The organism is Ignavibacteria bacterium, from assembly GCA_016873845.1.
Lineage (GTDB): Bacteria > Bacteroidota > Ignavibacteria > Ch128b > Ch128b > JAHJVF01.
Genome location: VGVX01000004.1, coordinates 1 through 57,671, shown reverse-complemented (window position 1 = coordinate 57,671; position 57,671 = coordinate 1). Strand labels below are relative to the sequence as shown.

General features: G+C 36.0%; 53 protein-coding genes. 39 read left to right on the top strand and 14 right to left on the bottom strand.

What is annotated here, in order from left to right; translation table 11 throughout:
* Window positions 1–283: 283 nt before the first annotated feature.
* The 4 genes from gcvP to FJ213_02165 are packed head-to-tail and all read left to right on the top strand — an operon-like array spanning window position 284 to window position 5,663.
* Window positions 284–3,187 (top strand): aminomethyl-transferring glycine dehydrogenase, encoded by a 2,904-nt coding sequence (gcvP, locus tag FJ213_02180; protein MBM4174967.1) that lies wholly within the window; start codon window positions 284–286, stop codon window positions 3,185–3,187.
* A gap of 5 nt (window positions 3,188–3,192) precedes the next feature.
* Window positions 3,193–3,585: a CoA-binding protein gene (locus FJ213_02175; GenBank protein ID MBM4174966.1), complete on the top strand. Its 393-nt coding sequence runs from the start codon at window positions 3,193–3,195 to the stop codon at window positions 3,583–3,585.
* Between the two features lie 18 nt (window positions 3,586–3,603).
* Window positions 3,604–4,938 carry a hypothetical protein gene (locus FJ213_02170; protein ID MBM4174965.1) on the top strand — a complete coding sequence of 445 codons (1,335 nt, stop codon included), beginning with the start codon at window positions 3,604–3,606 and terminating at the stop codon, window positions 4,936–4,938.
* Window positions 4,938–5,663 carry a 16S rRNA (uracil(1498)-N(3))-methyltransferase gene (locus FJ213_02165; GenBank protein ID MBM4174964.1) on the top strand — a complete coding sequence of 242 codons (726 nt, stop codon included), beginning with the start codon at window positions 4,938–4,940 and terminating at the stop codon, window positions 5,661–5,663. The genes FJ213_02170 and FJ213_02165 overlap by 1 nt, the downstream gene beginning before the upstream one ends.
* Here FJ213_02165 and FJ213_02160 read toward each other — a convergent pair.
* The 11 genes from FJ213_02160 to FJ213_02110 all read right to left on the bottom strand — a co-directional run bounded on the left by FJ213_02160 (window position 5,647) and on the right by FJ213_02110 (window position 16,540).
* The gene (locus FJ213_02160) at window positions 5,647–6,447 is read right to left on the bottom strand and encodes a purine-nucleoside phosphorylase (protein ID MBM4174963.1); all 801 of its coding nucleotides are present in this window, start codon (window positions 6,445–6,447) and stop codon (window positions 5,647–5,649) included. The two genes, FJ213_02165 and FJ213_02160, sit on opposite strands and share 17 nt — an antisense overlap.
* Window positions 6,447–7,799 carry a NupC/NupG family nucleoside CNT transporter gene (locus FJ213_02155; GenBank protein MBM4174962.1) on the bottom strand — a complete coding sequence of 451 codons (1,353 nt, stop codon included), beginning with the start codon at window positions 7,797–7,799 and terminating at the stop codon, window positions 6,447–6,449. Before FJ213_02155 ends, FJ213_02160 begins: the two co-directional genes overlap by 1 nt.
* Before the next feature lie 3 nt (window positions 7,800–7,802).
* Window positions 7,803–8,378 (bottom strand): thymidine kinase, encoded by a 576-nt coding sequence (locus FJ213_02150; GenBank protein MBM4174961.1) that lies wholly within the window; start codon window positions 8,376–8,378, stop codon window positions 7,803–7,805.
* A 1-nt stretch (window position 8,379) separates the two neighbouring features.
* Entirely contained in the window at window positions 8,380–8,787 is a 408-nt protein-coding gene (locus FJ213_02145; protein MBM4174960.1) for a cytidine deaminase, read from the bottom strand.
* 77 nt (window positions 8,788–8,864) lie between these two features.
* Complete coding sequence (locus tag FJ213_02140; protein MBM4174959.1) at window positions 8,865–9,692, bottom strand: class I SAM-dependent methyltransferase; 828 nt, start codon at window positions 9,690–9,692, stop codon at window positions 8,865–8,867.
* Window positions 9,686–10,783 carry a glycosyltransferase gene (locus FJ213_02135; GenBank protein MBM4174958.1) on the bottom strand — a complete coding sequence of 366 codons (1,098 nt, stop codon included), beginning with the start codon at window positions 10,781–10,783 and terminating at the stop codon, window positions 9,686–9,688. The genes FJ213_02140 and FJ213_02135 overlap by 7 nt, the downstream gene beginning before the upstream one ends.
* Before the next feature lie 22 nt (window positions 10,784–10,805).
* Window positions 10,806–12,419 (bottom strand): hypothetical protein, encoded by a 1,614-nt coding sequence (locus FJ213_02130; protein ID MBM4174957.1) that lies wholly within the window; start codon window positions 12,417–12,419, stop codon window positions 10,806–10,808.
* Complete coding sequence (locus FJ213_02125; GenBank protein MBM4174956.1) at window positions 12,409–14,406, bottom strand: ATP-dependent helicase; 1,998 nt, start codon at window positions 14,404–14,406, stop codon at window positions 12,409–12,411. Before FJ213_02125 ends, FJ213_02130 begins: the two co-directional genes overlap by 11 nt.
* Window positions 14,400–14,963, bottom strand: a complete 564-nt coding sequence (locus FJ213_02120) for a hypothetical protein (protein MBM4174955.1) — start codon at window positions 14,961–14,963, stop codon at window positions 14,400–14,402. Before FJ213_02120 ends, FJ213_02125 begins: the two co-directional genes overlap by 7 nt.
* A complete protein-coding gene (locus tag FJ213_02115; GenBank protein ID MBM4174954.1) occupies window positions 14,964–15,950 on the bottom strand; it encodes a UPF0365 family protein in 987 nt (328 codons plus the stop codon). It lies immediately after the preceding gene.
* A gap of 80 nt (window positions 15,951–16,030) precedes the next feature.
* Window positions 16,031–16,540 carry an Appr-1-p processing protein gene (locus FJ213_02110; GenBank protein ID MBM4174953.1) on the bottom strand — a complete coding sequence of 170 codons (510 nt, stop codon included), beginning with the start codon at window positions 16,538–16,540 and terminating at the stop codon, window positions 16,031–16,033.
* A gap of 147 nt (window positions 16,541–16,687) precedes the next feature.
* On the opposite strand from FJ213_02110, the gene FJ213_02105 reads away from it, so the two are divergent.
* The 21 genes from FJ213_02105 (at window position 16,688) to FJ213_02005 (ending at window position 40,822) form a co-directional block, all read left to right on the top strand.
* Window positions 16,688–19,183, top strand: a complete 2,496-nt coding sequence (locus FJ213_02105) for an ATP-dependent Clp protease ATP-binding subunit (GenBank protein MBM4174952.1) — start codon at window positions 16,688–16,690, stop codon at window positions 19,181–19,183.
* 164 nt (window positions 19,184–19,347) lie between these two features.
* Window positions 19,348–23,256 carry a T9SS type A sorting domain-containing protein gene (locus FJ213_02100; protein MBM4174951.1) on the top strand — a complete coding sequence of 1,303 codons (3,909 nt, stop codon included), beginning with the start codon at window positions 19,348–19,350 and terminating at the stop codon, window positions 23,254–23,256.
* A gap of 127 nt (window positions 23,257–23,383) precedes the next feature.
* Entirely contained in the window at window positions 23,384–23,626 is a 243-nt protein-coding gene (locus tag FJ213_02095) for a hypothetical protein (protein MBM4174950.1), read from the top strand.
* A gap of 55 nt (window positions 23,627–23,681) precedes the next feature.
* Entirely contained in the window at window positions 23,682–23,987 is a 306-nt protein-coding gene (locus FJ213_02090; protein ID MBM4174949.1) for a DUF433 domain-containing protein, read from the top strand.
* Entirely contained in the window at window positions 23,988–24,347 is a 360-nt protein-coding gene (locus tag FJ213_02085; protein ID MBM4174948.1) for a hypothetical protein, read from the top strand.
* A gap of 171 nt (window positions 24,348–24,518) precedes the next feature.
* Window positions 24,519–27,119, top strand: coding sequence for a cellulase (locus FJ213_02080; protein ID MBM4174947.1), 2,601 nt, complete (start codon window positions 24,519–24,521; stop codon window positions 27,117–27,119).
* Between the two features lie 389 nt (window positions 27,120–27,508).
* Window positions 27,509–29,677: a PAS domain S-box protein gene (locus FJ213_02075; protein MBM4174946.1), complete on the top strand. Its 2,169-nt coding sequence runs from the start codon at window positions 27,509–27,511 to the stop codon at window positions 29,675–29,677.
* A gap of 203 nt (window positions 29,678–29,880) precedes the next feature.
* Window positions 29,881–31,089, top strand: coding sequence for a PAS domain S-box protein (locus FJ213_02070; GenBank protein ID MBM4174945.1), 1,209 nt, complete (start codon window positions 29,881–29,883; stop codon window positions 31,087–31,089).
* 4 nt (window positions 31,090–31,093) lie between these two features.
* Window positions 31,094–31,480: a response regulator gene (locus tag FJ213_02065; GenBank protein ID MBM4174944.1), complete on the top strand. Its 387-nt coding sequence runs from the start codon at window positions 31,094–31,096 to the stop codon at window positions 31,478–31,480.
* A gap of 95 nt (window positions 31,481–31,575) precedes the next feature.
* On the top strand, window positions 31,576–32,259 hold the full coding sequence (locus tag FJ213_02060) for an HAD family hydrolase (GenBank protein ID MBM4174943.1): 684 nt from the start codon (window positions 31,576–31,578) through the stop codon (window positions 32,257–32,259).
* 286 nt (window positions 32,260–32,545) lie between these two features.
* Window positions 32,546–32,827: a 4a-hydroxytetrahydrobiopterin dehydratase gene (locus tag FJ213_02055; protein MBM4174942.1), complete on the top strand. Its 282-nt coding sequence runs from the start codon at window positions 32,546–32,548 to the stop codon at window positions 32,825–32,827.
* Window positions 32,827–33,402 (top strand): orotate phosphoribosyltransferase, encoded by a 576-nt coding sequence (locus FJ213_02050; GenBank protein MBM4174941.1) that lies wholly within the window; start codon window positions 32,827–32,829, stop codon window positions 33,400–33,402. Before FJ213_02055 ends, FJ213_02050 begins: the two co-directional genes overlap by 1 nt.
* A 2-nt stretch (window positions 33,403–33,404) precedes the next feature.
* Window positions 33,405–34,529, top strand: coding sequence for a mechanosensitive ion channel (locus FJ213_02045; GenBank protein MBM4174940.1), 1,125 nt, complete (start codon window positions 33,405–33,407; stop codon window positions 34,527–34,529).
* Window positions 34,526–34,996, top strand: coding sequence for a hypothetical protein (locus FJ213_02040; GenBank protein ID MBM4174939.1), 471 nt, complete (start codon window positions 34,526–34,528; stop codon window positions 34,994–34,996). Before FJ213_02045 ends, FJ213_02040 begins: the two co-directional genes overlap by 4 nt.
* 9 nt (window positions 34,997–35,005) lie before the next feature.
* Window positions 35,006–36,289: a peptidase M64 gene (locus FJ213_02035; GenBank protein MBM4174938.1), complete on the top strand. Its 1,284-nt coding sequence runs from the start codon at window positions 35,006–35,008 to the stop codon at window positions 36,287–36,289.
* 187 nt (window positions 36,290–36,476) lie between these two features.
* A complete protein-coding gene (locus FJ213_02030; protein ID MBM4174937.1) occupies window positions 36,477–36,791 on the top strand; it encodes a DUF4258 domain-containing protein in 315 nt (104 codons plus the stop codon).
* A 35-nt stretch (window positions 36,792–36,826) separates the two neighbouring features.
* Complete coding sequence (locus FJ213_02025) at window positions 36,827–37,036, top strand: type II toxin-antitoxin system MqsA family antitoxin (protein MBM4174936.1); 210 nt, start codon at window positions 36,827–36,829, stop codon at window positions 37,034–37,036.
* A gap of 195 nt (window positions 37,037–37,231) precedes the next feature.
* Window positions 37,232–38,464 (top strand): PP2C family protein-serine/threonine phosphatase, encoded by a 1,233-nt coding sequence (locus tag FJ213_02020; protein ID MBM4174935.1) that lies wholly within the window; start codon window positions 37,232–37,234, stop codon window positions 38,462–38,464.
* A gap of 2 nt (window positions 38,465–38,466) precedes the next feature.
* Window positions 38,467–39,780: an NADH dehydrogenase subunit gene (locus FJ213_02015; GenBank protein ID MBM4174934.1), complete on the top strand. Its 1,314-nt coding sequence runs from the start codon at window positions 38,467–38,469 to the stop codon at window positions 39,778–39,780.
* Between the two features lie 43 nt (window positions 39,781–39,823).
* On the top strand, window positions 39,824–40,180 hold the full coding sequence (locus tag FJ213_02010; GenBank protein ID MBM4174933.1) for a four helix bundle protein: 357 nt from the start codon (window positions 39,824–39,826) through the stop codon (window positions 40,178–40,180).
* A 90-nt stretch (window positions 40,181–40,270) separates the two neighbouring features.
* The gene (locus FJ213_02005; GenBank protein ID MBM4174932.1) at window positions 40,271–40,822 is read left to right on the top strand and encodes a BMC domain-containing protein; all 552 of its coding nucleotides are present in this window, start codon (window positions 40,271–40,273) and stop codon (window positions 40,820–40,822) included.
* Window positions 40,823–40,913: 91 nt separating this feature from the next.
* Here FJ213_02005 and FJ213_02000 read toward each other — a convergent pair whose 3' ends face one another.
* Together FJ213_02000 and FJ213_01995 are read right to left on the bottom strand one after the other, a co-directional pair.
* The gene (locus FJ213_02000) at window positions 40,914–42,443 is read right to left on the bottom strand and encodes an aldehyde dehydrogenase family protein (GenBank protein MBM4174931.1); all 1,530 of its coding nucleotides are present in this window, start codon (window positions 42,441–42,443) and stop codon (window positions 40,914–40,916) included.
* A 1-nt stretch (window position 42,444) separates the two neighbouring features.
* A complete protein-coding gene (locus tag FJ213_01995; protein MBM4174930.1) occupies window positions 42,445–44,094 on the bottom strand; it encodes a hypothetical protein in 1,650 nt (549 codons plus the stop codon).
* A 218-nt stretch (window positions 44,095–44,312) separates the two neighbouring features.
* Between FJ213_01995 and FJ213_01990 the strand changes: the two genes are divergently transcribed.
* Genes FJ213_01990 through ugpC form a run of 6 tightly spaced genes read left to right on the top strand, consistent with a single transcriptional unit; the run spans window position 44,313 to window position 48,817 of the window.
* On the top strand, window positions 44,313–45,137 hold the full coding sequence (locus FJ213_01990; protein ID MBM4174929.1) for a TIGR00282 family metallophosphoesterase: 825 nt from the start codon (window positions 44,313–44,315) through the stop codon (window positions 45,135–45,137).
* A complete protein-coding gene (gene folD / locus FJ213_01985) occupies window positions 45,118–46,017 on the top strand; it encodes a bifunctional methylenetetrahydrofolate dehydrogenase/methenyltetrahydrofolate cyclohydrolase FolD (protein MBM4174928.1) in 900 nt (299 codons plus the stop codon). Before FJ213_01990 ends, folD begins: the two co-directional genes overlap by 20 nt.
* Complete coding sequence (gene deoC / locus FJ213_01980) at window positions 46,010–46,879, top strand: deoxyribose-phosphate aldolase (GenBank protein ID MBM4174927.1); 870 nt, start codon at window positions 46,010–46,012, stop codon at window positions 46,877–46,879. Before folD ends, deoC begins: the two co-directional genes overlap by 8 nt.
* The gene (locus FJ213_01975) at window positions 46,879–47,106 is read left to right on the top strand and encodes a hypothetical protein (protein MBM4174926.1); all 228 of its coding nucleotides are present in this window, start codon (window positions 46,879–46,881) and stop codon (window positions 47,104–47,106) included. The genes deoC and FJ213_01975 overlap by 1 nt, the downstream gene beginning before the upstream one ends.
* The gene (locus FJ213_01970; GenBank protein ID MBM4174925.1) at window positions 47,096–47,698 is read left to right on the top strand and encodes an RNA methyltransferase; all 603 of its coding nucleotides are present in this window, start codon (window positions 47,096–47,098) and stop codon (window positions 47,696–47,698) included. The genes FJ213_01975 and FJ213_01970 overlap by 11 nt, the downstream gene beginning before the upstream one ends.
* A gap of 15 nt (window positions 47,699–47,713) precedes the next feature.
* Window positions 47,714–48,817, top strand: coding sequence for a sn-glycerol-3-phosphate ABC transporter ATP-binding protein UgpC (gene ugpC / locus FJ213_01965; protein MBM4174924.1), 1,104 nt, complete (start codon window positions 47,714–47,716; stop codon window positions 48,815–48,817).
* Window positions 48,818–48,973: 156 nt separating this feature from the next.
* On the opposite strand, the gene bshC is transcribed toward ugpC, so the two are convergent.
* Entirely contained in the window at window positions 48,974–50,596 is a 1,623-nt protein-coding gene (gene bshC, locus FJ213_01960) for a bacillithiol biosynthesis cysteine-adding enzyme BshC (protein MBM4174923.1), read from the bottom strand.
* A 151-nt stretch (window positions 50,597–50,747) separates the two neighbouring features.
* Between bshC and FJ213_01955 the strand changes: the two genes are divergently transcribed.
* The 8 genes from FJ213_01955 to FJ213_01920 all read left to right on the top strand — a co-directional run.
* Window positions 50,748–51,731, top strand: a complete 984-nt coding sequence (locus tag FJ213_01955; protein ID MBM4174922.1) for a flippase-like domain-containing protein — start codon at window positions 50,748–50,750, stop codon at window positions 51,729–51,731.
* 4 nt (window positions 51,732–51,735) lie between these two features.
* Window positions 51,736–52,857 (top strand): glycosyltransferase, encoded by a 1,122-nt coding sequence (locus FJ213_01950; protein MBM4174921.1) that lies wholly within the window; start codon window positions 51,736–51,738, stop codon window positions 52,855–52,857.
* Complete coding sequence (locus FJ213_01945) at window positions 52,858–53,487, top strand: polysaccharide deacetylase family protein (GenBank protein MBM4174920.1); 630 nt, start codon at window positions 52,858–52,860, stop codon at window positions 53,485–53,487.
* On the top strand, window positions 53,465–54,568 hold the full coding sequence (locus tag FJ213_01940) for a glycosyltransferase (protein MBM4174919.1): 1,104 nt from the start codon (window positions 53,465–53,467) through the stop codon (window positions 54,566–54,568). Before FJ213_01945 ends, FJ213_01940 begins: the two co-directional genes overlap by 23 nt.
* Window positions 54,568–55,557 carry a radical SAM protein gene (locus FJ213_01935; protein ID MBM4174918.1) on the top strand — a complete coding sequence of 330 codons (990 nt, stop codon included), beginning with the start codon at window positions 54,568–54,570 and terminating at the stop codon, window positions 55,555–55,557. The genes FJ213_01940 and FJ213_01935 overlap by 1 nt, the downstream gene beginning before the upstream one ends.
* Window positions 55,558–55,584: 27 nt before the next feature.
* Window positions 55,585–56,475 carry a DUF1207 domain-containing protein gene (locus tag FJ213_01930; GenBank protein MBM4174917.1) on the top strand — a complete coding sequence of 297 codons (891 nt, stop codon included), beginning with the start codon at window positions 55,585–55,587 and terminating at the stop codon, window positions 56,473–56,475.
* 157 nt (window positions 56,476–56,632) lie between these two features.
* Window positions 56,633–57,484: a site-2 protease family protein gene (locus FJ213_01925; GenBank protein MBM4174916.1), complete on the top strand. Its 852-nt coding sequence runs from the start codon at window positions 56,633–56,635 to the stop codon at window positions 57,482–57,484.
* A gap of 4 nt (window positions 57,485–57,488) precedes the next feature.
* Window positions 57,489–57,671, top strand: a 183-nt coding sequence (locus tag FJ213_01920; GenBank protein ID MBM4174915.1) for a hypothetical protein, incomplete at its 3' end; no start/stop codon positions are given.

Below are 57,671 nucleotides of genomic sequence, written 5' to 3'. Positions count from 1 at the left end.
GCGATTTTAATTAAATTCATTTGTATTGTCAAGTTGGTGGGGCAGAGGCAAAAGCTGAGATTGAGGTCAAGACTGAGGCAAAGGCTAAGGTTGAGGCTGAATGGACTATCTGTCGTCACCGACCGGTCGGTGACGACATCAATTCTTCTCTTAGCCTTAGTCTCAGTCTTAGTCTTTCTTCAATTCTAAAAGCCACAATCCATCAGCTAAACGACATTTTTCTTATATTTGTAACTACAAATTGCTTATTTCTAATTACATTGATCGCGAAAGGTACTGCTAAATGAATTCCTTTAACCATCCCGATAGATTTGTAAATCGTCACATCGGATTGAATGAAAATGATATAAAAGAAATGCTTTATGAAGTCGGTGCTGAATCGATTGACACCCTGATAGAGGAAACTATTCCCCCTCAAATTAGACTTAAAGAAGAAATTTCACTCGACCAGTCACTTAGTGAGTTTGAATATTTGAATAAGCTGAGGCAAACTGCTCAAAAAAATAAAGTCTTTAAATCTTATATTGGGATGGGTTATTACAATACGATCCTGCCAGCAGCAATTCAGCGAAACGTTCTCGAAAATCCCGGATGGTACACGCAATACACACCATATCAAGCAGAAATTTCTCAAGGACGTCTCGAAGCTTTGATAAATTATCAAACAATGGTAATGGAATTGACATCAATGCCGATAGCGAACGCTTCTTTGCTTGATGAAGCAACTGCTGCCGCTGAAGCGATGAATGTTTCATTCGCGTATTCAAGAAGTTCAAAAAAGAATACTAATAAATTTTTTGTCGATGAAGATGTCTTCCCCCAAACTTTAGCCGTCTTACAAACCCGTGCAGTTCCACAAGGAATTGAGATTGTTGTTGGGAAATACGATGAGCTAAAACTGACAGATGATTTTTTTGGATTATTGGTTCAATATCCATCTGGAAAAGGTTCGGTTAATGATTATTCAGATTTCTTTTCTAAAGCAGATGCAATTAAGATAAATAAAATCGTTGCTGCGGATATTTTAAGTTTAGCTTTGCTTAAACCCCCCGGTGAATTTGGAGCGGATATTGTTGTTGGTTCAACCCAACGCTTCGGAGTGCCAATGGGTTTTGGTGGTCCGCACGCAGCATATTTCGCATGTAAGGAAGAATTCAAGAGGATCATTCCAGGAAGAATTATTGGTGCATCAATAGATGTTCACGGCAGGCCCGCACTTAGAATGGCGCTGCAAACTCGTGAGCAGCATATCAAACGTGAGAAAGCAACGAGCAACATCTGTACGGCTCAAGTGCTTCTTGCCATTATGGCGGGGATGTATGCTGTTTATCACGGACCCGAGGGGATCCAAAAAATTGCTGAACGAGTACACAAGCTTACTAATCTTCTCAACTCTGGCTTAAAACAATTGAATATTAGACAATTGAACGCTCAATTTTTTGATACTCTTATAATTGATCTAGAAAATCAAACCGATAAAATAGAACGGATAAAAAAAACTGCCGCTGAGAAGAAAATAAATTTCAGGTATTTTGAAAATAGACTGATCGGGATTTCTCTTGATGAAACTACTTCAGTAGCAGATGTAAAAGAAATTTTAGAAGTAATGGCCAAAGGGATCGATACGAGCACTTCCCTTAGTTTTGAGAAGTTGGATCTGGAAGTTGAAAGTAGTGTCAAAACCAATCTCAGGCGAAAAAGCAATTTTTTAACGCAGAAAGTTTTCAAATCAAATCTTTCAGAAACAGAACTGCTAAGATATATTAAATCGCTTGAGAATCGAGATTTGTCACTAACGACGTCCATGATCCCGCTTGGCTCATGCACTATGAAATTAAATGCAGCCTCAGAGATGCTGGGCGTAACTTTTCCCGAATTCACAAATATTCATCCATTCGTTCCGCTGGATCAGACTGAGGGTTATCAACAAATTATAAAAGAGTTAGAATATGATCTCGCCGCGATTACAGGTTTTGCTGCTGTTTCGTTGCAGCCAAATTCGGGAGCACAAGGCGAATTTGCTGGATTAATGGTAATTCGTGCATTTCATCACAGCAAGGGTGAATCAAAACGGAACGTTGTTTTAATCCCTTCATCTGCTCATGGAACTAATCCTGCCAGTGCAGTCATGGCAGGAATGAAAGTGGTTGTAGTGAAATGCGATGAAAAGGGAAATATTGATGTAAATGACTTGATAGTTAAAGCAGAGCAGAACAAAGAAAACCTTTCTTCATTAATGGTTACATATCCATCAACACACGGAGTATTTGAAGAAAACATAATTGATATTTGCAAAATCGTTCATAAGAACGGCGGGCAAGTTTATATGGATGGTGCAAATTTAAATGCTCAGCTAGGATTTACTACTCCAAAATTAATGGGTGCGGATGTTTGTCATTTGAATCTTCATAAGACTTTTGCGATTCCTCATGGCGGCGGTGGTCCAGGCGTTGGACCAATTGCAGTTGCTGAACATTTGAAACAATTTCTCCCTTCACATCCGATAATTTCGGTAGGCGGCGAAAAGGGAATATCATCTATCTCGGCGGCACCTTGGGGAAGCGCCAATGTTCTGATCATCTCTCACGCTTATATCAAAATGATGGGAAGTAAGGGACTCAAAAAAGCAACTGAGACAGCAATCCTTAATGCGAATTACATCAAAGCTAAACTTGAAAAACATTTCAGAGTTCTTTATACAGGAAGCAAAGGTAGAGTTGCACACGAGCTGATCTTCGATATGCGTGAATTTAAATCAACGGCAAATATCGAAGTTGAAGATATTGCAAAGAGACTAATGGACTATGGATTTCATGCACCAACAGTTTCATTTCCCGTTCCAGGTACATTAATGGTTGAACCGACAGAGAGTGAAAGCAAATATGAACTCGACCGTTTCTGCAATGCAATGATAATGATTCGTCAGGAAATCAAAGAAATTGAACGTGGGAATTCTGATAAAGTTGATAATGTTTTAAAAAATGCGCCGCATACCTCGCTGGATGTAGTCTCGGACACTTGGAATCATAAATATTCAAGAGAAAAGGCTGCCTTTCCAGCTGAATGGACAAAACGAAATAAATTTTGGCCCTATGTCGGACGCATTAACAGCGCCCACGGAGATAGAAATCTCGTTTGCAGCTGTGAACCAATAAGTTCATATGAAATAGATCAAAAATTGGATTAATAACTATGGATTACTGTGAAATATTAAAACATGCAAAAAATATTGCGGTTGTCGGAATATCGAGCAAGCTAGGAAGGGATTCCGGATTAATTGCGAATTTTTTAAGAGATAAAGGATATAATGTTGTTGGTGTAAATCCTATTGAGAAGGATTTTAATGGTTTCAAAGTTTATAAATCATTAAAGGAAGTACCTTTTAAGGTGGACATTGTTGATATTTTTCGCCGCTCGGAATTTGTTGATGAAATTGTTGATGAAGCAATCGAAGTTGGAGCAAAAGTGATCTGGATGCAGCTTGGTGTCGAAAATGAGCACGCGCGCAGTAAAGCTATCGCTGCAGGAATGCAGGTTGTGATGAATCACTGTATTGCCGTTGAATACAGGAATTGTAATTTTTAGTCAAAAATAATTGATTAAGTGAGGGTAATAATAAAATACATATTTTTTATAATCATTATTTCAACGAAAATTTTCAGTCAAGATGTTGATACACTGAGAGACACAAACGCTGAGAGCATCTCACGATTGTATTACATTGCTGATATCAAAATCATTGGAAATAAACTTACCAATGAAAAAGTCATTCTCCGTGAAATGCAGATTAAAACCGGTTCAATAGCTTCTGATGATCTCATAAGATACGATGAAAGTAGAATCCTAAGTCTTGGATTATTTTCTCAAGTAAATTTACTTTTAGTGCCGGTGGATACAGGTTTTCAATTAGTTGTGCTGGTGGAGGAAGCATGGTACATTTGGCCAGTTCCAATTTTTGAAATTAGAGAACGCGACTGGAAAAAACTTTCGTATGGACTCGGCTTAACTGTAAGAAATCTTACCGGAATGAACGAAACTCTGTTTCTTGGCGGAGTACTTGGTTACGATCCTTGGGTAAGTATGGATTACACTCATCCATGGATACATGAAGAGTTGCATTTAACCATGCAGGGGAAAACATCCTTCATTAAAAGGAAAAATAAGAGTCGAAGATCGATTACTAATTCTCAAAATTATACTGAAGATGTCTTTTTCTCTGAAATTAATTTTGGTAAAAAATTTGGGATATTTCATGAAGTGAATTTAACCGCGGGCTTTCAATATATAAAAGTTCCGGAATATCAACCTGGCAGGACAGTCTCAACAGCAGGTATCGATAGGAATATATATACAGCAATAAAGTATAGATTTGACACTAGGGATTTTAATGTATATCCAAACAGTGGAAGCTTTCTTGGAATAGCATATCAAAAGCAAGGTATGGGTGAATCGGAAGTAAATTATCATGTTGCAGCTTTAGATTTTAGGAAATACATACAATTATCTAAATTTATTTTTGGCATGAGAAATGCGATACGGACAGTCATTGGTTCCGTAATTCCAAATTATGCTAACAGTTTCATCGGTTTTGACGAGAGAATTCGTGGACTCTATTACGATTATTTTGAGGGACACACATCTCTTGTGTCGAGTTTTGAATTTCGCTTTCCATTTATCAGGAATGAGATTGTTGCATTTGATTTTCCTCTCATTCCAAAAGAATTGTTGACTTATAACATACTGCTTGATTTTCATCTTTTCTTTGATGCTGGATTAATTTGGTTCAACAGCCAGGATTGGAAACAGCAGAAAATGATTAAAGGATTTGGTGCGGGTTTTTCAATAGTGATTCTTCCATACAAATCACTTAAAATTGATCTTGGTTTAGATGAAAAACTTTCACCTCAATTTATTTTAGACATAAGCAGTGCATTTTGATGGATAGATTTTATTTTCCAAATCTTGAAATTACCCAAGACAAGTTCTTCATTGAGGGCGAGGAAGCACATCACATCACGGGAGTTATGAGAAAAAATATCGGTGATAGAGTTGAAATAACTAATGGCGAAGGTCTGACCTGCGAGTGCGAATTAATTGCAATTAAAAAATTTAGTGTAGAATGCTCGACTATTAGCCGTACAATAGTCAAGAAGAAGAAACCACAGTTCTATTTTCTAATACCAGTAATAAAAAATCCAAGTAGATTTGAATTCATGCTCGAGAAACTTACTGAGCTTGGAGTTAACCAAATCATTCCATTTATTTCTGAAAAATCGTTGAAAGTCTCAGACAAACATGAAAGGTGGACGAAGGTTTTAATTTCGGCAATGAAACAATCACACGAACCGTTTCTCCCTGTTCTGCATTCTATGATAAATTTTGATGAAGGAATAGATAATTTAAAAAGAGGTAATTCAGTTATTTTTCACGGTGATTTCGAGGGAGAGACTTTAGAACACTTAATTTCAGTTAAGAATATTTTCTCTGCAGATTCTGTTTATCTAATTGTTGGTCCTGAAGGAGATTTCTCTGAGAGAGAAAAAGAGACTTTGTCACGTTTAGATTCTATTCCGGTGAAACTTTCTGATAATCGACTAAGAAGTGAAACAGCCGCAATCACCCTGCTGTCGTTAATCAAGAATCTTTTTAAGGGAGTTCCTTAATAATTTCTTTTAATAAAACTGAGAACTTTGATTTTGCCTGATTAGCGGTTTCAGTAACTTCGTCATGAGTGAGTTTTGTTTTGGATATTCCCGCTGCAAGATTAGTAATGCATGAAATTCCAATTGTTTTCATATTTGAATTTTGACTGAAAATAATTTCAGGCACTGTCGACATTCCAACAGCATCACAGCCGGCTTTTTTCAAGAATTGAATTTCAGCGGGCGTCTCATAACTTGGTCCGAGTGAAAATGCGTAAGTACCATTTTTTAATTCAATATTTTCTCTCTGACTCACCTTAATAGCAATTTCCATCAATTCCTTTGGGAGTTTGTTCAAATTTCGAATATGACCGCCTAAAGATGTAAATTTAGATTTATAGTGTGGGAAAAAAATATCTGTTATCAACATGAGATCGCCTGGCTGCATTCCATCAGCAATTCCTCCAGCTGCATTTGTAATAATCAAATAATTTGAATTCATTCCTATTGCAATTTGAGTGGGAAGAATTATTTTCGAAATATTATATCCTTCGTAAAGATGGATCCTGCCCTTAAAAAGAAGAATATTTTTTTGCTCATATTTACAAAGTATAATCTCACCCGCATGACCAACGACTGTCGAAATAGGATAATTTGGAATTTCTGAAGTTTTTATCGATTTTTCTTTTGTGAGTTGTCCTGCAAAATCACCTAATCCTGATCCAAGAATTATAGAAATATCAATTGAGATGTTATTGAAATTATCTTTTACGAATGAAATAATTTTATTTGCGTCAAATTCCATTATAGTAGGAATCCAGCAATGGTAGCGGTCAATAAAGTTGCAAGTGTTCCGCCAGCAACAGCTCTTAATCCCAAGGATGCAAGGTCTTTTCGTCTTTCCGGAGCAAGCGGAGAAATTCCACCTATTTGGATCGCGATAGAAGAAAAGTTTGCAAATCCACAGAGTGCAAAAGTTGCCATGGTAATTGCCTTTTCTGAAACTAATTTTCCTTGCTGGATCATTGCAGACATATCAAGATATGCAACAAATTCATTTAAAACGATTTTTGTACCGACGAGACTCCCGAAATTAATCGCATCCTGCCAAGGCACACCGATAGCAAACGCGAGAAATTGCAATACTAAACCAAATATAATTTGCAAATTAAGCGGTTGGCTGTAATGTTCCATTATTAAAGCACTTAATCCAGTCCAGTTACCTATCCATTCAAGCAAATAATTCGCCAATGCTATCAAGGCAATGAAAGCTATTAACATTGCACCGACATTCAATGCGAGTTTCATTCCATCTGAAGCACCTGCCGCGGCAGCTTCAATAACATTTGAGGCATTTTTTTCTACTTTTATTTTCACAGTACCTTTAGTTACCGGTTCTCCAATTTCCGGGAAAATGATTTTAGAAATTGCGAGAGAAGCCGGAGCAGCCATAATACTTGCTCCCAGTAATTGTGTTGCAAATTTCAATTGTGCAGCTTGAATAGTTAAGTTATGTGCTTCAGCATAAGAAGAACCTAACATTTGAATATATGCAGCCATTACTCCGCCAGCTATAGTTGCCATTCCACCAACCATAATCGTTAGAAGTTCAGAGTTTGTTAAATCTTTCAAAAATGGTCTAATCATCAATGGGGCTTCTGTTTGCCCAACGAAAACGTTGGCAGTATTTGAAAGCGATTCAGCTCCGCTAGTCCCCATCACTTTTGCCATTATCCAAGCCATACCTTGAACAATTCGCTGCATTACTCCGAGGTAGTAGAGAACTGACATTAAACTCGCAAAAAATATTATTGTGGGCAGGACTTGAAAAGCGAAAAACACTCCAAGACTTTCAACGCTTCCAGGACCAAGTGCCAATTTCCCGAAAACAAATTTTGCGCCTTCAGTTGTAAAATTCAAAACGAGAACGAAAAAGCTCGACACCCAAGCGAAAAATTGTTTTGGCCATGCTAAAGGTGAGAAGAAACTCCCCATCGCATCACCTTTCATTAGAAAAATTGCAAATATAAATTGAATTAGAAAACCACTGGTGACCAACCGCCAGTTGACTCTCTTTTTATTATTAGACATTAAAAATGCAATTCCGATGATTACTCCGATTCCGAGCAATCCATTTAACACAGCAAGAATGTTCATGAGTTATTCACCATAAATAGTGTGACATTTTCTGCAGCGGGCTTCATAAATATTTGAGGCGCCCACAACTACTCGGTCTTTACTTACTATTGTACGCTGCGTACGATCGGCTGGATTTCCGCAAACAACGCAGATGGCAAGAGTTTTTGTAATATATTCCGCAATTGCGAGCAGATGGGGCATAGGTTCAAATGGGACGCCGCGGTAATCTTGGTCTAATCCAGCGATTATCACTCGTTTACCTTCATCCGCTAGTGAGTTTACAACTTCGATAAGATTGGATTTGAAAAATTGAGCTTCATCTATTCCGATAACATGTGAATCCTTGGATAACTTCAATATCTCATCTGCATCTTGGATGACTTCTGATGGAAGCGACTGCTCTGAATGTGAAACAATTTCTTTCTCAGAATACCGATCATCGATCTTCGGTTTAAATACGATCACTTTCTGTTTGGCAATCATAGCCCGCCGGCATCTTCTAATAAGTTCCTCAGTTTTACCGCTAAACATACAACCGGCAATCACTTCTATCCATCCGGTTTTATTTGGAAGTTGCTGTTGTAAAAATTCATTCATATCATTTACTCTTCAAATTTTCATCTCCAAAAGCGAATGGAAGCAATTCAGAAAGTTTGAACACTTTTAAATTCATTTTTCCATCTACCATCACAAAATCAATGTCACCGCATAAATCCATCAGAACTTGACGACATGCGCCGCAAGGCGGGCAAAAATTTTGATCATCCGATGCAACGGCAATTGCTTTAAATTTTCGAATTCCATCTGAATAAGCCTTAAAAACAGCAACACGCTCTGCACAAATGGTTAAACCGAAAGAGCTGTTCTCAACGTTGCAGCCTGTATAAATCTCGTTACTTTCAGTTAAAAGTGCAGCCCCTACATGAAAGTTTGAATATGGTGCGTGTGCAAATTTTTTTGCCTCGATTGCTTTTTCAGCTAGATGATTATAATCGATAGGTTTCATTCTCAAAAAAGTTTATTCGAATATATTTATTCCGAAAAGTTTAGGCAAATTAAATATTTCAAAAAATTAGTGATCGTTCAGCGTTTCTTAAGCGTAAAATAAAAAGTCGGAGTAAAATATCTATTTAGTATTCCTGGCTTGTTGTTTGCCATCAGTGTTAATAGTCGTTCAAATTTCAGTGAAGCTAATATTTTTAGTAAAGTAATGTGGAACTTTGACCAAATAATCTGTTCAGATTTAGAGATGAGTGTATGAACCGCTTCTATTGTGTAAATGTTTGATTTCAATGATAATTCATCGAAGAAACTTCTTAGTTGTTTGTAACTTAAAAGTTGGGCAACACCGGGTCTTCCGATTTCCTGTCTTCGGAATAATGGAATAAAAATTTTTCGGATTAATATTCTTGGAAACAAAGCTACGAAAGGAAAACCCCAGTGTGGATCGGCAAATAAATTAATTATCGAAAATTTATTCGGAGTGCTTATGTAAATTACTCCATCCTCATTTAGAAGGTTTTTTATTTCATTCAAAACACTATAAGGATCTGTAAAATGCTCAAGAGAATCTTGCAGAATTATAACATCAAAATATTTTTGTTTGAAGGGAAGCTTCTCAGCTAAACTGTAAATTAAATTAAATTCATGAGATATTATTTTCTGAGCTTTAAGTTTATCGTCACTATGATCAACCGAAAAAAGTTGATTACCACTTCCTAAAAAATTTTGCAGGGTTCCACCAGAACCCGACCCTAGATCAAGTATTTTTTTGTTTTCGAGGTTTATTGATTTAGCTAAAATGGATTTGACAAATTCCCCTTTTTTTATGGCAGCGTTCTTGGAACGAGTCCATTTTGTGTAATTGGGGTGTGAAGGATCTTCTGTGTATTCGTAACTGATTCTCACCATCGGATATTTTTTCTTCTAGATAAAACTCCAACTATTGGATAGAATAAAGTATATGCCAATTCACCGAAAATAATTTGAAGAGGAGACAGGCTTGAACTTATTTTCCTAGAAGTATAAGAGATTGATACAACATCAAGTAAAAATTTAGGAAGCGAGAGCAGAGCTAAATCAATTCGGCTAAAAAGTATGGATACCAAAAATGTAATTGTCAAAAATAAATTTCCTATGTAGTATGCACCAAGTAAAAATTTTAATTTCATTGGATAGTATTTACTAGCAGATAGATGTCTCGTCTTTTGTCGGAAATATTTTTTAATCGAATCCGCTGGTTCTGAAAAAACAATTGAATCTTTCGCAGAAGTTAATTGAATATTTTTGCCGCTTTTCCGCAATCTTTGGAGGAACAAATCATCATCTCCGCTAAGAGAATGATTGATTGACGTGAAGCCGCGAATCATTTCGAAAACGCTTCGCCTGTAAGCGAAATTTCTGCCAAAGCTCAAGTATGGGAGCCCAATAAAATAGAAAACGCTCATTAGAAAAGAAGATTTAATATTTTCATACCTGATAAATGTATTAAAAAATCCTTTTTTAACGGCGAACGGTGAAAAACCAATAACAGCGGATATTTCGGAATCAAATTGAGATGTAACACTTGTTATCCAATCTTTACCTGGTCTGCAATCTGCATCGGTGAGGAGAATTATCTCGCCATTTGATTGAGAAATTCCGTATGTAAGTGCAGATTTTTTCCCTTTGTCCATCGAGGGATTGTTTCGGTTATCTATATATCTAAGATTTAATAATTCATTTGATGCTTTTAAAATTAATTCGCGTGTCGAGTCAGTTGAATAGTCATCAACAATTATTATTTCATACTTCTCCAAAGGATAAGTTTGCGACACAAGAGAACGGATCAGCCCGCTAATATTTTTTTCTTCATTTTTTGCAGAGACAATTACACTGATAAATTTTTGTTCGAATGGCATTTGACTTTGCTTTGTACCCTTAAATTTAGCAATTAGTACAAGCACTAAAAAAAAGTAATAAAAGACTAAAAAAAGAATTATCACGGACAGCAGTAATTCCATAAGCAGAAATTAAACTTGAAGTTTATTTAGCACGAGCGAATGAACGCATTTCATTTAATTCATTCGCAAGAAATTTTGGATCGAGATCTATGAAACCGATCTTCTGTATAAATTTATCGATGTAGAATCTCTGTCCGGCTGAGAAATAGTCCTTCATATAATCTGCAAGTGATTTATTCTCGAACCAGTTATGACCATACAATTCGCGTATTTTTGTTTTAAACATTGCTTCGATAAACCATGCCCGAAGATAATCAACTGTGTAGAAGAAATCATCAACATCATCTAAGTAGTAATTTTTATCAGATGGATGTTGTTTATAGCCCAACACGGTACTTAAAATTTCCGAATACTTATCTGGCGCATTTTCAAAAGAGTCAATCAATTGATACTCGTAAATAAACTTTGCGCAATATCTTCTCGCCATGTACAATCGTTGAAAAGTTCTGAATTTTATAAAAGATTTAAATTCTGGCTCCTTCATCCCTAAAAAGTTTTTTAACCAATGAGGTTCATCCAACAAATGTTCGAATAAAAAAGAGTATGTTTCAGAATTCGTATAATTCCCAAGGTATTGGAACTCCATAAACTTTTCTGTGGTGAGGGCATAATGTAATGCGTGTCCTGTTTCGTGGAAGAGAGCCGCATAATCGTCAAATCCGCCAATTGGCTTAATGCTCATTCGAATATCTGTCGGGATCTCGATAGTAAAACAAGCTGCTCTAGGATTTTTCGTTGGTCGATTTTCCATATCGAGAATGATGTTTCTCATCGTATCAATTTCAAAACCCATTGAAGAGAAAGAGTTTTTCCAAACACTCACAAGACTATCTTTTGGGAAAGCTTTATCGAATTTATCGTTGCGAAGTAATCTTGAAACATCGTATCGGAAAAAATTATCACGATTAAGTTTATTTGTTCTTAAAATGTCATCGAGCAAAATAAAATAAAGCTCGTTTGTTGAGCTTATAAAACCTTCAACACTCTTCGAAAATTTATTGAGATCTTCACTTCGAACCATTGCACCAAATTGATTGAATGATTTAAATCCAAGTGAATCTAAAATGATGCTCTTTCTGATTTGATAAAGTTTTCGATAATTTATATTTAGCTCCTTGTAAATCGAATTCGCTGACTTATAAAGTCTTTCTCTCTTTGATTGAATTTTCTCATTTGCTATCTGGCTTCTCAAATTGTAAAAGGGAATTGCTCCTCGATCTGTATAGACCAAACCGCTGCTCATTTGATTTTCAATTTTATCTGATAAAGCCGCGGTTGATTTTTTAACGATTTCAGTATAAATGTGAACTTTGAGTCTTTCAAGTTTATCAACACGTTCAGGCCGCTGTTCAAGTTTTAAAAGCTCATTGATAGTATTAATATTTTCAATCGTGAATAAGTGGGGGGATTTTTTATAGAGATTGTTGAGATTTAGCTTACTGCCGTAAACGTAATTGTCAAATTCCAATCTGTTCGATTGAAGTATAAATTCCAAAACTTCTGTTCTAAGAGAATCTACCTCGCTGCGGAGGAATTCAAGCTCGTCTCGTTTTGCACCGGGGCAGCCCATAAAAATACTCGCAGTAATTGTTGTTATTAAAAATAGTGGCACGAAAACTTTTATATTATTCTTCATTTAATACCCACTCATCAAAATGTTGATTGTTTATTGGTGATAAGAACCTAGATATTTTTGTATAGATTAAACCATTACCTCTTTCGAACATAGTCATCGGATATGTGATAAAGAGATTTCTTTTTGCTCTCGTGCATGCAACATACATCAATCGCCGTTCTTCTTCAATGTCGTCGAATGATTCTGCAGATCGTGCACTGGGGAAAAAACCCTCGACTACAGAAATTACAAAAACGGAATGCCACTCCAGTCCTTTTGCAGAGTGAATTGTACTTAAGGTCAAGAATTCTTCTTCATTTCCAGAAGCAGCAATATCATACACGCTTGAACTCGGAGGCTCGAGTGCAAGGTCATCAAGAAATGAGTTCAACGATCTATAATTTTCACTAATCATTTGAAAGATTTCAAGGTCTTTCAGTCGTTTGTGAAAGTCGTCGTACTTTTCTCTCAGCAATGGTTCGTAATAGGGAATTATTAAACTTAATCGATCCGATGGGGTAAGAGACGGCTTTGATGATTTTGTTAATGTCTCGAAAAGCGTAAGAACATTTTCGGGATAATTTTTATTACGGATAAATTTTTGGAGATCGAATTTTGTTTTTGAAGTTTTTTCAATCTCATCTATAATGTCACGTGCTTTTTTGGGCCCGATGCCGGCAAGGAGCTGAAGAACTCTAAACCAGCTTATTTTGTCAACTGGATTGTTTATTATTCGCAATAGACTGATTAAGTCTTTCACATGGGCGGTTTCAATAAATTTCATCCCGCCGAATTTTTTAAATGGAATTCCGACTTTATTCAACTCAATTTCCAAATCAAACGAGAGATATCCCGACCGAAATAGAACGGCAATTTCTTTTAAATCGATTCCTTCCTCTCGCAATTCGAGGACCTTATCGACTATGAACTTCGACTGAAGATTATCACTATCTGCAGAAACTAAATAGGGGAGCTCGCCAAAAGAATTTTTTGTGAATAAAACCTTTGGGAATTTTTCCTTAGCGTGGGCAATGATTTCATTTGTGTAATTCAAAATTGCCTGCGTGCTGCGATAATTCTCTTCGATAGTTATAAGCTTAGCATCTTTAAATTGATTTGGGAAATCGATTATGTTCTTAAAGTTCGCTCCTCTAAAAGAATAGATACTCTGCGAGTCATCTCCGACAACCATAATATTCCGCGATCCGCCAAGCAAAGTCACGATATCAGCTTGAAGTTTGTTGGTATCTTGAAATTCATCCACCATAATATATTTATAAGTCCGATGAATGTATTTTCTGAAATCCTCATTCTCAATAAGAAGCTTTTTTAACGTTAGAAGTAAATCGTCGTAATCAAGCATCGAATTTCGTTTTTTGAACTCATGATATTCTTTATTTAATAAGAGTATATCATCAAGTGAATCGATGAAATGATGATAATCTTCACGAACGATTTCCTCAACAGATCTTTGGCGATTAACTGCCAGGCTGAAAATATCGGCAAGAGCTTGTTTCTTCGGAAATCTTCTTTTGTTTTTATCAAAACCTAAATTGCCTCTAAGAAGATTGATGACATCTTCGCTGTCAGATTGATCAAGAATTGTGAAAGTTGAACTCAGCCCAATTTTATTCGCGAATTTTCTCAAAATTAAATTGGCGAATGAATGGAATGTCCCGCCTGCAACTTTTTCAGCTCTCGAATCGATTAGCTCTGCAGCCCGCCGCAGCATTTCCTGAGCGGCTTTGCGAGTAAATGTAAGAAGAAGAATTGAGCCAGGATTCACTCCAGATTCTATTAATCTTGCAACTCGAAATACAAGCGTGCGAGTCTTCCCAGTCCCTGCACCAGCAATTACAAGTACAGGTCCTACGGTTGTCATTACTGCTTCTAACTGTGCAGGATTTAGGAGATTTTTATAATCAAGTTTATATTTTGGCTCGATGGGTTTAAGATTCTCATCGAGCCCGATATTAGACACTCTTTTTAGACTGTATTTTTTTACCATCGTGAATATTTTTTGTATGCACGCGGTTTGTCTAAAATTTCTTTAAAGATCATTCCTTTCTGAAGGTCGGTGTATCCTTTGAATGAAATATCGAATTTTTCTTTTACTTGTTCTTCATCAGCCAATTTGACAGTGCTGTCATAATTGTAAAGATCGAGAATGGGTTGAGCAAAATCTGCCTCGATTTTTTTCTTCTTATCTATATGCTCGACAGCCGCCGCTTTGAACTTGAAACTTTCTGATTGAGTATCTTTAGATTTGAACTTAAACTGGTCATCAGATTTATCAGAATATTTGCCATCAATTATGACCTCTGTTTCAGTTTGTCGTTCATCGGGGAAAGTTTCTCGTTCGCGTTTTATTCCTAGGAGATCTTCAATTTCAGCGAGAACATCTTGTGTTGTTTCAGCTTCATCCGGAATTGAAACATCCTCGTAATGTTCTTGCTGCTGTTCCGTTCTTTTGGGAATCTGCTGCGGCTTTTTCTTTTTAAAGAATGGAGAAAGTAAAGCATAAGCTATAAATAGAATTAACAGTATGTCAAAAATGTTTTCCATTTATTTTTCTTCTTTTTTGCCGGGACCTTTTGAAATAGATTGCCGCATATCTGTATCAGCTTGAATGTTGCGAATATTGTAGTAATCCATTATACCGAGATTCCCTTCTCTAAATGCTTCAGCAATAGCTTTTGGAATTTCAGCTTCGGCTTCAATAACTTTTGCTTTCATCTTTTGTACTTCTGCGACCATTTCTTGTTCGGTTGCAACTGCAGCTGCGCGTCTCTCTTCGGCTTTTGCACGGGCAATTTTCAAGTCGGCTTCCGCTTGGTCTGTCTGCAATTTTGCACCAATGTTCTCACCAACATCGACATCCGCAATATCGATTGATAAAATTTCAAATGCGGTTCCTGCATCCAATCCTTTTTCTAAAACAGTCTTAGAAATTCGATCGGGATTTTCAAGTACTTCTTTATGAGAATTGGATGAACCAATTGTAGTGACAATTCCTTCACCAACTCTTGCAATAATTGTTGCTTCACCTGCACCGCCAACCAATCGTTCAATGTTGGCTCGAACAGTAACTCGTGCGATTGCCCGAACTTGAATTCCATCTTTTGCAATAGCTGCGATAGGCGGTGTCTCAATAACTTTTGGATTGACGCTCATTTTTACTGCTTCTAATACATCTCTGCCAGCGAGGTCTATTGCTGTTGCTCGTTCAAAGCTTAAATCGATATTTGCTTTATCCGCTGAGATAAGAGCATTGATTACTTTTTGAACGTTTCCGCCAGCAAGATAGTGAGCTTCGAGTTTACCGGTTTCGACAACGATTCCAGCTTTAGTAGCAGTGATTAAACTTTTTACGATAATTTGAGGTGGGACTTTCCTCAGCCTCATTCCGACCAAATCGGAAAATATTTTAACCTTTACTCCGGCAAAATATGCTGTGATCCATAATCCTACAGGGATGAAATAGGTAAATATGATTAGAAAAAGTATTAGTCCGATAATTATAAGAAATGCTAATCCCGTTAATGCTTCCATTTTTTCTCCATTAAATAATTAGATTTTTGAAAAATATAGTTAATATTTACTTCTTAATAAAATTGAATCGCTTTGTCAAATCAATCTGCTTCACAAATCAATCCTTCATAAGTGCTTTGAAAAATATTTTTGGTTTCCTCATCGAATAAATAAAAGTGAATTTCCTCGAGACTCTGCGGCTGGTAGTTTAATACAGCATTCAACATTGTCTCCGCACACTTCTCTTTTGAAAATCCACCGACTCCAGTCCCGAAAGCTGGAAATGAAACTGAACTGATCTGCAATTTATCACAAAGCTTGAGCGTGTTTAACGTTGCATCTCGAATATATAATTCTGAGGTGATTAAATCCTGACCCATTACTGCTGCATGTATAACAAATTTCGATAAGAGGATTCCGGAATTTGTTTCTATTGCAGACCCTATAGGTATTGGACCTTTTGAAACTGCCTCAGCTTCAATAATGCTTCCACCGACACGTTTAATTGCACCTGCAACACCAGCTCCCATCCAAAGATGGTCATTCGCTGCATTGACAATTGCATCGGTTTCTGAAATTGTGATATCACCTTTTTTAATAAAAATCTTCATTTTTATCAGATTTTCAAACAATTTATTGTATTCAGGCTCTTGGTGTAAAAGTACGAAAAAGATTTATAATTAGCTTCCTTGAATAAGCATCTCTAATTAGCTATATTTTCACCGATAATAATATTGACTTAGAGCAAAAGGAAAGAAATGGACGGAAATTTTTCAAATAGAGTACAAGATGTGATAAGACTCAGTCGCGAAGAAGCTTTACGTTTAGGTCATGACTACATTGGCACGGAACATTTACTGCTTGGATTGATTCGCGAAGGAGAAGGGATTGCGATAAGAATTCTTAAGAACCTTGGTGTAGATCTTCTGAAACTTAAGCGAGCAGTCGAAGATACAGTAAGAACTTCGGGTGGAACCTTAACAATCGGAAATATACCGCTTACAAAATCAGCTGAGAAAGTACTCCGAATTACACAAATAGAATCAAAGATTTACAAAGCTGAAGTCATTGGGACTGAGCATTTACTACTTTCGTTATTACGAGATGAAGAGAACATTGCATGTCAGATTCTGCATCAATTTCATGTATCATACGATTCAGCCCGTTCTGAATTAAATAATATAATGAGTGGAAAATCATCTTCCACACCAAGTCATGTCCCATACGAACGAAAGCCTGATAAAACTAAAACTCCGGTTTTGGATAATTTTGGAAGAGATTTAACTAAACTCGCAGCAGAAGATAAATTGGATCCAGTTATCGGGAGAGAAAAAGAAATTGAACGAGTTGTTCAAATTCTCAGCCGGCGGAAAAAAAATAATCCTGTCTTGATCGGTGAACAAGGCGTTGGAAAAACTGCGATTGCAGAAGGATTGGCATTAAGAATAATTCAAAAGAAAGTCCCGCGAGTATTATACGATAAAAGAGTTGTTACGTTGGATTTAGCTGCACTTGTTGCTGGCACCAAATATCGTGGTCAGTTCGAAGAACGAATGAAAGCATTAATGAATGAATTAGAAAAAGCAAAAGAGGTAATACTCTTCATTGATGAACTACACACGATAGTCGGTGCAGGAGGTGCATCTGGTTCATTGGATGCATCGAATATGTTTAAGCCGGCACTTGCTAGAGGTGAACTGCAGTGCATTGGTGCGACTACGCTTGATGAATATCGACAGTACATCGAAAAAGATGGAGCTCTTGATAGAAGATTTCAAAAGATTCTTGTTGATCCAACAACGGTCGACGAAACAATCGAGATACTTGAAAATATAAAATACAGATATGAAGAGCATCACAGTGTTCGATATACAGATGATGCAGTGAAATCTTCAGTTGTGCTGAGTGACAGATACATTACAGATAGACATTTGCCCGACAAAGCAATTGATGTTTTAGATGAAGCCGGCGCCAGAGTTCATCTCGCGAACATACATGTTCCTCAAGAAATTCTTGACCTTGAAGAAGAAATTGTGAAGATCAAGCAGCAGAAAATTCAGGTTGTAAAAAGTCAAAACTATGAAGAAGCGGCTCGGCTCCGTGATATGGAACATAAATTCCAAAATGAACTTGAGAAAGCAAAGAAAGAGTGGGAAAAAGAAACAAGCTCGGTTGTACATGAAGTTGGCGAAGAAGATATTGCTTCAATAGTTGCTATGATGACAGGAATACCAGTAACTCGTGTTGCGCAATCAGAATCTGAAAAACTGCTCAAGATGGAAGAGACGATCAAAAAGCAAATAATCGGTCAAGATGAAGCAATCATTAAACTCACTAAAGCAATTCGACGTGCAAGAGCAGGCTTAAAAGATCCGAAACGCCCGATTGGAAGTTTTATTTTCCTTGGACCAACCGGAGTGGGAAAGACTGAGTTGGCAAAAGTTTTGGCGAGATATCTATTTGATTCTGAAGATGCTCTGGTAAGAATCGACATGTCTGAATATATGGAAAAGTTTTCCGTATCAAGATTAGTAGGAGCTCCTCCTGGTTATGTCGGATATGAAGAGGGCGGGCAACTTACAGAAAAAGTTCGCCGTAAACCTTATTCTGTTGTGTTGTTAGATGAAATTGAAAAAGCACATCCCGATGTGTTCAACATTCTTCTCCAAGTTTTCGACGATGGAATTTTAACCGATGGACTTGGGAGGAGAGTTGATTTTAAAAATACAATCATTATTATGACTTCTAACGTTGGTACTCGAGACATTAAAAAAGCTGGTATGATGGGATTCGGCAAGAAAGAAATCGAAGATGATTACAAACACATGAAAGATACGATTGAAGATTCAATGAAACGACTCTTCAATCCGGAATTTTTAAACCGAATTGACGATTACATTGTATTCCATCATCTCACAAAAGAACATATTCTCGAAATCATTGGACTGAAGTTAGACGATCTGTGGAAGAGAATGTCTGCGCAAAATGTTAAAATCAGTTTAACTGATCAGGCAAAGAATTTTCTTGTTGAAAAAGGATATGATCCCGTTTATGGTGCACGCCCATTGAAAAGAGCATTGCAAAAATATCTTGAAGATCCAATTGCAGAGGAAATGCTCAAAGGGACATTCAAAGAGGGTAATCCTGTCGTGGTGGATCACACTAACGATGAAGATCTGCTTCGATTCAATCCAAGCGATTCCACTGAATCACCATCCCATGATGAAGAAGTGGAAGAGAAGTTAAAACCTTAACATTTTTATAATTGCAGGTCGAAGGAATGAATTCGGCCTGCAAATTCAAAAACTCCCCAAGATTTTAGTTATTTCCAAGAAAAAAACTCTTTGCCCAAAATCAATTATGGCTTATATTTGCAGCACTTTGAAATCCAAATTCAATAAATAATTAGGCTTCTAAAATGAAAAAATCTTTTCTCATTTTCTTATTTGCGGTCATTTCGGTTTCAGTTAATGCTCAAGTTGAATATTCTTCCCGTCTTGCTGAAAAATTAGAGCAAATGTCGAATATCGAATATGTGCGTGTACTTTGTTTGCTTCGTGATCGTGTAGACATTGAAGCTCTTGACAAACAACTTTATGCAGAGAATGCTTCACTTGAAAGAAGAGCTTATGAAGTTATCACTCGTCTTCAGGAAAAGGCAAATATTACTCAAACCAATCTGAAAAATTTTTTAGCTTCAAAAGTATTTACTAACGAAGTTAAAGCTTTTGAATCTTTATGGGTTACAAACCTAATTGTTGTAGAAGCAACAAAACCTATTATCCAAGAATTATTGCGCAATTCAGAAATTGAGTCCATGGATATTGATGCAATGCTTCGGCTGGATCCCTATGTCAACGAAGGTGATTCACCGCCAAAAGCTGCTGGGACAGAGACCGGATTAAAAGTCGTTGGAGCTGATAAAGTGTGGAAACTCGGCATCACCGGAGCTGGAAGTATCGTAATGGGAATAGATACAGGTGTAGAAGGAACTCATCCTGCTTTCGCCTCACGATGGCGTGGGAATTTTGTTCCAGCAAGTCAAGCATGGTTCGATCCTGAAACAAGTACAACATCCCCTAACGATTGCGACAGCCACGGCACTCATACAATGGGGACAATGTGCGGACGTGCTGGCTCCGATACAATCGGAATGGCATTCGATGCACAGTGGATCGCAGCAAAAACTATTTGTTCTTCTCCTGCTACGAGTAAAAATTTAGCAGCTTTTCAATGGGCAATGAATCCAGATGGAAATCCATCGACGATAGACGATATGCCAACTGCAATTAATAATTCGTGGTACGATCCAAACACGACAAATCAATGTTCAGGTACTTACAAAACTACATTTGACGCGGTTGAAGCTGCCGGAATAGCAATTGTATTTAGTGCAGGAAATAACGGACCTAATGCTTCCACCATCACTATGCCCAAAAATATTAATACCGATGATGTGAATGTTTTTTGCGTAGCGAATGTTAATGGAAATACAATTGGTTATCCGATTGCAAGTTCATCAAGCCGCGGTCCTTCGACTTGCGGAGGAACTGGTTCGCTCTTGATCAAACCCGAAGTCTCTGCACCAGGTACATCAGTTCGTTCAGCAACACTTGGCGGATCCTACGGTACTAAATCTGGAACATCAATGGCATCTCCTCATGTTGTTGGAGCAATAGCTTTATTGAAACAAGCTGCACCGCATTTAACTGGCAGACAATTGAAATTAGCTTTGTATAATACAGCAGTTGATTTAGGAGAACCGGGAGAAGATAATACTTACGGAAAGGGGATCATCGATGTATATGCCGCCCTTCTTTATTTAGGAAGTAGAGATTCTATCGGTCCAACAAGAATAACCAATCTTGCTGTTACAGCGCCTGGATCAAACAGTTTAAAGTTGACCTGGACAGCTCCCCATGATACATCACCAGGCGGTGTTACACAATACGACATTCGCTACACAACAAGCGGAATGATCACAGACACGAATTCCTTTAATTCAGCAACGAAAATTTTAAATTCGCCTAAACCTGATAGTACTGGTATGCCGCAATCCATTAATATTGCTGGATTAGCTTCTAGCACAACATATAATTTTGCTATTCGCTCGAGAGATGTCTGGGGAAACTGGTCAGAAGTTTCAAATAGTCCAAGTGGAGTGACACTCGCAAATCCGAATTTATCTTTAAATAGAGATTCACTTTCATTCGTTAAACCGAAAGATGTTGCTTTCAGTGATTCTGTAATGGTCAGTAACACTAGTTCTTCTCCATCCACGCTCGATTTCGAAGTCGTACTTCAGAATCATACTTTCCCAACAAAGAGCTTTTCAATTAAAGCTCTGCCCGTATGGGATGAAAGCATGAGAGCTTCAAATGATAAATCGAATAATCCAAGCGGAAACGGAATATCAATCGAAGGAAGCGGTGGTCCGGATCTTTACGGTTATAGATGGAAAGATAGTGACGAAGCCAGTGGGCCGAGATTTACTTGGTCGTCGATTTCGACTATCGGTACAGCGATAACATTGAATGATGATGCATTCTCCCTTCAGACTTTGCCATTTAATTTTAACTTTTATGGAAATAACTACAATTCTGTAGAAGTTGTCAGCAATGGTTATTTAAGATTTACGAATTACACAACAACCTATCCAACGAATGGAGCAATTCCCGCAACAGCTCTTCCGAACAATGGAATTTATGGTTTTTGGGATGATCTGGCACCAAATCAAGGCGGAAATGTTTATGTCTATTCTGATGCAGTTGGAGGTAAATTTATTGTAGAATACAACAATGTGGCTAGATATAACAATACTACAAGCAGAGTTACTTTTCAAATTGAACTTCAGAGAAGCGGATCAATTACATATCGATATTTGAGCATGGTGGGAACGATGAACAGTGCTACAATCGGAATTGAAAACAGCACAGGAACAGATGGACTTCAGGTCGTTTATAATAATAATTATGTCAAAGATAGTCTTGCCATTAAATTCCAAAAAGAACCTGAATGGTTGAACTTAAATAGACTTTCCGGTTCTATAGCACAGGGAAATTCATTAGCATTAGTTCTTCAGATGAACACGGCTGAGCTTCTTGCAGGCATTTATAGAATGGAAATGAAAGTTACAAGTAACGATACATCAAAGCCAACAGCAATCGTACCGGTTCGATTGATGGTAATCGATTCGTCAGCTTCTGCCGCATCGAGTTTCTCGACACAAGCCGGATGGAATCTAATTTCGATTCCGCTCCAAGCTGTTTTGAAAACAAAGAGCGATCTTTTCCCAACGTCAAATTCAAATGCTTATGGTTATTCAAATGTATATACCATCAAAGATACACTTGAACTTGGGTACGGCTACTGGTTGAAATTTCCATCGAATCAAAATCACACTATATTTGGAAATAATGTCAGCTCAACAAGTGTCCCTCTTAATAATGGATGGAACATGATCGGTTCATTGAACGATAGCATTACAATTTCTACAATCACCACAACTCCTCCTGGAATTTTGGCTTCAGTCTTTTATGGATATAACAGCGGTTATTACACTGCTTCCGTAATCGAAAAAGGAAAAGGATATTGGATCAAATCGAACAATTCCGGAACATTGAATTTATCAACTACACTTGCAAAAGATGGTAGTTCTGGTTTAGCGGCATTTATTGATCCAGATTGGCCAATGCTGAGAATATCAGATGCATCTGGAAACAACACAAATCTTTATTTAAGTAATTCATCTGTTTCGGAGATTTACGAATTACCTCCGGCTCCGCCGATCGGGATCTTTGATGCGAGATTCACCAATAACAAATTTGCTGGAAATATAAACGAAACGAATTTAATTCAATTCTCTTCATCAAGCTATCCAATTGAAATTGAAGTATTGAATTCAAAATCTTCATTTAAGATCGAAGACGTGGTGAATGGTAATTTGTTAAAACAGACTCTAAGTGAAAACCAGAAAATTATTGTTACAAATCCAGCAATTAATTCGGTTAGATTAAATTCCAATGCTGCACCGACTTCGTATTCGCTTGATCAGAATTATCCGAATCCGTTTAACCCCAGTACGAATATCAAATTCCAAATCCCGATTACGAGTAAAGTTAGTTTAGTTGTGTATGATGTGCTCGGAAGGGAAGTTGCCTCTCTGGTTAATGAAGTTAGAGAATCAGGTGTATATAATGTAATATTCAACTCAGAGCAGTTCGGACTTTCGAGCGGAATTTATTTCTATCGGCTTGTGGTGAGCGGAGCGAATCCATTGGCTGCTGGAGAATTTACCTCAATTAAAAAATTAATTTTGATGAAATAAACGCTTTGTTCTATGTAATGAAAAACCCGACCAGCATCAGCCGGTTGGGTTTTTATTGACCGTTGATGATTAGTTAATCTTAACTTTACTATGCATGTTTTAAATTTAATTTTATTATTATAACTATATGAATAAAATTAAATTTCAATCCATGATTTGGTTGTTGATCTTTTTGATCAATTTCGGTTTTTCACAATCCTGGATTCGCATAAATCAGCTCGGTTATTTTGAACAATCCATTAAAATTGCTATCACAAAAAGTGAGGAAAATTTATGGCGGTTAACATATCTATATTGGGGAGGATTTAATCCTGAAGAAAACCGCTCGATTATTTTGAGACTTTCAAAAATTCTTAACTTAACTTTTTGACATTTATCTTAATTACATTTATTTTTCAACAGAATTAAATATGAATTAAAGTTTAATGAATGCAACATGTGACCATATCCAATTTGATGAACAAGGTATTCCATTTATTGCTGGAACAAAGATTAAAGTAGTAGAAATTATTGTGGAATATTTGGCTTACGCTTGGAGCCCCGAAGAAATACACTTTCAACATCCCAATCTAAGTCTTGGACAAATTCACACAGCACTTGCTTATTATTGGGATAATCAAGAGAAGATGGATGCGGAGATTAAAAACCGGATTGAAAAAATTGATAAATTGAATAACAAGCACTCTAACTTAAAGCTCAATAAAAAATTTAGTTTTGAAAAAACAAGCTAAATGGCATTAGCTTACTATTTTGATGTTCATATTCCCCGTGCAATAAAAAATGGCTTACTCTTAAAAGGAATAGATGTATTAACCTCACAAGATGATGATACTTCACTGCTTTCCGATTTCGAAATATTAAAAAGAGCGACAGAAAAAAATAGAGTGATGGTTTCTTTTGATGATGATTTACTTTCGATTGCGGCTAACTTGATTTCTAAAGGTGATAAATTTGGTGGTTTGATCTATGCACACCCGATGAGAATTACTATCGGTAAATGCGTTAAAGATTTAGAATTAATTGCTCTATCTCTACTTCCGGATGAGATGAAAAATCAAATTATCTTTTTACCACTGAAGAGTGATGTTTAACATAACTACCCTCTGAATCATCTGGGGCGTCTGCAACTAAATGATTGAACACAACCCGATCATGTGGTGCAGCTGCAGCCGACACTGTGCCTCCTCATTTGTTAAAAGATTTAGTTGGAGGAGCACTAGCTTGATGTTTAATTTTTTTTGTTTCAAATATATAATTGAAGAATGCAGAAACTGAAAACTTTAATTTTTCTCTATTGCTTGCCAATTAGTTTATTTTCGGCTGAGCGATCATGGATTCGCATCAATCAGCTCGGTTACCTTGAAGAATCCATCAAAATTGCTGTACTAGTGAGCAAAGAAGATTTCACTCTTTCACAATTTGAAGTCTGTAATGCACTCACCGATAAAGTAGAACTCCAATCTAAAAACATTAACAAATTTGGCGAGTGGGGAGCTTTCAAATCTTCGTATCGACTTAACTTCTCGGAACTGAAAAAAAGCGGTGCGTATTACATTAAAGCTGGGAATATCAAATCGCCTGTCTTTAGAATTTCTGATGATATTTATAATGGTGCGGCAGATTTTCTTTTAAATTATATGCGTCAACAGAGATGTGGCTACAATCCATTTTTGAAAGATTCGTGTCACACCCGCGATGGCTTCATTATTTATCATCCGACTCTCGATTCGACTTACATCGATGTCAAGGGCGGCTGGCACGATGCTTCTGATTATTTGCAGTACGTTACAACTTCCGCCAATGCAACTTTACAAATGTTGTTTGCATATCAACAAAATCCAAATTCTTTCGGTGATTATTTTGATGCGAATAGCGATGCAGGTTCAAATGAAATTCCAGATATTCTTGACGAAGCAAAGTGGGGAGTCGATTGGCTTCTTCGAATGAATCCCGAAAAAGATTTTATGTTCAATCAAATCGCAGACGACCGCGACCATATGGGATTTCGCCTCCCAACGGAAGATACGATCAATTATGGTAAGCCCCGGCAAAAGAATCAAAGATTTGCCGAGCGGCCTGTCTATTTTATAAATGGACAACCGCAAGGTGTGCTCAAACATAAAAACCGAACAACAGGTGTCGCTTCAACTGCCGCTAAGTATGCCTCAGCCTTTGCCTTAGCCTCACAATTGTTAAACGATTATTACCCTGAACTTACGGATGTGCTTATTCAAAAATCCATTGACGCTTATGAGTTTGCACAAGAGTTCCCCGGAGTATGCCAGACGGCACCGTGCAGAGCACCATATTTCTACGAAGAGGATAATTGGGTAGATGACGTCCAGTTAGCGAGTGTATTAGTCCATAAAGTGAATAAAGTTCATAAAGTTTGTAAGGTTCATAAAGCTTGCACTGAGTCCGCCAATGCGGACGAATGTGTTCATAAGGTTGAAAGTGGGGATAAGGAAAATGTCGTTGATGAATATTTTCATAAAGCTATTGAATTTGGGAGAGGGGAAAAAGTTACACCTTGGATGGGAGCCGATACCGCGAGACATTATCAATGGTATCCATTCATCAATCTTGGACATTACTATCTCGCATCTTCGAAAGATAAAAAAATCTCGAAAGAATTTATTTCCTATATAAAGGATGGTTTGGAAAAAATTTTTCAAAGAGGAAAAGCGAATCCATTCCAATTTGGTATCCCATTCATCTGGTGCTCGAATAATTTAGTCGCCGCTGCAATGACACAAGCAAGATTGTATCATCAACTCACAGGTGATACTCGATATTTAGAAATGGAAGCTTCTCTGCGCGATTGGTTATTCGGATGCAATCCGTGGGGAACGAGCATGATTGTCGGATTTCCAAAATTCGGTGATTATCCAATCGATCCTCATTCTGCGTTCACTCATGTTTATAATTATCCGATTGACGGCGGCTTAGTCGATGGACCTGTTTACGGGTCAATATTTAATAATCTCATTGGTATAAAATTGTATAATGATGATGAATATTCGGAGTTTCAATCTGATCTCGTAGTTTATCATGATGATTGGGGGGACTACTCAACTAACGAACCGACGATGGATGGAACGGCAAGTTTGACCTATTATTTTTCTGCACTTGAAAAGTTGGGAAGCTCAAAAACTAAGCAGAAAAAATTTGAAAAGAGTCACGGCGGAATAATTCAGGGAGATAAAACTGAAAAAGAGATCTATCTCGTTTTCACCGGGCACGAATTTGCTGATGGAGGTGAATCAATATTAGAAACCTTGAAGAAACATAATGTCATAGCGAGCTTTTTTTTTACAGGTGATTTTTACAGAAATGAAAACTTCAAAGGGCTAATCGGTGAAATTAAAAAAGACGGACATTATCTCGGTGCCCACTCCGATAAACATCTCCTTTACTGCGATTGGATCAATCGAGATTCGCTTCTAATTTCCAAGCAAGAATTTTTTGAGGATATCAAGAATAACTATAAAGAGATGGAAAAGTTTGGGATTAATCCATCTGATGCTAAATTCTTCATTCCACCTTTTGAGTGGTACAATGAAAAGATTGTTGAATGGTGTGATGAACTTGGCATAACTTTAGTCAACTTCACTCGAGGTACATATTCGAATGCGGATTATACTCTCCCTGAGATGAAAAATTATTTAAGCTCAGAGGAGATTTATAATAGGATTTTGAACTTTGACTCAACAAATCCCTCTAGACTTAATGGCGTGATTCTCTTAATCCACGTTGGAAGTGATCCGAAAAGAATTGATAAATTCTATCACAAACTTGATGATTTAATTAGAAATCTGAAGGATAATTCATACAATTTCGTCTCAATGAGCACTTTAAACTGAAACAAGGATAAGTAAAATCTAAAAGTTCCCTTCCGGTTTAGCTTGAGACAAGAGTAAAAGTTAAGGGATGAAGTAATCACTAAATCTCAGAACTATTTTGCTAGAATAATAATTTCCAACTATCCATCTTTAATTTAGTGAAAAGGATGAAATTTCAATTTGGAAAAATTGATTTTTTCAATTTTTGATTTATTTTGTGATAAAAATTCTATACTTTAATACGTGCAGATAAATATCCAAGCCGTTTTAAATACGAAGACATAATTACCAGTTACAGGGAAAAATATAATCCTCGTGTTCGGCTGCTGAAATTAAATTACCATTGAGTCACATTTTATTCAAGAGGTGTAAGGAGGGGTAAGTAAACTTACAATCATTAAAAGTGGTTTATGCGAAAAACAAATACACCAAAAATTCAAAAGCAAAAAAAGTCCACTTCAACCTCAGCAGACAATTCGAAAAAACCGGCGCTCCTAACTAAAAATTACTTAACCGATGTAATAGAATCTTCCTCAGAATTTATTGGAACTGCAGATGAAAATGGTAACGTGATCTATCTTAATAAATCTGGTAGAAAATTACTTGGTATAAATTCTTTAGCTCAATTTAGAAAAAAGACTATCTCAGATTTCATTCATGATAACGACATAAATAGAGTGTTTAATAGTATCATACCAAAACTACTAAAGAAAAAGAAATTAAAAGAAGAAGTTTCACTTAAGTCAATCGATGGATCAGAAATTTTGTTAGAATTGTCTGCCTTTGTCCATGAATCTGAAAAAGGGAAGAAACTTCTTTCAGTTGTCGGCCGAGATATAAGTAATCGAAAAGCTCAGGAAAGATTAATTCATAATTATTTTGAACAATATAACACGATCTTGACCACAACTCCCGATGGATTCTGGCTGACTGATATTAACGGACGCTTACTTGAGGTAAATAATAATTACTGCAAAATGAGTGGTTATAAAAGAAATGAATTGTTGAAATTATCTGTAACCGAGCTTGTTGCAATGGAATCACCTGAAGAAACAGCCCGTCACATCCAACAAACAATTACAAAAGGAAGTGATGTTTTTCAAAGTAAGCACAGAGCAAAAAACGGCAAGATTTTCGATGTTGAAGTCACAACTACATTTCTTGAAAGTAAAAGACAATTTATTACATTCATTAGAGATATAACTGAAATAAAAAAAGCTCTCCAAACTATTAAGGAAAATGAAGAAAAATTCAGATTACTTATAGAGAAATCACCAGTTGGAATATTCTTAGATGATAGTAAAGGAAATGCGATCTTTATAAATGATAAGTGTGCAGAGCTTATTGGAGTTCTTCCTGAAAATGCTATAAACATGAACTGGATATCGGCAATTCATCCCGATGATAGAGAAAGAGTAATGTCAAAATTGACGAATACTGTGCAAAATATCACAGAATTCCATTTAGAATATCGTTGGGTACACGAAGATGGAAAAATTGTTTGGACACGAGGTGATATTATTCCAGTCAAAGATGAAAATAATCAAGTAGTTGTTTATATAGGTACATTGACAGACATTACAAGTAGAAAGCGTGCTGAAGATGAAGTAAAAAGACTTAATCGTGTCTATGCAGTCTTAATTGATACAAACCAAACTATTATTAGAACTCGTGATAAACAAAAACTATTTGAAGAAATATGCAGAATTGCGGTAGAGAAAGGGAAATTTCACTTAGCCTGGATTGGCATAGTAAATAAAGAAAATAATGAGATTGAAGTAGTCGCGAGTGCTCAGCTGAAAGAAGTAAATATAATTGAAGAGAAAATAACTATATCAGGAATTGAACAATGCAGATGCCTGAGTAAAAAGGTGATAGAATCTAATAATTATTTTGTAGTAAATAATATTGAGCAAGATAATCTGCTAGGTAAATGCAAGAAAGATTCTGTAACTCTCGGCTGTAAATCAGCCGCTTCATTTCTAATAAGAATGGAAAATGAAATCATCGGAACGTTTAATTTATTTTCGAAAGAAATTGAATTCTTCCACATAAATGAAGTAAAACTTTTAGACGAAATGGCTTTGGATATCTCTTTCGGTCTCGAATTTATTGATATGGAAGAAAAAAGGAAAAAATTACTAGAAGAATTAAAAGCAAGCGGAGAACAATTCCGCAAGTTATTTGAACTATCACCTATCGGAATCGGAATTGCTGACTTGACTGGAAATTTACTTGCTTATAACGATGCAATCCTTGCACAAGCAAATTATAAAAGAGAAGATGCAGCAAAAATCAAGCACGTAGCTGAACTTTATTATGATCCCAAACAAAGAGCTGAAGTTCTCGCTCTATTCCAAAAGCAAGGCTATGTTAGAAACCATCATGTATTATTCAAAAGAAAAGATGGTACTCCCTATGATGCATTGATGTCCTTAACAAGCACAACTTTTGAAGGTAAACCCGCGCTCTATGCTTTAATAGAAGATATCACAGAGCGAATAAAATCAGAGAGAGCTTTAAAGATAAGTGAAAAAAAATACAGAGATATTTTTGAAAATGCTGCTGTAAGTATTTAGCATTGAAATAAAAGTGGTAAGTTCTTAGCTGTAAATAGTACTCTCGTCAATATGCTTGGTTACAATTCAAAGGAAGAATTATTACAAAAATCATTGACAGAGGATATTTATTTCAATAAATCCGAAAGAGCAGTATTAATGAGAAATATGAGACAATTGGTTATATCACTGATCATGTAGTTAGATGGAAGAAAAAGGATGGTGTGCTAATCTGGGTACAACTTTCTGCAAAAGCTATTACAGACGAATCTGGAAAGACACTTTATTATGATGGTTTTATTCGTGATATTACAGAGCAAATTGAAACCGAAGAATTAGCTAACAAACTATCAACAGCTGTTAAACAAAGCCCTACTGTTATTATAATTACTGATACAGATGGAAAAATTGAATATGTTAATCCAAAATTCACAGAGTTAACTGGATATACTTCTGATGAAGTTCTTGGAAAAACTCCAAGAATTCTTAAGTCAGGTTATCATCCACCGGAATTTTACAAAGATCTTTGGGATACAATTTTATCTGGTGATGATTTTAAAGGAGAAATACTTAACAATAAGAAGGATGGTACAAGTTATTGGGAAGATACAATGATTTCACCAATCAAAGATGAATTTGGTAAAATCACTCATTTTGTTTCTTTAAAAGAAGATATAACAGAAAGAAAGAAAATGTTATCTGAACTTATAGAAGCGAAAGAAAAAGCAGAAGAAGCTTATAGACTAAAAAGTGGATTCATATCTGCAATGTCGCATGAAATACGAACTCCTCTGAATATAATTATAGGATACTCCGGTGTCATTAAGGACCTGTATCACGATCCGAACGATCAGCAAGCTGGAACTTATTTTAATTCAATAGAAAGATCTGGTATGAGGTTAATAGATACGATTACGGACATCTTAGACATCTCTCGCCTCGAATCGGGTAATTTTGAAATCACCTTAACTCCGATCGCGCATAATTCAATTGTCATTTCAGTATCTAAACAACTGGAAGTTATGGCCGCGGCGAAAAATATTCCGATCGTTCACGATTTGATGAAACAAGAACCATTAATTCTGGCAGATGATTACTGCTTGAACGGAGTTTTGATGAATTTGATTAATAATTCGATCAAATTCAGCAAAGCTGGACAAATTCAAATTAAAACATATGTTGAAGGTGATTATGCTGTTTGTTCCATAAAAGATCATGGAATAGGTATGTCCGAAGAATACCAAAAACATTTATTCGAATCATTCAGTCAAGAAGAGGTCGGGACTTCAAGATCTTTTGAAGGTTCTGGTCTCGGTCTCGCATTAACCAAGAGATATTTGGAATTAATGAAAGGAAAAATTGAAGTTCAAAGTAAAAAAGGCATTGGCACAACGATGAAATTCAAAATTCCTATATCAGATAAAAAAAATTAATGTTATGAGTGAAACTAATTCAGCATCGAAACCAAGAATTTTGTATGTAGAAGATCATCTCGAGGCATATTCACTCGTAGAAATTTTACTGAACAAGTATTTTGAATTAATTCAAGCTGAATCACCTGAGCAGGCTTTTGTGAAACTTAACTCAGAGAAAGTTGATCTGATACTCTTGGATATTGCCTTAAAAGAAAAACTTGATGGACTGAAATTTCTAACCGAGATTAAAGCGAATGAAAAATTCAAACATCTCCCGGTATTAGTTCTGACTGCTTATGCCCTTCATGGCGAGAAAGAACTTTTTATGAATGAAGGGGCAGATGATTATGTAGCCAAACCATTTAACAAGCTCGACCTTGTTGATAAGATAAACAAGCTGATTAAATAATTTTTAAGCCCGCGAAAAATCAATATCTCCTGACATCTTTCTGAGTAACATTTAATTTAATTGTATTTTAAGTGTTATATTGACCGTTGAGTGTTATGAAAAATTATAAATATAAACATGTAATTTGGGATTGGAACGGCACTTTACTTGATGATTCATGGCTTTGTGTTGAGATTATGAGTGGAATGCTTAAAAAGCGAAATATGATGGATTTTGATGCTGAGACCTATCAACGGTTGTTTGACTTTCCGGTTAGAGATTATTATCAAACACTTGGCTTCGATTTTGAAAAAGAATCCTTCGAAATTGTTGGAACAGAATTCATCATTGAATATGAAAAACGAAAGTATGAATGCGGATTATATCCTTCGGCCATCAGCATATTAAATCAAATCCGTGATTCTGGAATCTCTCAGTCGATTCTTTCAGCTTACAAGCAAGATACGCTTGAGACTTTGGTTGATCATTTCGGTCTGCGTAATTTCTTTCTAAAAGTCGTTGGGCTGAACGATCATTATGCAAAAAGCAAACTCGATAATGGAAAGCTTCTAATAGAAGGTTTGGGAATCGATACTAAGCAGATAATTTTAGTTGGAGATACAAAGCATGATCACGAAGTTGCTTCTTCGATCGGGACCGATTGTATTTTGGTTTTCGGCGGACATCAAAGCAAGGAGCGCCTTAGAACTTGCGGAGTCCCAGTTTATGAAAAGCTTGAAGATATTCTCAGCCACATCGTCGAAGGCAAAAATTTAAGTCGTTCTTGCCCCAAACAATAAAAAGAAAAAAATGTTACGAATTTTAAATGTTATATCATTTTTTAAATGATATTCAAAACTCACGCCCTGTTTCCCATTCTCTTGGTAAGAGAAGGGGAATCAATTGCTGTCACCGACCGGTCGGTGACAGCAATAACGTAGTCATTTTAATGACATGTCTCGTTTTTATACCTCTAATAATTTATTTTAAGCAGATGTAATTAAAGTACATCAACCTGAGGAATCCATCTGGCTTCTTTAAACTAACGGCTCATTTTTCTATATTTAATAAAAATATTCAACGTCTATGAATAAACTTAGCGCAAATGAAATCGATTTAATGCTAACAAAGCTCCCCAAATGGAGTTTAATAGAAAATAGAATCGAGCGAAATTTTGTTTTTGCAAATTTTATGGAAGGGATTGAATTCATTAACAAAGTTGCAGAACTCGCTGAAGAAAAAGATCATCATCCGGACATTTTATTGTTTAGCTATAGGAATGTGCGCATTTCACTCGCGACCCATAGTGTCGGAGGATTAACTCAAAATGATTTTGATTTTGCGGAGGAACTTAATAAGCGTTTTTAATGACAAATCAAGAAAAGCTTCAAATATTCCGCGAAACTGGCGCACTCTTGGAAGGACACTTTTTATTAAGTTCCGGTCTGCATAGCGATGTATATTTTCAATGTGCCAAGGTGCTGCAATATCCAAAATATTCTACTTTCTTTTGCGATGAGATTGCAAAACATTTTTCGAAAGTTGAGATAGACGTTGTGATTTCTCCTGCTTTAGGTGGAATTCTTGTCGGACAGGAAGTTGCAAGATTAATGGATAAAAAATCGATCTTCACTGAGAGAGTTGAGAACTTAATGACACTTCGGCGTGGATTTGAAATTCTTCATGGAGAAAAAGTTTTGATATGCGAAGATGTTGTTACAACAGCAAAATCATCCAAGGAGGTCGCAGCGGTCGTAGAAAAATTTGGCGGCAAAGTAGTGGGACTTGGATCAATTGTCGACCGAAGCAGCGATTCTCTCCAATTGGACTATAACTTTTTCAGTACAATTAAAATATCTGCCAAAACTTATGATGCAAATTCGTGTCCGCTTTGTGAGTCGAAAATTGCGATTGAAAAACCCGGAAGCAGAAAGATAGGTTAACAATGGAAAGTTTTTATAGCTGGTTGGAAAAATTAATTCCGAATGTACTTTTAATGCATGTTGTAGTATCTGTTGGGATAGTATTAATCACGGTCATTGCTGGCAGAATTCTAAATCTAATAATCCGAATTTTAATTAAACCATTTGCCGGGAAAACGAAGACAACATTAGACGATAAAATTATCCACGTCATCGAAAAATTCTCAAATAGAATATTTGTGGTACTCGCTCTATATCTTGCAATTCGGTACTTTATCAATTCTTTATTCAAAGATTCCCGAATTAAAGAGTATGTCGGTCAAACACTCTATGACTTCATAGTTGGCACAACGTCATTTTTCAATGATGTGCTTTTTATAGTCACTGTCTTATTTGTGATTTATGCATTGTACAATCTCTTCAGTGTAATCTTAGATTTTTATCTCGAGAAAAGGGACGTGCAGCATGGTGAACGGTCTGCATACGATTTAATTCCTTTCGTTAAAAAATTAATCTTGGTGGTTTTGTTCACTATTGGACTGCTGATCATTCTTTATAAGTTCGAAGTTGATGTCAGCGGAATAGTTTTATCTCTCGGAGTCGGTTCGCTCGCAGTTGCTCTTGCTGCACAAGAAACTCTTTCGAATATGATAGCTGGTTTTGTCATTCTTGTTGATAGACCTTTCAGGATTGGTGATCGAATTAGACTTCCATCCGGTGAAATTGGTGATGTCGTGGAAATCGGAATGAGAAGCACAAAGTTATTGGATTTTGATCACAATTTAATAATTATCCCAAATGCGGAATTAGTAAAAACCAGAATCCAAAATTTAACTTATCCGAATACGATCTCGAGGATTGTTGTCGATGTAGGTGTTGCGTACTCTACTGATATCGATAAAGCAAAAGGTATTTTGCTCGGTGTTGCAGGTGAACATAAATTAGTTTCGAAAGAGTTCGAACCTCAAGTATTTGTAACAAATTTTTCGGCGAGCAGCATCGATATCAGATTAGTTGCACGCACAACTGATTATCGAGATGTCTATACAATTCAAAGTGAACTGAGACAATTAATAAATATAAAATTCAAAAAGAATAGAATTGAGATTCCATTTCCGCAAATGGTGATTCACAAAAAGGAGAAATGATGGACTGGCTTATTATAATCGGATTGATAGTTCTTGGCTACATATTACTCTTGCTTGAAGTTTTTGTGCTGCCAGGGATTGTTGTCGGTATTTTTGGCGTGATATCAATAATAGTCGCAATTATTTATTCGTTCATTCAATTCAATGCGGATACAGGATTACTAATTTTAATTGGAACCATAGCATTCTCCGTAGTATTTACATTTGTCTTATTTAAAATTGGTGCATGGAATAGGTTCATCTTAAATTCTCAGCAAAAGAAGGAAGAAGGCTTCACTTCATCAAAATCTGATCATTCACTTGTTGGAAAAGTCGGAACTGCGCAGACAAATCTTCGACCGGCGGGTTCTGCTGTTGTCGATGGTAAGAAATATGATGTCATAGCTGAGGGGGAATTTCTGCAAAAAGGGGATTCGATCATTGTAAGCTCGGTCGCGGGCGCTAAAATAATTGTAAAGAAAAATTAGGAATAAAAAATGAAAAAGATTGGTTTAACGTTTTTTCTGATTGGCTTTCTTGTAAGCGGTCTGATTGCACAAACTACATTTGATAAATATTTCATCGAGAAATCTCTTCGAATAGATTATTTTAATATTGGTGACGTCAAAGAACAAATTATCGCATTAGATGAAATACGTGAGGAGCCGTTTTGGGGAGGTAATAAAATAAATTTGATTGATAAATTCTATTATGGCAATTATAGATTCGAAGTTATCGATGCAGTTTCAAACAAGATAATTTACTCAAAAGGATATTCAACTTTATTTTCCGAATGGCTGACTACTGCAGAAGCGAAGCAAGTGCGGCGTGCTTTTAGCGAAACTCTCACTTTCCCATTTCCGAAAAATAAAGTGAATGTAAATCTGTATAAAAGAAATGAACTTAATAATTTCGATCTGGTATTTACTTTTCATGTCGATCCAAGTTCACCCTTTATTAAAAAAGACCGAAGAAATGTTTTCAAAGCAGCCAAAGTTTACGACGGCGGTAATTCAAATGAGAAGGTTGATATCGTGATCGTTCCTGATGGTTACACTGAAACTGAAATGCCCAAATTCAGAAAAGATGCTGAAAGATTCGGGACTTTGCTTTTTGGTTCAACGCCGTATAAAGAAAACAGGAATAATTTTAATATTTGGTATGTGGAAGCGCCATCGAAAGAAAGTGGTACAGATATTCCTCGTGATGGAATCTATAGGAGTACCGCCGCGAACTCCAGTTTTTATACATTCGATGTAGAACGTTACTGCATGGTGGAGGACAATAAAACTCTCCGCGACTTAGCGGCAAATGCTCCATATGACTTAATTTATGTTTTAGTGAATTCTGACAAATATGGCGGAGGTGCAATTTATAATCATTATTCGGTTGCTGTAAATGACAACGAGTGGGAAGAATATTTAATTGTTCATGAATTTGGTCATGGCTTTGCTGGTTTGGGTGATGAGTACTATACATCTGAAGTTGCGTATGAAGAATTTTACAAAGCTGGAATTGAACCTTGGGAGCCAAATTTAACGACATTGACAAACTTTGAGAAAAAGTGGAAACCGCTGGTTAAATCTGAAACTCCAATTCCAACTCCGAGTGAAGAATTAAACAATAAAATAGTTGGGGTTTTTGAAGGGGGTGGTTATGTGCCAAAGGGAGTTTATCGTCCTATGCTTGATTGCTCAATGAAATCTAAAACTGTCGATAACTTCTGTGTGGTGTGCAAAGATGCGATCCAAAGAATGATCGATTATTATTGTGATAGGTAGCTTGATTAGTATGAAAGTTCTTAAAGTTAAAAGTTCATAAAGCTTGCACTGAACGAAGTGAATGTGTTTGTAATGTTTATAGAGCTTTTACTGAATCCGGCTTGGCGGATGAATGGGTTTGTAAAGGTAAATACTGGATTTGAACAAATTGAAATATATATTCTATAATTTATAAATAGGTTAGACTATTAAAAACATTTTGATCCAAATCAGGGCTGCAGTATCGAACGAGAAAGTAATTTGGCGTAAGCATGTTTTGTCGCGTTTGATCGAACGTGGAATTAAAAGAAAAGAGATTTTGAAGGTTATCATAGCTGGTGAAATAATTGAAGATTATCCAGAGGACCAACCTTATCCGAGTATGTTTTTATTCAAGATTGTGAAGGATAGACCTCTCCACGTAGTAATATCGTATGATGAATTCAATAAAATTGTCTATATTATTACAGCATATGAGCCAACACTTGAATTTTTTGATGAAGATTTCAAAACAAGGAAATAAAAATGAACTCAAAAACAACTCGATCTTTATGTCCAATGTGCGGAGGAAAGAAAAAATCCTCAACAACAACATTCAGTGCTGATTATGGTGAAGGAATCATAATTATTAGAAATGTAAATGCCGAAGTTTGTATTCAATGTGGAGAAGAATGGATTGACGACAAAACAGCAGCAAAATTGGAAACGATTTCTTCTGAAGCCCAGACAAAAAAACGACAACTCGAAGTCATTGCAATGAATAATTAAGGAAGTGGGAAAGTTTGTAAAGCTTGTACTTAACGAAGTGAATGTGTTCATAAAGTTTGTAATGTTTATAAAGCTTGTACTGAATCCACCCTGTTGGATGAATGTGATCGTAAGTTTAACAAAAATTATAATTTGATGAGTCTTATGTTAATTCTCAATTATCAATTCTCCATTCTCAATTATCTATAAAGTATTTTGGATCAAAGAAAATTATATAGAACAATAGAAAAGATCACGAATCAGCCATTTAAGTCTGAAGAGGAACTTCTGATTAATGTTCTAAAGGAAGTTGTTGCAAGTGAATCGTTCGCAGTAACCGGTGGAAGAATATGGAAACTTACTCCTTCAAGGTCAAAATATAAATTGATTGCTCAAGAAGGGGAAGTCGAGAAGATAAAACCGAATTTCACAATTAATGTTACGGATTATCCAATCTTTGAGCTGATAGCCAAAGAAAGAACAATTTTAACCACTGAAACGAATCTCTACCTACGACAGAAAGGTATATTTAAATATTCTGCAACCGGAATAGGTGAAAAACTTCGCGGAAAAGATTACCCGCTTTATCAATATTTAATGGCATTCTCTGCCCCTGAAATTAATCAGTCTTTATTTTATACACTTAATATTATTGGGACTGCTTTAACGTCTACTCTGAGAAGTAAGAGAATTGAAACACGTACTAAAATTTTGACCGATGATATCGACCAGGCTCGCGAACTGCAGAAACGAATTCTTCCCGAACACGAATTTAAATTTGCTGGCTATGAGATGTTCGGCATTTCGGTTCCGGATAGAATTGTCGGTGGCGATTTCTATGATTACCTAAATATCGGGGTGGATGATGATAAGTTTGCTGTTGCGGTTGGAGATGTTGCGAGCAAAGGATTTGCTGCAGCCGCAGAAGCATTCTATGTATCAGCGGCTTTGAGAATGGGAGTAAGTTATCTAACAAAAACTTCTCCACTAATGAAGAAAATAAATAATCTCGTCTACAAAATATTTCCTGATGATCGATTTGTCTCACTTTTTTACATCGAGCTTTCAGATGATAAAAATGGAGCATGTATTTATTGCAATGCCGGTCATAACAGTCCGATCTTTCTAAAAGCAAATTCAAAAAAAATTGTTTCGCTAGATGCAACTGGTCCTCTGATCGGCCCGGCTTACAATTCAAAATTTGGAACTTCGATGATTAATTTTGAAATTGGAGATGTGCTTGTAATTTATACTGATGGGATCACCGAAGCGATGAATGAAGCAGGAAATTTCTATGGAGAAGAAAAATTTATCCGACTTGTTCAAAAACTTCGACACTTAAGCTCAAAGGAAATTACACAATCGTTAATCGAAGATGTTCAAAAATTCAGTGCACGCGGACAATATTCTGATGATAAAACAATTGTCACGGTTAAAAGAATGAATTAAACATGCTCTCTGAAAAATTAAAAAAATATGGTGTGGTTGGTGCAGGGGGTGCCGGGTTCCCAACTTATGTTAAAGCTGAATCAAAAGTTGAGTATGTCATTGCGAATGGAGCCGAATGCGAACCTTTAATCCATAAAGATTTTGAATTGATGAAGGCTTTTCCTTCAGAAATTATTGAAGGAATGAAATTGATGATGGATTCGACTGGTGCAAAAAAAGGTACATTCGGAATTAAGGAAAAACATGTAGCCGCCATTGAGGAAATCCAGCCATTTATTAAAAAAAGTAATATAGAATTTTCTTTCCTCGGAGATTTTTATCCCTCAGGAGATGAGTATGAAGTAGTTTACACAGCGACCGGAAAACTAATTCCACCAGCCGGGATTCCACTTCAGATTGGATGCGTAGTAAACAATGTCGAAACACTTTATAATGTTTTCTTGGCCAGTCAAGATATTCCGGTAACGAAAAAAATTGTTTCTGTTTCCGGTGTTGTACGTAATCCAAAAACATTTTGGGTGCCTATTGGAACATCATTTCGAGATTTAATTGAAATTGCCGGCGGTTCAATTGAAAAGGAATTTGGAATTTTTGTCAGTGGAATAATGATGGGCAATCTATCATTTGATCTTGATGATGTTGTCACTAAAACGACTGCTGGATTAATACTCCTGCCAAAAGAACATTTTTTAGTTACGAGAAAATCTGCTTCTATACAGAGTATGAATCGTATTGGAAAGTCGGCATGCGATCAGTGCAGTTATTGTACAGAATTTTGTCCGCGGTATCTGCTTGGATATGAAGTGCAGCCGCACAAAGTAATGCGAAGCTTAGGATTTACACTGTCTGGTGCTGAGAATTGGAATCAGTGGGCAGAACTTTGTTGTGCTTGCGGATTATGTACGCTTTACGCTTGTCCTGAAGATCTTTTTCCGAAGGAAGCTTGTGATGAATCGAAAAAATCAATGAGATCTACTGGAATGAAATTCATTCAAGAGAAAGACGTAACAGTTCACCCAATGAAAGAACATAGAAGAGTTCCTCAGAAGCAGCTGCGGAAAAGATTGAAAGTGGATGATTATGAAGTTGAAACTCCATTTGAAGAAATTGATTTCTCTCCCAGCACAGTTAAAATTAAATTGCAGCAGCACATCGGTAAAAAAGCCGAACCTACAGTTAAAGAAGGGGAAGTAGTTAATATTGGACAATTGATTGCTGAAGTAGGAGAAAATAATTTGGGAGCCAATATTCACTCATCCATAAGTGGAAGAGTTGCTCAAGTCAACGAAAAATATATCAACATCGAGAAATACTAAATTCGAAATCCTAAAACTAAACAAAATGTTACAGTTTTAGCAGTTGGAAATTCCAAAGGACAAAAAATATGATCTAGAGGATCGAACTTTAGAATTTGCTAAGAAGATTATTGCCTTCATCGATTCAGTCCCGAAGAATTTGCAGAATATTGAAATATGTAAGCAACTGACCAGAGCCGGGGGCTCTGTAGGTGCAAATTACATAGAAGCAAACGAATCATTAGGTAAAAAAGATTTTTTAATGAGAATTAAAATCTGTCGAAAGGAAGCAAAAGAGAGTAGATATTGGCTTAAACTTACTAGGTGTTTGGACAGTAGCGAGGCTGAAAGACAATCGTTAATTCAAGAAGCTACCGAACTAATGAAAATATTTGGAGCGATTCTAGAAAAATCGAAATAGTTTTAAAAACATTTAATAATTTTGAATTGTTTAGGATTTCGAGATTAGTATTTAGTATTTTATAATGGTTTATTAAACATATAGACAGAAATGGATAAAAACTCAATAGGCTTAATTGAATTAAGCAGCATAGCGGCAGGATTTCAGGTAACAGATGCGATGTTAAAAGCTGCTGAGGTTGATTTAGTGCTTGCAAGAACAATCTGTTCAGGCAAATATATGGTATTGGTTAGGGGTGATGTGGCAGCAGTTCAATCAAGTGTGGATGCAGGTGCCGTGGCTGGAAATTTTTCAGTAATTGATACCTTCGTAATACCGAATGTTCATGAATCGGTGTTCCCTGCAATTGCAGGTACAACAAAAATAGAACTCCTTGAAGCGCTTGGGATAGTTGAAGCATTTTCTGTTGCCTCATTGATTGAAGCGGCCGATGCTGCAGTTAAATCATCAAATGTGAAATTAATCGAGGTACGGCTTGCAATGGCACTTGGCGGAAAAGCTTTTGTTACTCTTACAGGTGAAGTTGCTGCAGTTCAAAGTGCCGTTGATGCTGGTGCTCATGTTGTTTCACAAAAGGGATTGCTCGTTAATAAGATCGTTATTCCACAGCCAAGAAATGAACTGTTGAACGAGATGATCTGATTGAATCGCTCGGCGATGTCATCTTTCCACATGCAATAGAATTTTGAAAAGATGACATCGTCTTTTATGCTCTGTTTGAAGTGGAACCTTTCTATTTTCTTTTGAATAGTGCAGGTAGAATTTTAATCCCAGCCATCAATCTCTTAAATACATTTCTCCCGTACAGAAAAGTTAAAGCAAATTTCATATTCTCAGTTGCTTTATTTCCGTAAGGAAACCACCAAAACTTTTTTTGCCACGTGAAGGAGTCAGAGTTGTAATACTTTTCATAAACCATTTCCATCAATCCGCTTCTCCCATGAACTCTGCCGGTGCCGCTCAATTTTATTCCACCGACAACTGCTTCGCTTGTACCAAAATATGATATGCAATCATTGATTAGTACAGAACCACTCTTTATTTTTCGTGCAACTTCTCTTCCATGTGAAATATCCTTAGTCCAAACTGATGCGGATAATCCATAATCAGAGTCATTCGCAAATTTGATTGCCTCATTGTCATCACTGACTTTTTTAATGGCTATTATTGGTCCAAAAGTCTCTTCTTTCATCACGAGCATATCATGATTAACGTCAGTTAAAATTGTCGGCTCGAATTTATTTTCATCAATCTGTCTGCCGCCGAAAATAATTTTCGCTCCCTTTCGGACTGCATCTTGAATATGTTCTTTAACTTTATTTGCCTGCTGCTCTGTCTTTAATGCACTTAAATCGTAATATTCAGAGCCATTATACAATTTCAATCTTGAAACATGCTCTATCAATTTGTGTATTAATTCGTAATGTAGAGATTCATGAACATAGACTCTCTCAACCGAAACACAAGTTTGACCAGAATTTGTCAGCGCTCCCCAAGCAATTCCTTGGGCAGTTCTATCAAGGTCTGCGTCTTTCAACACAAGGATTGGATCCTTCCCCCCAAGTTCAAGCGAGATGGGCAAAAGTTTATCAGCAGCATTTTTAGAGATGATCTTTCCAACATTTGTGCTTCCTGTAAAAAATAACTTATCGATTTTGCTATTCACGAGTGATTGACCCACCTGAGCTTCACCATAAATAACATTAAAAACATTCTTCAGTAAGTTTGATCCATTGAATAATTTTTCAATCCAGCTTCCGACTAGTGGAGTGAACTCAGATGGTTTGAAAACAACACTGTTGCCTGCAATCAATGCTGGAATGATCTGTCCCATCGGTAAAAGTAATGGATAATTCCATGGACTAATTATTCCAACGACTCCCCATGGCTCAAATTCAATCCAACTTTTTTTGTGGATCATTACTGGCAGCTTGATGCGTACTTTTTGTGGTCTCAAATACTTTTTGGATTTTGCAAGGTAATAATCAAAAACGCTAAGTGTGGGAATTATCTCAGACGAAATTGCTTCAGCAAATGGTTTTCCGTTTTCGTCTGAGATTAGTTGAGCTATTTCTGCGTACTTGGAAAATAAGTTATCGCGAATAATTTTCAATTCGTTGATTCTTTTATTAATTCCAATTTCCTGCCAATGTACTTGGGCATCTTTTGCCGTCTTAACGATTGCTTCAACTTCAGTTGGATCAGTGCAACCGATCTGTCCTAATAATTTTATTGTGTTTGGAGAAAATGATTTTAATATCATGTCATGTCTCAATTAATTTCTTCTGCACTATTTCAAAAAGTTCTTCTTTAGAATTTATATCGGTAGTATAAACTATGTTGTATCTCGCTTTTTTACTCACAAGGAAATTGGAGATGATCTTTATTTTCTCAATGTTTAATGGCAAATCAAAATCCGCTGTACTGCGGATAAAATACTCATCACATAGTTCAAACAACGTCTTTTCGGAATCTCTCACTCCTTTGATGGATTGAACGATTCCATTTTTAAGTGAAATGACCTCAGAAACATTTTCACCGCCGTAAATGAAGATGAGTGCATTGATGGCATTGATCGGCTCTTTAAGGACTTTAATTTTACCAATGTTCTTCAAAATTGCCTGAATTGTATCCCGGATTTTAGCAGCATCTTCGAATTTTTCTCTACCAGCGAATTCCTTCATTTTTTCTGTCAGGCGATTGAGAATCACTGTGTTATTTCCAGTGAGAAAATCCTTCACAGTTCTTAACTCCTCATCATAGAGCGTTGAAATATCTTTCTCTACACAAGGACCAAGGCACCTCTTTATATCCAACAAATAACATGAACGATTTTTCTTCAATTCTTTGTCTTCACACTCTCGCAGCATTGTCGATTTTGAAATGATATCCAATACCTCCTCTGCTGTTTCTCGCCGGTTGAATGGACCGAAATACATAGTCCCATTATTAACGAGTCTGCGGGTAACTTCAAGTTTCGGAAATTCATTGTCGGCACTTACTCCGATGAAAGAATAATTTCTGATTATTTTCAGTGCTGTATTATGAATTGGTTTGTGTTTTTTAATCAATTCAGATTCAAGCAAAAAAGCAGAGAGTTCACTTTCGGTTTCGATAAAATCAAGATGATGTGCTCCACGAACTATTTTTTTTACTTTCCGGTCGCTGTTAGAATCACGAAAATATGAGATCACTCTCGACCTCAAATTTTTTGCTTTGCCGATATATATCACAGTTCCTTTTTTATCGTGAAAAAAGTAAACGCCAGGTCCAGAAGGAAGTTTTGAAACAGAATCTGCTAAAGATTTTCTTGTAGAAAAGAACTTGGCTTTGTTGATTGGTTGGAATTGCAGCTTTAAAAGTTCATCGAGTGTGTCGAACTTTAATTTATTTCTTCCTTCTTCAATCAGTTTCAATAGAATTTGAGCAGTAACTTTAGCGTCACCGAGTGCTCTGTGTTTGGCAGTGTTCCTAAATCCGAAAAATCTTGTTAAAGCAGTGAGTGAGGTTTTTCCAATTCCATGAAAGATCCGTTTTGCTAACCTCTGTGTGCAGAGTGTCTCAAGGCGGATGGGCATTTCTTCCTCACGCAGATACGAATGTAAAAGAAAATTGTAATCGAATTTTGCATTGTGAGCTACAAAAATTGAATCTCCGATGAACTCTTGAATTTTATATGATACATTAGAAAAAGTCGGTGAATTAATTACATCTTCATTTCGGATTCCGGTCATCTCCGTAATATAATTAGGAATGAATCGCTGAGGATTTAATAGAGTAGAAAATTTATCTGTGATTTTGAGATTTTCGATTTTCACTAATGCAATTTCGATTATAGATTCTCTTTGCGGGCTGAGTCCAGTTGTTTCGACATCGCACACTACGAAGCTTGCTTTCTCAATCGGAATTCGCATATCTCAAATTACGAACTCTCTGAAATCATTTCAAAGTAATTAAATCGAATTCGGTTTTCTGGGACACTCTGATGTGATTCAAAATCATAATTATCTCCGAAGGAGTCCTTTGGACATAAAAATCCGTGTTCCAATTAGAATTCAATCACGCATTTATTATAGTTCTGCTCTTCAATTTCACCAACACTTTTTTTATATTTCTAAAAAGAAAGCAAATTTTGGATAAAGTTAAAATTCTATTTATCGGTGATATTGTAGGCAAACCGGGGATTCAAATCCTTCAAACATTTTTGAAAAGTATTGTTCAGAATAATTCAGTCGATTTTATCATTGCAAATGGTGAAAATCTAACTGATGGCAGGGGAATAATTGAAAAAGATGGTAAATCGATTTTTGAGCTTGGTGTAAATGTGATCACCGGTGGTAATCATATTTGGGAAAAACATAAGTTTCAAGAATACAGTAAAGCGGAGAAAAATGTTCTCAGACCGCTAAATTATCCGAAGGGAACATACGGACAAGGATACGTTTCTACTTCTGTCGGAAAAAACAACATAACGGTTATATCTCTGCAAGGTAGAGCATATTTACCCCCAATTGACTGTCCTTTTCGGACGGCTGATTGGGTAATAGAAAAAGTTAAAAGTGATTCTAACATAATCATAATCGATTTCCATGCAGAAGCTACTGCAGAAAAAGTTGCATTGGCAGTTCATCTAGATGGGAAAGTCAGTGCAATTATTGGAACACATACGCACGTACAGACAGCTGATGAAAGAATATTTCCAAACGGTACAGCTTATATAACTGATGTAGGAATGACGGGACCCTACGATTCTGTTATCGGAATGAAAAAGGATGCTGCGGTAAATAGATTTTTATATCAAACTCCACAGAAATATCAAACTGCCACTGACGACGTTCATATATCTGCAGTAATAGTGACCATTGATGCAAAAAGCGGCAAGTCTCTTTCAATTGAGAGATTATTTTTCCCAGAATTTGATAGAACAAGCAAGGATAATGGCAGCACAAATAATTAACGGTAAAATAATTTCGGATCAAATAAAAGAAGAGATTAAAACTTCCGTAGAGATAGATTTTCTTCCTCAAAATATTCGACCGGGACTCGCTGCGATTTTAATAGGTGATGATCCTTCGTCACATATATATGTAGAATCAAAACGGAAAGCTTGTGAATTTGTAGGATTTCACTCCGAAGTTTTCAGATTTTCGAAAGATTTTAAAGAAATAGAATTAATTAAATTAATTGAAAAATTAAATCGTGATGACAAATTCCACGGGATCTTAGTTCAACAGCCCTTACCACATCACGTTGATCAAGAGAAAATAAATTTATCGATTGATCCAGCAAAAGATGTTGATGGATTTCATCCAGTCAATTTTGGTAAGCTGCTTGCTGGCGAAGAGACTTTTATTCCTTGCACTCCGGCAGGAATTCTTGAGCTGCTAAGGCGTTACGAAATTTCAACTTCAGGTAAACATGCAGTTATTTTGGGCAGAAGTAACATTGTTGGGAAACCGATCGCTTCACTGCTAATGCAAAAATCGAGCAAAGCAAACGCAACTGTTACAGTCTGTCATTCTGCTACCGAAAATATTAAAATGCATACAATTCAAGCAGATATACTAATTGCTGCGATTGGGAGACCGCACTTTGTTACTGCAGAAATGGTAAATGAGAATTGTACAGTAATTGACGTTGGAATCAATCGAGTGAGTGAGCCGACTTTAAAAAATAAATATAGATTAGTTGGTGATGTTAAATTTGATGAAGTCAGCACTAAGGTTAAAGCGATTACACCAGTTCCAGGCGGTGTTGGGCCGATGACTATTGCAATGCTATTAAAAAATACTTTAATTGCAGCTACAAATTTTTATAACATAAATCAAAATGCGTAAAACAATTGTTGATAGAATAATACAAGAAGTATTGATCGAACATTCACTTCAAAAATCTTATTGCGATGAGGGGATTTGTGCTCCTTGCGGACATTGCGTATTTCACAAGAAAGATGCAGTTCAAAATATTATCGATAATGGTGCTGAGAGAATAACAACTACAATTGGAATCCCTGAACCTCTTGAGCTTGATCTTGCACGAATGATCGATCACACACTTCTTAAACCGGACGCGACCATCGAAGAAGTCAAAAAACTCTGTGATGAAGCAAGGCAATATCATTTTGTGTCAGTATGCGTAAATCCATCATTCGTCAAGTATTGTGCGGTGCAATTACAAGGAACTGATGTTAAAGTTTGTACTGTGATCGGTTTCCCATTGGGAAGCTCCTCAACTGAAATCAAACGAGCAGAGACTCGGCAAGCTATTCAGGATGGTGCGAAAGAAATTGATATGGTTCTAAATATTGGAATGCTCAAATCGAAAGAGTTAGATTATGTATTCAAAGATGTCCAGCAAGTTGTTCTTGAAGCGAAACCAAAAAAGATCGTTACAAAAGTAATTCTTGAAACTTGTCTTCTTTCAGATGAAGAAAAAGTAAAAGCTTGTATTATTTGCAAAGAAGCCGGAGCGGATTTTGTAAAAACATCAACTGGATTTTCGAAGGGAGGTGCGACAGTGGGAGATATTGCATTAATGAGAAAAGTTGTCGGTGGTGCTATGGGAGTTAAAGCAAGCGGTGGAATCCGTTCGAGGGAAGATGCGGATATGATGATAGCCAGTGGAGCTGATCGTATTGGTGCTAGTGCTTCTGTAAAAATTGTAACAAACATCAAAGATGAGAAGAGTGGCGGCTATTAATGACATTACATATTGATATTAAAAAGGAAATTGATGGGTATACTGCCTCAGTTCCTACGATAAAAGAGTGCGAAGTTTGGTCAGACGAATATGAAGTTGCATTGAGTAAAATTATCAATTTGATCGCTTACTACTTGAAGCTGGATAAGAATTTTAAATATCGTCTGGACATAACTCTAAATTCTCCTGAGTTAGTTTCTTATACAATTAACATTTATACTAAATAGAACAGCATTGATTAAAACAGATGAGAGAAGAGAAAGAATTGAAACTGTTTTAAAACAAAAACAGCCCTCCTTAACTGTTGTCCTTGAGAATATCCATGATCCGCATAATGTGAGTGCAATCCTTAGAACGTGCGATGCAGTCGGTGTTATGGAAGTTCATCTAGTATATACGTTTGAATCCTTCCCAGAGATTTCTAAAGCAAGCTCGGTGAGTGCGAGCAAATGGATGAGTATCGTAAAGCACAAATCTTTTGAAGATTGCAGTAGCTATCTTAAGTCGAAAAACTTTTTAATCGCTGCATCGCATTTGGATATTTATTCTAAAACCCACGATGAAATTGATTTTACCGAAAATGTTGCACTTGTTTTTGGAAATGAGCAGAGGGGAATAACTGAAGAATATTTAAGATTCTGTGATTTTTCTTTCAGAATCCCAATGCATGGAATGATTCAAAGTTTGAATGTATCTGTTGCTGCCGCCGTATGTCTATTTGAAGCAGAAAAACAATTTCGCATATCAGGCAGATACGATTCCATTCAGCTGGACAAAGATGTGTTTGATAACAAATTGAAAAACTGGTTGTTAAAATAATATCTGGAGCAAACATTGGCAGAAGTCAAATTAATCAATGTTAAAAAAGTTTATGAGGGAAATGTTGTTGCTGCTCAAGACGTTAATCTGACTGTGAAGGATAAAGAATTTGTTGTGTTAGTCGGACCCTCAGGCTGCGGTAAATCAACAACACTCAGGATGGTAGCTGGACTTGAAGAAATCACCGAGGGTGAATTATACATTGATGAAAAATTGATGAATGATGTGCCACCAAAAGACCGTGATATTGCAATGGTATTTCAGAATTATGCTCTCTATCCCCATATGAATGTATTTGATAACATGGCTTTTGGATTAAAGATCAGAAAATTTTCTAAAGATGAAATCAAGAATAGAGTTGAAGAAGCATCCAAAATCCTTGGAATAGAAAATCTGTTAAAAAGAAAACCTAAACAGCTTAGCGGCGGGCAGCGCCAGCGAGTTGCAGTGGGAAGAGCGATTGTCAGGAAACCAAAAGTATTTTTGTTCGATGAACCTCTGAGCAATCTTGACGCAAAGCTCCGCGTACAAATGCGTACAGAAATTTCAAAGCTGCATCAAAGACTTGAAGCGACAATGATTTATGTTACTCACGACCAAGTCGAAGCAATGACAATGGGCGATAGAATTGTTGTGATGAAGGACGGAATTGTTCATCAAATTGATACACCATTAAATTTGTATTATCAACCTGCAAATAAGTTTGTTGCCGGCTTCATTGGTAGTCCATCAATGAATTTTATTAGTGGAAAAATTATTTCTGAAAATGGATTAAAATTCAAATCAATTAATTCAGACTTAGTGTTTGAAATAAAAAAAATGGAAGACAAGAATCTTAATAAATACATCGACAAGAAAATATTTTTAGGAATCAGGCCGGAGGATTTTGAAATAACAGATGCTATAGGTGAAAACCCTTCAACCGTTCTCATCCAGGCAAACATTGAAGTCGTTGAACCAATGGGAAAAGAAGAATTTCTATATTTTCAAATTGAAGGCGAGCAGATCATTGCTAAGATCGATTCTAGTATGAACTTGAAAGCAAGTATGAAAACTGTGTTAGGATTTGATTTAAAAAGATGTTACTTCTTTGATGCTGATAGTGAAAGAAGAATTTAATAAGTCACTCATTGAAATATTAGAGACTGAAGTTACGCAAAACAGTCATTCTGAACGAAGTGAAGAATCTAATTATGCAAATATCATTGTTTTTTAGATGTTTCGTCCGCCGAGGCGGACTCAACATGACCATAAGGCCATTCTGCGTCACTTCAGTTAGAGATTAATGATCTGATGCTCAAATTTGTCTATTGCTAAATTATCATAGACGAATTTGATAAAATCTAAACCATACTTATTGGCAAAGTAAATAAAATTCAATTCGCGCTCCTGCAAGTTTTCATCCGGATACAATACATTTGATGTTTTATAAATTTGTCTGAAAATTACTTCGTTCTTTCTTTTCTGAGCAGCGAGAGTTTTTTCCCTGACAACATTCAAATATTGATCTGTTTTTAGTTTTGCGCCCGACACAACATCTATCAGTGTTTGATCGATCAAACCTATATCCTCTGATAATCCTTCGAACACAGCAAGAAATTCTTTTTCCACTCGGCTAAATATATCCGCAACTTTTATCTCGGAAGAACTATCTGCAATTTTTAATGCCAATTGTTCATTGTCATGGAAAAAATCTTGAAGCTTAAGTTCGTGTTTATCCAAAATTTGCTGAACGCGTGATTCGATAATTGTCGCACTTGCACGAGGATACAAAACTGGCTGAGTTAAATTCAGTATTTCGTAATATGGAACGATCTGAGCATGGTAACTTATCTCAGATGGACCACCAACGTAAAACGCTGTTGGAAATAAATAATCTTGACAAATTGGGCGAAGGATCACATTCGGACTGATTTTTTCCGGAAAGAAATCGATTTGCTCGAATAATTCTTCAATAGCGAATTTTTTTCTTTTACCTTTTAAGCGAAAATCTGTTTCGGTCGGATCAATTGCATATCTTCCGCTGTCTTCAATGTAGAATAAATTAATAGGTTTAATTTTAACTTGAGCGTGATAAAGTTCTTCAAGACTCGCACTTCTAAGTATTAACTCTTCGGCTATGAACCGAAACTGTTCGACATCCTTCTTAAAGATGTTTCTTAGACTGTCTTTGACAATTCCGCTCTGCGGATCAAATATAACTAAGCCATACTCATCAAAAAATTCTCTCATCAGACCAATGAAAGCAGATTTAAAAGTTGCTCCTGCATGGTAATGCTTCGAAAGCATCTCAATCAACGAACTTTTAAACTCTGTTTCCCTCAGTGAAACTTTAAGTTTCTCAAAATTATGTTCTACAGTCATATCGAAAGTATATTCACCCATTGGGCCTCGGTTTGTTTCTGCGTCCAATCCATCATCGTATGAAATTGTAGTTATACTGTTTTCATTATCAAGAACTTTGAATGAACGTACTTCATCAAAATCATGGTCATCGCCTTCAAGCCAAAACACAGGAACAAAATTATAATCTGAGTATTTCTCTGAAAGAAATTTTGCAAGCTTTATTGATGTAATTGTTTTATAAATTGTATAAAGCGGGCCTGTAGCAAATCCCAATTGCTGTCCAGTAATTACTGCGAATGAATTCTGAAATTTTAATGTTTCAATGTTTGACGATGTTAAAGATGAAACTTTGCCGGTTGGATTCTGCTCGCGTAGAAACGCAACTAACCTTTCGCGTTCTTTTTCACTTTTTCTGACACTTGATAAGACTTTGCTGACATGTTCCTCATTTCGAAAATTTGTTGGGAAAAACTTTGCCACGTTTTCGAATTCATAAAGATAATCTAAAAAAATGTTTGGGGATTCGGGGATGTCAGAAAAATTAATAAACATAATATCCTCATTTTATTTAAAAAGACCGGAGTTCCCTCCGGGCATCGGTAATTGTACCGATCAAATTAGCCAACACAAAAATATGAATTAATTTGATGAATTATAAAATCAATTTTCTTTATATTGAAATAGAAGTGATTTAATTTACAATATGTTGAGAACGATAAATTTAAGAGTATCTGCTCGAGCTAAATCAATCGCAGCAATTATCTTTAAAATATTAATTTCTGCTGTGTTAGTAATTTATTTGGTTAATCGAATTTCTGTAACTAAGTTGATTGAGGCATTTGATAGTCTGAATTATTTATTTTTTTCAGTTGGGGTATTATTGTCCATTTTGAACATCTATTCTCAGTATATTCGGTGGCGATATATTCTGAAAATTCAAAATACTTCTGTTTCGAAACTGGATGTCATTAAATCTCTTTTCACCGGATATTCAGCAGGCATTATCACTCCAATTCGAGTGGGGGAATACCTTGGCAGAAAAATTCCTCTGAAAGAATTCACCGTAACTGAAATAATTACTATGACAGTATTAGATAAGTTTTCACTTCTATTGAATGTTGTATTTTGGGGTGGAATAACTAGTATATTCTTCTTGTCATTTTATTACAAGGTAAGCTATTTGATTGTTTCTAGTTTATTCGTTTTGTTCAGCTTCTTTTTTTATTTGATTTTCCTGCTGCTATTCTCGAAGAAATTTTACCTTCATATCCAAGAACGCCGCAAAAATATAAAGGTGAAATTTAAGGTTGTACACACAATTGTTCAACAGATCGACAAGCTAGAAAGTACATCGTTTCTAAAATTGACTTCGCTGGCGTTATTCAATTATATCATCCTTGTAGTACAATTTGCATTCTTGGTGATGACTTTCGAATCGAATGGGGGATACTTCTATTTTATTTTATGCAGCGTTTTAATGTTTTTTGCTAAAACTTTGGTTCCTTCAGTTACTTTTGGTGAAATAGGAATAAGAGAAAGCGCTTCAGTTTATTTTTTAGGGATTTACGGTGTTAGCGAAGCTGCGGCTTTTAATGCGGCACTAATGTTATTCTTTTTGAATTTGCTTCTTCCTTCATTGATTGGGCTTTACTTTATTATTAAAAGCAAGTTCAACTTTGCTTCTTAAGGTGATGCTAATCTTACAAATTATTACTGGAGCTCTTACATTTATTTATTCAATATTTATCTTGTACTTAACTATTGGAGCGTTACGAACAAAAACAAGTAAGTACAAAAATAGTTTTAAGGTAAGTTTGATAATTCCATTTCGTAATGAACAAAAGAATTTGGAGAGATGTTTGTTATCAATATTGAATCAATCCTATGAGAGTAATTTAATTGAAATTATCTTAATTGATGATCATTCAACCGACAGCTCAGACTTGATTGCCCAAAAATTCGATAAGTATAAGAATGTAAAATATTTATCACTCAATAATGTTCTTCCACATGTATCTGGAAAGAAAGCTGCAATAGAATATGGTATTAAAAACTCAACCGGGGAAATCATTGTTACAACGGATGCTGATTGTTGGCATGATAAATACTGGATCGAGAATTTAATTTCTTCATTCGATTCTGACACAGGATTTGTAGCTGGACCGGTTATTTATGCAAATCAAAAAAACATTTTCCAAAAACTTCAGACCTTAGAATTTGGAAGTCTTGTTGCCATAGGCAGCGCCATGATAAATAATAAAAATCCGCTTATTGCTAACGGGGCGACTTGCGCTTATCGCCGTGAACTATTTTATGATGTAAATGGTTTTCAAGATAACTCTGCTCTTGTCTCTGGTGACGAAGAATTTTTAATGCAGAAAATACATTTTCAAACAAAAAAAATAGTGAAGTTTTGTTATTTAGAGGATAGTCTGACCTATACGGATGCGTGTGTAAGTTTATCTGACTTTCTAAATCAAAGAATGAGATGGGTTTCCAAGGTTAGATATTATAGAAATAAATTGATGCTGCTGCCTTTGTCTTTGATTTATCTTTTCTACTTTTCTTTAGGTGTTTTGTTTATTTGCAGTTTATTTTCAATATCAGTATTAAAAATATTCTTAGCTGTATTTTTCACTAAAATGATTTTGGATTTTATCTTTCTATCTGTTTCATTTAGATATTTAACACTCCAGAAATATCTATCTTATATTCCCATTGCTGAGCTTTTGCACATACCATTTATTATAATCATTCCTGCACTCGGCTATTTAAAAAAGTTTGTTTGGAAGGGAAGGACATTTGCTAGGTAAATGATTAGCTTAACTTCTCCGCCGGTTTTGGTGAAAACCATATTTCGAGATATTATTTGGGAAAACACTATTGACGAATTAGTATTAACATTCGATGATGGACCACATCCAAGGGCAACAAAAAAAGTCCTTGACGTGCTCACGAAAAACAATCTTAAAGCAATTTTTTTTCTGATCGGTGAAAATGCAGTGCAAAATTTAGATTTAGTTAAATCAATTGTTGATCAAGGCAGTTACATCGCTAATCATTCGCATTCTCATTTCAAAAATTTATTTCTTACTGGGATTGAAAATATTCGTGAGCAAATTTTTGAGTGTCAGAATGTGATCGAAAATTTTCCGAATAATCTCAAATTATTTCGTCCACCCTTTGGAAGACTGAAAGGGAAAATGAAAAAAATATCTGCTGATATTGGACTTAAAACGATGATGTGGACAAAATTAACAGAGGACTGGTACGGTGAACAAGCAAGAATCAGAAATAATGTTATGGAAATTAAACAGCGAAATTCAATAATTTTGTTTCATGATAATGAATATACTTCTGAAATCATCGGACCTGCTTTGCAAGATTCAATTTCTATCTTAAACGACAAAGGTTTTAGTTTTGCCCGAACTTTCAACTTTTGAGATCATACTTTTAGTAATTGTTGCTTTTTACATTTTGCAGCAAATTGTATTTTTATTCGGATTTAGACAGAATCTGCCGCGTAATGAACAATATGAACCCACAGTATCGATTGTTGTCGCTGCGCGTAATGAAGAAAAAAATATTCGCGCCTGTCTAGAATCGCTTTCAAAAATTGATTATCCAAAAACTAAATTAGAGATTTTGATGGTCGATGACTTTTCGACTGATGGAACAGGAAGTATTATAGACGAATTTGTAAATCGATTCAATTTTATCAAGAAAGTTATTCCGAATGAAAATATAATTTCAAAACCAGGTAAAACAAATGCAGTCGTTAATGCTTTGAATATTTCGCATGGCGAAATTGTATTTACCACGGATGCTGATTGTGAAGTTAAATCAGATTGGATTAAAACTCAGATTAAGTATTTTGCTGATGAAGTAGGAGTTGTATGTGGCTTCACTCTTCAACAATCGTATTCTCAATTTACTGGAATGCAAAATCTTGATTGGATCTATCTGTTGACCGTGGCTTCCGGCACCATAAATCTTGGCGTCCCTTTGAGTTGCATTGGAAACAACATGGCATATCGAAGAAAAGCTTATGAAATGGTTGGCGGCTATCAGAGCATAAAATTCAGTGTTACTGAAGATTTTGCCTTACTCCATAAGATTCATTCATCAACTAACTATAAGATTGTTTATCCTGCAAATCCCAATGCATTAAACATTTCGGCACCTTGTGATGACTTTCGAACACTGTACAGACAGAAACATCGATGGGGAACCGGCGGGCTTGACAGTAAATTTGCCGGATACTTTGTTATGGCATGGGGATTTCTTGCTCATTTACTTTTTATATTTCAAATACTTTTCGGATCTGTATTAACGCTTTCAATGATGAGCTTGAAAATTATCAGTGATCTAATTTTTATTTCTATCCCAATGAAGCGATTTGGAGTTTTGAGGCAGTTGAAATATTTTATTTCATTTGAAATCTATTTTACGGTTTATGTGCTGATTCTCCCTATGCTTGTCGCATTTGACAAAAAGATTGTTTGGAAGGAACGAAAGTACTAATGCTTCTCCTTTGCAATTATTATTTGACATATCGCTGCAATGCAGATTGTGAATTCTGTCACTTCGGCTCGTCTACTGATTTAAATAAAACCGGATTTGCAAAAGATGAGGATGTATTCCGTAATCTAAATGAAGTAAAACAACTTGGTGTCAAATTTATTGACTTTACCGGTGGTGAGCCACTGCTTCACAAAAATATTCATCGTTATGTTGAGCATGCAAAAAAGCATAGCATGCAAACCAGCATAACTACAAATTGCCTTCTCTATCCAAAGTTTGCTGAAAGACTTGCTGGAAAAGTCAATCTGCTTCACTTTTCACTTGATTCACCCATTAGAGAAGAGCATGATGAGATTCGGAAAGTTAGTTGCTTCGATTCGGTTATGAATTCTATTCGTATTGCAAAAAGTCTCGGTGAATATCCTGACATTTTATTTACTGTAACTAATAATACATACAAGAAGCTTCCAGCTATGTATGATTTAGCAGTAAAGCATGAACTAGTTTTAATAGTAAATCCTGTATTTTCTTACTTTGGAAATGATGGACTATCGATGGAAGCAGTAAACCTCATAGACGAATTCACCAAGGATAAGCCTGATATTTATATAAATTCATCATTCTTGGAATTGAGGAGAAGAGGAGGAAATGATATCAACAATCCTTCGTGCAAAGCAGTTTCAAGAGTTATCGTAATCTCACCTGAAAATGAGATCATCTTACCATGTTACCATTTTGGCGTTAAGAAAATTTTAATTGATCGACCAATTAAAGAAATCAGAACGTCGAAAGAGGTTATTGAGTTCCAGAAGAAAGAAGGACGATTTGATTTTTGCCAGGGATGCACTGTCAATTGCTACTTTGAACCATCTTTTGCGTTTCCAACTAATCTGTATGGTGTTTTAAGCATTCCGTCTAAGTTTTATTATGGATTCAACAAATTAGTTAAGCAAAAAATTCTTAAATTTGGCAAAAAGATTCTTGGTTAATAATGGTATGTATTATTGAAAAAATTATTGAGTCTACTCCTTCTAATATTACTTTATTTCTCATTTGCAAAAGCTGAAGATAATGATCTGGTGCGTCACTATAGCTGTGATCATTCCAAAGCAAGAATTAGCTGCTACGATTCTCACGTTAAATTCTTTCCAAGAGAATTAATTTATCCACCGAATTTTTCTAATCCATTTGAGGCGAAAGTCGGTTCAATTTTTAGTTTAAGCGGCAAGGGACTTCAACTAGATATTGGTGCAGCAAAAGATCTTATTCACATTAAATCTGATAAAAAAAATACATTCGGATTAGGTGCGGAGTTTTTCACCTGGTCGATGCTAAGAAGTCAAAGTAATTTTAAATTTCCAGTTGATGCTATTGATTATTTTTTTGGTGGTTACTTTTCACATAGGACAAGCATTAAAAATATAAAAATTTCCAGCCGACTCAGGATCAGTCACATCTCTGCGCATTTAGTTGATGGTAGTTATAATTCTATAAATAAAACTTGGAACAATAGCTTGGAACCATTTGTTTACAGCAGAGAATTTACAGAACTGAGCTCAGCCATTGAATGGAAACAGCAAAAATTATATTTGACTATTAACTATTTATTTCATGCAATTCCGGAAGTAAAAAGTAATCTGAGCTTTGGAACCGGAGCCGAGTTTTTGTTATATACTATAAAAAATCCAAGAGCGCAATTGTTTGGCGGACTGGATATTAAATTTCATAAAACATATGATGATAATTACAAAAGTGATAAATCAATATCCGCTGGAATTCATTTTGGTAAGTGGAATTCTTCCGGGTTGCGCATAATTTACAATTATTATTCTGGTAAGCATCTTCACGGCGAATTTTCTCGATTCAAGCTAAATCGTTCATCAATTGGAGCTTATCTCCTTTTCTGATATGTCTGAGCACTACGAAATCCAAAAACCTAAAAGTATTTTTAGTAAAATCTTTCAAGGGAAATTTTCTTTTCTTATTAACATTTTACTTTTCGGTGTAACATTTTTTACAACTACGGTGGCGGGAGTCTCTTGGATATTTGGGCCAGCCGCAGCAATGGATTTAGATAATTTCCACATTGGTTTGCCTTATTCCTTGGCAATTTTATTTGTATTGGGTAGTCATGAATTTGGTCATTACTTTGCTGCTCGCAGTCATAAAGTGAAGGCAACATTACCTTTCTTCATTCCATTTCCGATGACTGAAATATTTTTGAATTTTGGGACATTGGGTGCCGTAATAAAAACACAATCTCCGATCAACACACGCCGAGCAATGTTTGATATTGGAGTCGCAGGTCCCATAGCGGGATTTTTTGCATGTGTTGTATTGTTGATTTATGGATTTTTAAATCTTCCTCCGGCTGAATTTATTTTGACCATTCATCCCGATTATTTTAATCAAACAACGGAATCAAATGCATTGGCATTGGAGTTTGGAACTAACCTGCTATACTCTTCGATGCAATTGTTGTTAACTAATCCATCTGCTGAATTTGTTCCACCGATGAGCGAAATTTACCATTATCCATATCTCTGCGTTGGTTGGTTTGGATTGTTTGTAACAGCAATGAATTTGATCCCTGTCGGACAACTAGATGGCGGGCATATATTTTATTCTATGTTCGGTACTAATCTTCACCGCAAAGTTGCCGATGTAACATTTGCATTACTAATGATTCTTGGAATTTCAGGATTTGTTTCGGAGTTTTTTAATCTAAATTTTCCAATAGGTTGGAGCGGATGGGTATTTTGGGCATTGATTTTACGCTTCTTGATAAAACTTTATCATCCAGAAATTTATGATCCAGTTGGACTCGATATAAAAAGAAAATTGATTGGTTACTTTGCTATCATTATCTTTATAATATCCTTTACCCCAGTTCCTTTTTACATTAAATTTTGGTAAGTAAGTGAATAATATAAAAAACATAGTATTTGCAGTAGTTTTCTGCTCCATCTTTCTTCAGTCGTGCGAGAAGGAATACTCTTCAATCTTCGATCCAGCTCAAAATGTTCCGCCTGTTGTAAAGAACGTTCAAGCGCCTGATACGTTAATCGTACCTCTTGCTGACACCTTAAAAATCTCACTTAGT

Excerpts from the sequence above, each read along its gene's own strand:
- gcvP (MBM4174967.1), top strand. The coding sequence starts at position 284 with ATGAATTCCTTTAACCATCCCGATAGATTTGTAAATCGTCACATCGGA.
- FJ213_02175 (MBM4174966.1), top strand. The coding sequence starts at position 3,193 with ATGGATTACTGTGAAATATTAAAACATGCAAAAAATATTGCGGTTGTC.
- FJ213_02165 (MBM4174964.1), top strand. The coding sequence starts at position 4,938 with ATGGATAGATTTTATTTTCCAAATCTTGAAATTACCCAAGACAAGTTC.
- FJ213_02160 (MBM4174963.1), bottom strand. The coding sequence starts at position 6,447 with ATGGAATTTGACGCAAATAAAATTATTTCATTCGTAAAAGATAATTTC.
- FJ213_02155 (MBM4174962.1), bottom strand. The coding sequence starts at position 7,799 with ATGAACATTCTTGCTGTGTTAAATGGATTGCTCGGAATCGGAGTAATC.
- FJ213_02150 (MBM4174961.1), bottom strand. The coding sequence starts at position 8,378 with ATGAATGAATTTTTACAACAGCAACTTCCAAATAAAACCGGATGGATA.
- FJ213_02145 (MBM4174960.1), bottom strand. The coding sequence starts at position 8,787 with ATGAAACCTATCGATTATAATCATCTAGCTGAAAAAGCAATCGAGGCA.
- FJ213_02140 (MBM4174959.1), bottom strand. The coding sequence starts at position 9,692 with ATGGTGAGAATCAGTTACGAATACACAGAAGATCCTTCACACCCCAAT.
- FJ213_02135 (MBM4174958.1), bottom strand. The coding sequence starts at position 10,783 with ATGGAATTACTGCTGTCCGTGATAATTCTTTTTTTAGTCTTTTATTAC.
- FJ213_02130 (MBM4174957.1), bottom strand. The coding sequence starts at position 12,419 with ATGAAGAATAATATAAAAGTTTTCGTGCCACTATTTTTAATAACAACA.
- FJ213_02125 (MBM4174956.1), bottom strand. The coding sequence starts at position 14,406 with ATGGTAAAAAAATACAGTCTAAAAAGAGTGTCTAATATCGGGCTCGAT.
- FJ213_02120 (MBM4174955.1), bottom strand. The coding sequence starts at position 14,963 with ATGGAAAACATTTTTGACATACTGTTAATTCTATTTATAGCTTATGCT.
- FJ213_02115 (MBM4174954.1), bottom strand. The coding sequence starts at position 15,950 with ATGGAAGCATTAACGGGATTAGCATTTCTTATAATTATCGGACTAATA.
- FJ213_02110 (MBM4174953.1), bottom strand. The coding sequence starts at position 16,540 with ATGAAGATTTTTATTAAAAAAGGTGATATCACAATTTCAGAAACCGAT.
- FJ213_02105 (MBM4174952.1), top strand. The coding sequence starts at position 16,688 with ATGGACGGAAATTTTTCAAATAGAGTACAAGATGTGATAAGACTCAGT.
- FJ213_02100 (MBM4174951.1), top strand. The coding sequence starts at position 19,348 with ATGAAAAAATCTTTTCTCATTTTCTTATTTGCGGTCATTTCGGTTTCA.
- FJ213_02095 (MBM4174950.1), top strand. The coding sequence starts at position 23,384 with ATGAATAAAATTAAATTTCAATCCATGATTTGGTTGTTGATCTTTTTG.
- FJ213_02090 (MBM4174949.1), top strand. The coding sequence starts at position 23,682 with ATGAATGCAACATGTGACCATATCCAATTTGATGAACAAGGTATTCCA.
- FJ213_02085 (MBM4174948.1), top strand. The coding sequence starts at position 23,988 with ATGGCATTAGCTTACTATTTTGATGTTCATATTCCCCGTGCAATAAAA.
- FJ213_02080 (MBM4174947.1), top strand. The coding sequence starts at position 24,519 with ATGCAGAAACTGAAAACTTTAATTTTTCTCTATTGCTTGCCAATTAGT.
- FJ213_02075 (MBM4174946.1), top strand. The coding sequence starts at position 27,509 with ATGCGAAAAACAAATACACCAAAAATTCAAAAGCAAAAAAAGTCCACT.
- FJ213_02065 (MBM4174944.1), top strand. The coding sequence starts at position 31,094 with ATGAGTGAAACTAATTCAGCATCGAAACCAAGAATTTTGTATGTAGAA.
- FJ213_02060 (MBM4174943.1), top strand. The coding sequence starts at position 31,576 with ATGAAAAATTATAAATATAAACATGTAATTTGGGATTGGAACGGCACT.
- FJ213_02055 (MBM4174942.1), top strand. The coding sequence starts at position 32,546 with ATGAATAAACTTAGCGCAAATGAAATCGATTTAATGCTAACAAAGCTC.
- FJ213_02050 (MBM4174941.1), top strand. The coding sequence starts at position 32,827 with ATGACAAATCAAGAAAAGCTTCAAATATTCCGCGAAACTGGCGCACTC.
- FJ213_02045 (MBM4174940.1), top strand. The coding sequence starts at position 33,405 with ATGGAAAGTTTTTATAGCTGGTTGGAAAAATTAATTCCGAATGTACTT.
- FJ213_02040 (MBM4174939.1), top strand. The coding sequence starts at position 34,526 with ATGATGGACTGGCTTATTATAATCGGATTGATAGTTCTTGGCTACATA.
- FJ213_02035 (MBM4174938.1), top strand. The coding sequence starts at position 35,006 with ATGAAAAAGATTGGTTTAACGTTTTTTCTGATTGGCTTTCTTGTAAGC.
- FJ213_02025 (MBM4174936.1), top strand. The coding sequence starts at position 36,827 with ATGTGCGGAGGAAAGAAAAAATCCTCAACAACAACATTCAGTGCTGAT.
- FJ213_02015 (MBM4174934.1), top strand. The coding sequence starts at position 38,467 with ATGCTCTCTGAAAAATTAAAAAAATATGGTGTGGTTGGTGCAGGGGGT.
- FJ213_02005 (MBM4174932.1), top strand. The coding sequence starts at position 40,271 with ATGGATAAAAACTCAATAGGCTTAATTGAATTAAGCAGCATAGCGGCA.
- FJ213_02000 (MBM4174931.1), bottom strand. The coding sequence starts at position 42,443 with ATGATATTAAAATCATTTTCTCCAAACACAATAAAATTATTAGGACAG.
- FJ213_01995 (MBM4174930.1), bottom strand. The coding sequence starts at position 44,094 with ATGCGAATTCCGATTGAGAAAGCAAGCTTCGTAGTGTGCGATGTCGAA.
- folD (MBM4174928.1), top strand. The coding sequence starts at position 45,118 with ATGGCAGCACAAATAATTAACGGTAAAATAATTTCGGATCAAATAAAA.
- deoC (MBM4174927.1), top strand. The coding sequence starts at position 46,010 with ATGCGTAAAACAATTGTTGATAGAATAATACAAGAAGTATTGATCGAA.
- FJ213_01975 (MBM4174926.1), top strand. The coding sequence starts at position 46,879 with ATGACATTACATATTGATATTAAAAAGGAAATTGATGGGTATACTGCC.
- bshC (MBM4174923.1), bottom strand. The coding sequence starts at position 50,596 with ATGTTTATTAATTTTTCTGACATCCCCGAATCCCCAAACATTTTTTTA.
- FJ213_01955 (MBM4174922.1), top strand. The coding sequence starts at position 50,748 with ATGTTGAGAACGATAAATTTAAGAGTATCTGCTCGAGCTAAATCAATC.
- FJ213_01950 (MBM4174921.1), top strand. The coding sequence starts at position 51,736 with ATGCTAATCTTACAAATTATTACTGGAGCTCTTACATTTATTTATTCA.
- FJ213_01945 (MBM4174920.1), top strand. The coding sequence starts at position 52,858 with ATGATTAGCTTAACTTCTCCGCCGGTTTTGGTGAAAACCATATTTCGA.
- FJ213_01935 (MBM4174918.1), top strand. The coding sequence starts at position 54,568 with ATGCTTCTCCTTTGCAATTATTATTTGACATATCGCTGCAATGCAGAT.
- FJ213_01925 (MBM4174916.1), top strand. The coding sequence starts at position 56,633 with ATGGATTTAGATAATTTCCACATTGGTTTGCCTTATTCCTTGGCAATT.